Here is a 56,755-nt window from a genome sequence, read left to right on the forward strand (position 1 = left end):
AAATCACCATTATCAGTGATGTAATCGACGCACAAATCTCGGATCTGGATGACCGGGTCATTGTGGTATGCATGACTTAAGTTAATACCATCCATATAAACACCTAACCAATCTAAAAGATAATTATTATCATTATCAGGTGTGGCGGTTTTTAGAAAGTATCAAACCATGAATCAGTGAAGTGACTCGAAAGTTAGATGAAACAGGAAGTGGTGTAATTCGTCGTTGATAAAGCTAAAGAAGAGCAGAATTGAGAGCTAGATCAGCACACTTTTCGTAGGGGGAATTACTCAAATTTAATCGTAAATTTGTCCCTTGGCAAAACTTAAATGATGAATCTATTAAGGAGTTAACGAAAGGGCGGGAGGGGTCACATTTCCCTACAGTTTTTCTTACCACCTTGTTCCGGTTTTGCTATAGATTACGCATCGAAAACATGGTGTGTTCGGAGGAAATATGTCTATTAATTCTATCGACCATGACGAGATGACCAACATCGCTCACAAATGGGAATTACCTGATGAGGAAACCGTTGTGAAGCCAGAGAAAACAGTGAAATCAGCAGAAGCCAGAAGACGCATTGAAGCGTTACGTGAGATCCGTGAAAGTGGGTTGACCGTTGAAGAAGCAAGGGAGCTTGGCTTGATACACTGATCGCCTCAGGTTGGTTTAGCAACCCATAGGGTAGTCGACGGACTGCCCTTTTTATTTTTTCACTCTATTATTCTCTTATTCAAACCCTCCATTTATCTGTCTTGCGCCTCAAAAGCACGAGTTTCACACTCACGTCCCGTCCCGAAGAAGTTTGACAATCTGACCTTGTGTTACTAGATATATCAGTAGCGATATGCTTTTTGTTGATTATCGCAACCACAAAGCAAGGAGCGCAAGTATGGTTGATCAAATCCTTTTTTATGAGCCCGATGAGCCCCACGGTTTTCTCTCAAATTTTTGCCATGCCCCAGTCAATATCTCCTCCCAAACTTGGCCCACCAGCGAACATTATTACCAAGCCCAAAAGTTTCTCGATGCTCAGTTGCAAAGTAAAATTCAGCACGCAAGCACCCCTGACGAAGCGTTTGCTTTAAGCCGCAAATACGAACACTTTGTCAGAAGCGATTGGGACGATATAAAGTTGGCTGTTATGGCTTTCATCGTTAGGGAAAAGTTTCTACAAAATCCACCATTAGCGCAGCAATTGATGAGAACGGGTAACGCTTGCCTAACAGAGCATTCTCATAAAGATGCCTTTTGGGGAGACGGGGGAGATGGTAAAGGAGAAAATCATCTAGGAGAGATTCTGATGAATGTGCGGGCAGAGCTGAGACATGTTGAGCCTTACAATCTCGTGAAGTTTATCGATAAAGCCAAATTGCCCACCCAGTGGGGCACATTTATGATGTACGGCTTTATTGAAGCCGCGACAAATAAAGAGCATCTTGCTCTGGTCTATGGTGAGCCAACAAAAAGTGCAGCTCCACTTATTCGGTTGCATTCGGAGTGTCTTACCGGAGATGCTCTATTTAGCACGCGTTGTGACTGTGGTTTTCAGCTTAATAGAGCGCTACAAAACATCGTCAAAGAGGGATGTGGCGTGCTGCTTTATTTACGTCAAGAAGGGCGTGGAATCGGCTTGATTAATAAAATTCGTGCCTATCACTTACAAGATGATGGCGCAGATACCGTGGAAGCAAATGAGCGTTTAGGTTTTGCCGCTGATATGCGTGATTACGCGTTCTGTAAAGGAATGCTAGAGCATTTGGGGATTGACGCTGTGCGTCTAATGACGAATAACCCACGCAAGCTCGCCGCCTTAAAAGCGGTTGATATTAACGTCATTGAACGAGTGCCATTACAAGAAGGGAATAACCCAAGTAATCAACATTACCTGCAAACCAAGGCGAGTAAATTGGGGCACATGTTTGATCCTAAGTTTGTTAACCACATTAAGTAAGTGCTACAGATTTCCCAGAAACAAAAACGCCAACGTATCATCGTTGGCGTTTTTGTTAATGAGTTGATTCATTGATACTTTTGAATGATTTCATCAATTTCCCCTGAGGCTTTTAATTCAACGAGTCGTGTATTGATGTAATTTTGAGTTTCTGGTTGCATTTGAGGTGAAAAAGCTAGGTAGATTGAGTAGTCAGGAATAACCGAGCTGAAAGGCTGTATCTGAAAATTCTCTAACGGCAAATTGAGTCGCTTTAAGTTGTAAAGGACTCGGGATTCCATCTCGACAAAAGCTGTATCTCCAGGGGTTCGGCTTATCACTCGGTATGCGGCGTTGTAGTCTTTCACACGCATTTCATTGACACTGCCATTTTCAAAGAACGGTGTTAAATTTGGATAATCAAACCCCAGCAGTAATACAATAGAACGACCATGCATCGTATCCATATTTTTGAATTCTAAAGGCTTCTCGCTACTCGACACCAGTACATGTTTTACAGTGTAAATGGGCTCCTCAGATAAATTTTCCGATTGCACCTTGCCCCAGTTCGGGCTGCCATAAGTTAACCAGTTTGGCTCAGCGCCTTCTTCCAATATGGAAATCATACGTTTAAATGGATAAGTATGATAATTCACTTGGTAATCCGACTCCGCGAAGATAGCGCTGACGATATCGGTCACAATTCCGGAGTGCATTTGTCCCTGTTGTTCAATTTGAAATGGTCGAGCTTGTTCAGCAATGACGTAATAGTTCACTTGATTTGCGGTCACATGAGAACTTACAACAATTAAGCTAAAAGCCAATCTAAGTAGAAGTCTTTTCATCGTATCCTCGATTATTATTTGTGCGTAGCTATATTTAGAGTAGCGCAAGTTTATCGGAGCGGTTTCATATGGATGAAAAAGAGCGATCTCAACGTCGTTTTAGTATCGGCAACCAACTTATGTTGGCGGTATTAACGTTGAGTTTAATCTTTACGGTCATCATTTCTACAGTGAGCTTATATCGAGTTTTTCACGAAGATTTAGCCCATTTAGATGTTGAATTAAAGCAGGTTGAGTCTAGCTATTTATCGAGCTTTTCTGCGAGTTTGTGGGTAGAGGATAGGGAGCTGTTGCTGACACAAGCTCAAGGTGCAATGCGTATGCCCTCGGTGGACTACTTACGTATTGCTAGTGAAGACGAAGTTATCATTGAATTAGGTTCGGCGCTTTCTGAGGATGTTGTCGAGAGAAGCTGGCCGATGCAGTATCGGGTCGGCGATAAAACGTATGATCTCGCGATATTAACGGTTCAATCGGATCTTAGCGCGATATATGAAGATCTTTGGCAGCAGTTCTTTTTTCTACTTACGACAGAAGCGATCAAAATTCTTGTCCTCATCATTGGTGTTCTTTGGGTGGCGTTTCGCTTGTTGGTCAATCCGTTACAATTGCTGTCTGGTGCGGTGAGCGATTTTCGTGGCGGTACAGTGCCGAGTAAAGTGACTCTCCCTAAACGATGGTGCTTTGATGAAGTGAGTGTTTTGGCAGAGAAATACAACCGAAGTGTTGAGAAAGTGAAAGAGCACCAGACTGAGTTAGAGGCTGAACGCGATAGGGCAGAAGTCGCTAATCGTAAAAAAAGTGAGTTTCTTGCCACTATGAGCCATGAGATCCGCACACCGATGAATGGCATTATTGGTGTGTCGTCGTTGCTCAATGACACCGACCTCGATCCCCAGCAAAAAGAGTTTGTAGAGATCATTGACAGTTCTTCTCACTCACTAATGACGATCATCGACGACATTTTGGACTTCTCTAAAGTTGAAGCTGGCAAAGTAGAGCTGGAATACACGAGCTATGATCTTCGCGAGCTACTTGACGATGTCATCAGTTTACATAGTGTCAAAGCCAAGCAGAAAAACTTACAGCTGCTCAGCGATATTGATCCTCACTTGCCAATGGAAGTGCAAGGTGATGCCACACGATTGAAACAAGTTCTGAACAATTTGTTGAGCAACGCGATTAAATTTACCGAGCGCGGCCATGTGAAGCTTCTTGTAGCGTTATCTCGACTTGATGGAGAGACCGCTCATATCCGGTTTCGAGTTGTGGATTCTGGTATTGGTATTGCGAAAGAGCACCAACAAGCAATCTTCGAACGCTTCCAACAAGCTGATGGTAGTACCACCAGAAAGTATGGTGGGACAGGGCTTGGTTTGGCGATAGCTGCACAGTTGGTTAACTTGATGGGAGGGGAAATACAACTAACAAGTGAGCTTAGGCTGGGAAGCTGTTTTGAATTTTCGATTCCTGTTGCTGTAATAAATGCGCAATCGACCTATACCGACCAACTTAATGTATTAGATTTCCCGAAAGCGGAAGACAACGAAATCAGCCCTCAAGATAACGATAAACCTTGGGTATTGGTTGTTGAAGATACCATCGTCAATCAGAAGGTAGTTCGCATCATGTTAGAAAAACTGGGTGTGCGAGTGAGTGTCGCCAACCATGGCGAAGAAGCATTGCAGCTGTGTGATCAGCAGCCTTTCGATTTGATTTTTATGGACTGCCAAATGCCTGTGATGGATGGGTTTATTGCTACGGAGCGAATTCGAAAAATGGGAGAGTGGGGGAAACACGTTCCAATTATTGCGCTAAGTGCCAATGTCATTAAAGAGGATCAGCAACATTGCTTCGATGTTGGGATGAACGAGTTCGTGGCTAAACCCGTTACCAAGACTCGATTACAACAAATATTCGAACAGCATTTACCAAAAGCACTGAAAATCAGCGCTGTGCCTAAATAGTTAACTTGAAATCGATCAAGTTAAGTGCGTTTCTATTCTGTAATTGTAACTCTGTGTGATATAGTGCCCGGCTAGTATTTAAAGTACCTTGAGGCTGTGAATGTCGTTTAATCTATCCCTATTGCCGCCTGACGAAAAAAACAAAATCGAACTGGATAAGCAGGCGTCGTTTTTGGTTTGGAAGCTCAGAGAGGCCAAATCTGGTCCTGAAGCAATAGAAGAACAGTTGTCCAAGATTAACGATGCTGATGAAAAGGCGTTTTTCCAGCAATCGGTCGAAAAGTACAAACGAGTAATGGGTGTCGCTTAACGCGAACCGTGGCAATGGTTCAATCCAATGCGACGAATGAGGTAACCTCCCTATTCCTTTGCTAAGCGAAATTGAAAAGGTTTCGCTTTTTGCTAAAATCCTTCGCATTAAATTTGAATTTAGAGAGACATCCCGATGGGAAGAAGTTTTGAAGTGCGCAAAGCCTCTATGGCGAAAACTGCAGGCGCGAAAATTAAAGTTTATTCCAAATACGGTAAAGAAATTTACATGTGCGCGAAAAACGGTGGTGGTGATCCAGACATGAACTTGTCTTTGAAGCACCTGATCGCAAAAGCGAAAAAAGACCAAGTTCCTGCGCACGTTATCGATAAAGCGATCGACAAAGCGAACGGTGGCGGTGGTGAAGACTACACTCCAGCACGTTACGAAGGCTTCGGTCCTGGCGGTACTAGCGTTATCGTTGACTGTCTAACAGACAACGGCAACCGTACTTTCCAAGATGTACGCCAATGCTTTGTGAAAGTCGGTGCGAAAATTGGTGTTGAGGGCTCGGTTTCTCACATGTTCGATCACCAAGCGGTATTTCAGTTCAAAGGCGACGATGATGAAATCATCCTAGAAACGCTAATGATGGAAGACGTAGACGTTACTGACGTTGAGCTAGAAGACGGTGTTATCACTGTATTCGCACCTCACACTGAATTCTTCAAAACAAAAACTGCGCTTAACGGTGCATTCCCAGATCTAACGATCGATGTTGAAGAAATCACATTCGTTCCGCAAACTCATACGCCTGTATCGGGTGAAGATGCTGAGAAGTTCCAGAAATTCCTAGATCTTCTAGATGACTGTGATGATGTTCAGCAGGTTTACCACAACGCAGAGCTGTAATTAATTCGCTCATATCGTTGTAAAAAGGCTTCCTCAGGGAAGCCTTTTTTTGATCGCTTTTTCTCAAGCAGAGCTATGCGTTACGATATTTGGAATAACACAGCGACATGATTACACCAAAACAGATACCTTGAGTTAGCATCGCCGTGCCGCCATAGCTAAAGAAGGGAAGTGGGCTACCCATTACTGGCAACAAGCCACTCACCATGCCCGTATTGATAAAAGCATACAGAAAAAAGCTCATCGCTAATGCGCCACTTACCAGCCGACTAAAAAAGTGGTCAGACTGACATGCAAGCAACATAACGCGTGCAGTGATAAACAAGTACAATGCGAGTAAGACTAAACTGCCAACAAAGCCCCATTCTTCTGCATAGGTCGAAAAAATAAAGTCCGTATGACTTTCTGGAATAAACCCAAGTGTTCCCTGCGTTGCATTCATCCAACCTTTACCTTTCATACCGCCTGAGCCAATCGCAATCAAAGATTGTATGATTTGGTAGCCCGAACCCAGTGGATCGGACTCAGGGTGCAAGAACTGTGTTACACGGCTCTTTTGATAGGTTTCCATAACGAAGAACCATAAAATAGGTGCTAACGTTAAAATGCTCGCAATAAACCCGCAGATTATTTTCCAGCTCATGCCAGCCAAAAACAAAACGAACAATGCATAAATGATGGTAAAAACTGCACCGTCTAAATCCGGTTGTAGCGCGATTAACCCGGCAGGAATCATTGTAATAAGTAAGCAAAACGCAATTTTCCGACTGTCTGGTCGACCTCCTTCAATATGCAGCATCCAGGCGATCATGATTGGAATGGAAAGTTTGATTAGCTCAGACGGTTGAAAGCGGAAGAAGCCGATATCGAGCCAACGTTGAGAGCCATTGGTGCTATCACCAAATAAAGCGACAGCAAGTAGCAGCGCAACCGCAATAATGTAGAGATATGGAGCTGAGCGTTGATAGCTGGACGCTGGAATCGAGGACATGACCAAGATACAAACTAATGTCAGTCCGCAGCGCGCCAAATGTTTGAAGAGCATCGCCTCATTAAAGCTACTGGCACTCCAGAGAGTGAGCGAACTTAACAGCATGATCGGAATGATCGCCATGAGTAGTGGCAAATCAACTCTTGGGAAATAACGCTTATTCATTTTCAACGACCTAATAACGCACCTATTTTGAGTGCGAAAACAACTAAAACTCGAAGAGTTCAAACTATTCCGATGCTAAGAATCTCGATTTGGAAACAACAGACACCATGCAAAGGTGTGTAAGAAAGGAGAGTGCGACACTGTCTGTTATGGGTAGCTGTGGGATGGATAAATACACTAGCCTCAGATTTTAAGCCAGTGTTTTTATTGTGACTGCCGTAAAAATGTAGAGTTACGAATGAGCGGAATTGTATTTTCTGTTTAAGTGAATGTCATTCATCCTCTCTCAATACCATTCACTCCGCATAACTGCCATTGGTCGCATGTAAAAGCAGCGTGCGATCTTCTCCCTTAATCTGAAACCATCAAATCACGTTCAACTAAGGACAGTACATGATGGTTTCTCAATCTCGCTCAATCAAAGCTCTTAAACTGGCAAGTACGTTTATCGCCGCATTTGCACTCAGCAGCAATCTGGCTCTGGCTAACCCAAGCGAGCGCACACTCAGTCAATTCAACCAAGCGGCGCAGGGTGACTCTGGTTTAGTTGATACCGTTTACGGCGAATTATCCAAACAACTCGAAGAGCAAGGCGCAACGCCAGTGACCTTGGTGTATTTAGGCAGTGCAGAGACGTTGCAAGGTCGTGAGGCGTTTATGCCTTGGAACAAGATGAAGTTCACCGAGCGCGGTCTTGCCACAATCCAAAAAGGTTTGGATCTAATGGCGAATCAGCCAGTACCACTGCAAGAACAACAGCGCTTACAAGGCTTGCCGGAATATCAATTAGCCACCGCCATGGCAGCCACTACCTTTACTTCTCTGCCAGATATGTTCAATCACTTTGAGCGTGGCTACGAGCTGTACCTTTCTCTGCTCGATGAACCGAGTTTTAGCCAACAACCTTTCGCGGCTACTTCGTGGATTTATCGCTACGCCATTGAAGCGGCACTGCGCGCTGAAGATGTTCAACAAGCCAAAATATGGTTAGCGCAAATGGAGAAGTTGGGCGACAGCAATCTAGAAACGCAAACCGCGAAAGCGTTGCTAGCGAAATATTAGGGAGGCGTCATGATTGTTTTTAATCAACTTAGCCGCGATTACGCCCTTGGCAGCCAAACGGTGCGTGCATTACGAGACGTTTCTGGTGAAGTGTTTTCCGGCGAAATGGTGGCATTGTGCGGACCGTCTGGCTCAGGCAAAAGCACCTTACTTAACGTGCTTGGCATGCTGGATACTCAATACCAAGGTCAGGTGACATTTGCAGGCAGCCCATACCCAACCGGACAAATGCAGGCGGCGAAAATGCGTCGTGAAAAGCTTGGTTTTGTGTTCCAAAAATTCAATCTTGTCCCTGTGATGACAGCGTTAGAGAACGTGGCTTATCCGCTACATCTCAACGGTTTTTCAAAAGCAGAACAAACCGAGCTCGCCACACAAATGCTAGAACACGTTGGCTTGGGTGAGTTTATTCATCACATGCCCGATAACCTATCTGGCGGTCAGCAGCAACGCGTGGCAATTGCTCGTGCGTTAGTGCACAAACCAGCGTTGGTGATTGCTGATGAGCCAACCGCAAGTCTTGATAGCCAAACTGCCAACAAGGTCATCGACATTATGAAAGGGCTTGGACATGAGCTTGGCACCACTTTTATCGTCGCCACACACGACCCTCGTATGGCATCCCGCTGTGATCGCACCATTGAATTGGTGGATGGCAAAATTACCCAAACGCACGCAAGTGTGGAGGAGGTTTCATGGGCAAGCTAATTCCAGTTTCCGTTCGCCTTGCTTGGTTGAACCTGCAACGCAATCGCCGCCGCAGTTTGTTGTCGATGCTGATCATCGCCATTGCCGTGTTTGCGTTAACCAGTGCGGGTGGTTTTGGTCTTTACACCTACGACAGTTTGAAAGAATCGACAGCACGTGACACGGGGCATCTGACGTTAACCACGCCGGGTTACTTCGCTAAAGAAGAAGAGATGCCACTGAGTAACGGTTTAACTCACGCCGACGACATCACCAAGCAATTGATTGGCTTAAACGAAGTGCGAGGCGTGCAGCCACGAGTTGAGTTCAGTGGTTTGATTTCCAACGGCAACAAATCATCGATCTTTATCGGTATTGGCGTGAACGAGCGCGAATTCGATATGAAAGGACCGTTTTTGGATGTGCGCGAAGGACAAACGCTGTCCAACATTCATGCATCGCGTTATGACCCAGCAGAGCCGGAAGTGATGCTTGGCGTTGATTTGGCGAACAACTTAAGCGTGCACGTTGGCGATTGGATCACCTTGCTGGCGACCACAACCGACGGTGCATTGAATGCGTATGACTTCAAAGTACGTGGCATCTACTCAACTGGCGTGCCTGAGCTTGATAAACGCCAACTTTACATACACATCAACAGCGCGCAATCGTTGCTCGGTTCAGACAAAGTCAGTGCGTTATCTGTCTTCCTGTTCGATACCAGTTTAACTAACCAAGTCGAGCAACAAGTGGCTTCGGTGCTGAGTAAGCAAAAGCAGAACTTTGGCGACCAAGATATTGAGATTACGCCTTGGCAAGAGCGCGCGTTCTTCTATCTCAAAGTGAAAGATTTGTACGACCGTATCTTCGGCATCATGGGTGCAGTAATGGCACTGGTGGTATTTGTCGCGCTGTTTAACACCATGACCATGTCGGTCACCGAGCGTACCCGTGAAATTGGCACCTTGTCAGCACTTGGTAGCTACCCTCGCGAAATTGTTGCTGGGTTCTTGCGCGAAGCAGGGTTACTTGCCGTGATTGGCAGCTTAATCGGCGCTTTGTTTACTGCGTTAGTCACCGTCTTACTGATGGTCGTGGATGTGCAAATGCCGCCACCGCCAGGACGCACAGAAGGTTACCCATTAACGATTTACTTCTCTTGGGAGCTGGTGGCTATAGCAGGATTCGCAGTATTGATGATTTGTTTGGTTGCGGCGTTTTTCTCGGCGCGCAAAGGGGTGAACAAGCCAATTACGGAGGCACTGATTTATGTTTAATTTCAAATCACTATTACCAATTGCATTGCTGACGGCAAGCGGCGTTGTAAGCATGAATGCCAGTGCGAATGAAACAGCGTTAGATGCACAGCAAGTCGCGCAATTGATTGAAAAAGCCGACAGCTACCGCTTGCAAGATGATTCCTCCAAAGTGGTGTCACTGGTGCGCTTATATCAAGACCAAGAGTTAGATAAAACTCGCCTTTACCACGTGTACACGCGTCCAAATCGTGAATCGTTGGTGGTATTCAAATCAGCGGTTGAAGCAGGGCAAAAGATGTTGATGATGGGCGACAACTACTGGCTGCAAATGCCAAAGAGCCGCCGTCCGATTCGCATTACGCCAATGCAGAAGCTGCTTGGTGAAGCGTCTATCGGCGACATCTCAACCCTGACGTGGAGCCAAGATTATCAAGGTGAATGGAAAGCGACAGAAACTGTTTCGGTGAATGGAGAAAGTGTTGCGGCTTATCACCTTGCCTTAACCGCGAAAACCAAAGGGGCGAGCTATCAGAAGATCGACTTATGGTTGTCTGAGCAAGATGCGTTTCCAATTAAAGCTGATCTCTACTTGCGCTCTGGCAAACTCGCCAAGCAAGCGCAATACGGACGTGCAAGCGACAATGGCGAAGACTACGTCAGTGAGATGACTTTGCTTGATAGCATTCAGCCGAGCAAAAAGACCGTTATCGAGTACCAAGAAATCGTGCCTTGGCAGCTGGATAACAAGTTCTACAATCCAAGTTATTTGCCAAAAGCCAACACGACTCAGCTTTAGTCTGAGCTTCGTAAATAGAACCATTAAAACGAGCAAGGAAGACACATGAAATCGCGCCAGCCTAACCTTAACAAAAGCACCAGTTTGTTGATTGCTGCCTCATTGTGTGTGGGCGCGTCAGCCCCTGTTTTTGCCAATGATGAGCTGAGTTTTGAGTGGGATTGGGCTGTCAGTTACGAAACTGCCAAGCAGCGTGACAGCGCATTTATGCAGGCGCAGGGCAGTTCTCGTGATTCACTTAATGCACTGTTGGATGTGCAGGTGAATTATCAGAACTTCAGTGGCTTGTTTGCTCTGTACAGCCAAGGTTTGTACCTCAATCAACAAGGAAAGAGTGATTGGTGGAGTGAAGCTGATAACCAATTGCTGATTAGAGAGCTGGCTTGGCTAGGGGAGTGGCAAGTCGGAGATACCACTCTTGATGTGAGTTTGGGTAAGTTGCGCGTGGATTGGGGCGTGGGTTATGGCTACCGACCTTTGGATCTGTTTAAGCCGTATCGACAAAACCCTGTTGGCTTAGTAGCAGAAGAAGGTGCGGGTGTGTTTTCACTCTCACACTACGATATGGCAGGCGAGTGGACGGTGATTGCAACGGATTCAAGTTGGGGGCAACAAGACCAAAGTGCACTGGATCAAGCCGCAGAGCAGCAAGGTGTTGGTATTCGTCGTTATGCGCTGGTGGGTGATACCGAGTATCAACTTATTGGTTATTACGATGATGTGCGCCGAGGTTTACTCGGAGCCAGTGCCATTGCGGTGTGGGATGAATCCATCGCCATGCACGGTTCCATGCTGTGGCAAAAGCAAAATGTTGGCTATCAGTTTCATCAGGATGATCTTTACCAACCCGTTTCGGTTGAGGAGCAGGGCAGCGCATTCCAAGCCTTAGTTGGGGTGAATTGGGCAAACCAAGCCGGACACAACGTGATTGCTGAATATTGGTACGACAGCCAAGCATGGTCGAAAAGCGAATGGCAACAAGCAATAGAGCGTGGCGAATTACTCTCTCAGATCCCTGAACCTAACAACTCTCTGTTGGCTAGCAGCGCTCTACTTGCGACAAGCTACGCCCAAGGGTTTCAGCATGCCAATATCGTTCAGCATAACCTAATGCTGCACTGGAGTTGGGATTTGGAAGCGTGGGCTGCATGGAACGGTAAAGCGGATATGGGCTGGCTAAGTGATGTAACCCCTACGTTGGATGTGATGTTGTCGCCGCAAGATGGTGGTGTGATTGTCACGCAGTGGCTTAACTACCAATGGATTGATACTGGCGATCAAAGTGTAGAAGTGGAAGTTGCCGCACGCTTTTTAACCGGAGACGACCAATCTGCTTACGCACAAATCAATGATAAGCATATGATTGTATTTAACATCAAAGGGAAATTCTAAATGTGTTCAGCAAAATCAGTGGTGAAAAGTGGATGGCCGCGTAGCTTATTAGTGACCACGGCATTTTGTCTCTTTATCGCAGCAATGACGCTCTCGGTTTGGGGCGGTCCATTTTACATTCATGTGGCGGTTAGCTTCGGATTTGGCTATTCGGCTATCTTCTTCTCATGGTTGATTGACCGTTTGTTTCCAGCCATCCCACGTATGATAGAAGTGGTGTGTTCGCTTGTTGCCTGTTTATTGTTTGGGGTGATTAATGCGCAATTTTGGCTCGGAGAGTATTTTGGTATCTCCGATATGATCCCTGTTGGCTTAATGGGATTACTGTTTAGCGGTATGTGTTATTTCTATTTTTACTCGCGTGAGAAAGAGGCGGTTGCTCAACGAGAGTTGGAAGCCATCAAGCGCGAGAAAGCAGAGCAAGATCGTGCGCTGTTGCTAAGTCAGCTTAAGCAGATGCAAAGCCAGATTGAACCGCATTTCCTATTCAATACCTTGGCGAATATCAGTGCGCTCATGTCGCAAGATGTTGATAAAGCCAAGCTGATGCTAGAACAGTTAACCGCGCTGCTGCGTGCAACGCTCAAAAGCTCACGCGAAGAACACACCACCATAGACAATGAAACGGCGTTACTTGAGGCTTACTTAGGCATCCAACAAACTCGTTTGGGTGATCGACTCAGTTACAAGATTGAGGTGGAAGAAGGGCTAGGCAGAACCGAATTACCGCCGATGATGCTTCAACCCTTAATCGAAAACGCCATCATCCATGGTATTGAGCCGAAGCGAGAGGGTGGTGAAGTCAGCTTGCTCATCAAGCGCGAACAACAGAACTTGAGGATTGAAGTCAGAGACACGGGTGTTGGCTTGAATCACGTGAGTGGGCACATGGGGTCTGGCGTGGGTCTAAGTAATCTCAAGCAGCGAGTTGAAGCTTTGTTCGCAGGTCAAGGAGAGGTTTCTATCAGTGAGTCTGCTCAGGGTGGCGTTTGTGTTCGCTTGCGCTGGCCAATGGAATCGTAATCAAGGAAGAAAGGAATGAATACAGGGTTTACTGCCATTATTGCTGATGATGAACCGTTATTGAGGCGTCATCTTGATAAAAGCCTAGCTGAAGTGTGGCCAGAGCTAGAGGTGATAGCCAAAGTCGCCGATGGTGAACAAGCGTTGCAAGCCATTGAGCAAAGTCAACCTGATATTGCGTTTCTCGATATTCGTATGCCAGTTTTGGATGGCATGACATTAGCGCAAAAACTCAATCAATTCGCCAATCCACCTTTGATTGTGTTTGTCACCGCGTACGATGATTACGCCATCAAAGCTTTTGAGCAAAATGCCGCCGATTATTTGCTCAAGCCTATCTCGGATGAGCGCCTCCTTACGACGTGTGAAAGAGTGAAAATACGCCTTGCTAAGCGAGAGCAAGAAAGCAGTAATGTGCAGATGAGCAGCCTGTTAGAGCAACTGCAGCAATTATCTGCTCCACAAACGCCGCAATATCTTCAGTGGATCAAAGCGACGCAAGGGGAAGATATTCATCTGATCGGCACGTCTGATGTGCTGTATTTCACAGCGGAAGAAAAATACGTTTCTGTGTATGCCCAACAAGGACAAGGCAAAGTGCAGGAGTATTTGATTCGCACCTCGTTGAAAGAGTTGATAGGGCAGCTTAACCCAGAACAGTTCTGGCAAGTACACCGTTCAAGCGTTGTGCAAGTGTGCAAAATTAGCAAAGTAAACAAAGACTTTGCTGGAAGAATGTTTGTTCACGTTGGAGAAAACAAGCTCCCTGTGAGCCGTGCATCTCAAAGTTTGTTCAAAGGGATGTAATCGCTAGAACTGCTCACTCTTTACACTGTAAACTCGCTGCTCTTAAGCCACATTATCAAGGAAGATAAATGAGTTATCGCGTAACCCTGTTAAATGCGACGGGAGAACTGTCTCCAATTTCTGAGTATTTGCATCAGAAACTTGATGATCTGAGCTCACAACTTTCTAGTTACTTTGATTTAAGCAACATTGACCTCACCATTAGCCCATTTGATCGCAATGACGTACCGCAGACGGGGATTGGTGGCTATTGCTTAAGCGCCTATCGTGTGGAGATTCTTCTTAATACCCAACGTGCAGATATTAAAAACGTTATTGAGAAAGAACTAGCTGCGGTGTTAGCGCATGAGTTGCATCACCTGTTCCGTATGCGAGCGGGAGAAAGTGGCGTTGCACTTGGTGATGTACTAATTATGGAAGGGTTAGCTTGTCACTTCGAACGTAAGGTGAATGGCGGCGTCACTCCGACCTTGTTTGAGCAAATCAAGATCAAGATTGGCGCCCTTTCTACGCTGAGATGAAAGGCAAGTTGACCAGCTTAGATTACAACTTCGACGCTTACTTTCTTGGCAGCGATGAAAGCCGCTGGCCGAAATACATGGGGTATTGGGTTGGGTACAACCTTGTTGCTGAATATCTGGCTGATTTTCAAGGCTCTGAACTGGATTTGGTTGGAGCCAAAGCTGAGCTTTTCTATCAATAACTTCGTTATAAGCCCAACTAATCGGCTGAGTCATAAAAACAAAAAGCGCCTAAGTCATCAGACGTTAGGCGCTTTCTTCGTTTTATAGCGACGATTTCTCTGCAGAGGCGAATGGGTTTATTCGCTGATCGTCACTTTCTCGATAATGATTGGATCGCATGGCACATCATCGTGACCAAGCTTAGAGGTCGTTTTTACTTTCGCGATGCGGTTTACGACATCCATACCCGCGGTCACTTTACCAAACACGGCGTAGCCCCAGCCTAGGTTGGTCGTTGCGGTGTGGTCTAGGAAATCATTGTCTTCCAAGTTAATGAAGAACTGTGCCGTTGCAGAGTGCGGTGCATCGGTACGCGCCATTGCGATAGTGCCAACAAGGTTCTTTAGACCACGGTTTGCTTCGTTCGCGATCGGTGCGCGCGTTGGCTTTTCTGCCATGTCTTCGGTGTGACCGCCTCCTTGGATCATAAAGCCGTCGATAACGCGGTGGAAAATGGTGCCGTCGTAAAAGCCATCTTCACAGTATTTTTTGAAGTTCTTTGAGCTAACTGGTGCTCGTTCTAGGTTCAGTTCAATCTCGATGTCACCGAAATTGGTGGTCATGGTAATCATCTGGTTTTGCCCTTGTGGGTGCTTAGTTGGCGGCATTATAGCTAAGTCGCTTGAGGATAGCAGAAATAAAAACAGCGACGTTAAGGCGTCGCTGTTTCTACTATTAAGTATGGTTAAGGAAGTTAAACCGTGAAGCGTCCCACCAAGTCGTACAGCTCGTTAGCTTTGTGGTTAAGGTTACCACTGCCTGCACGGTTTTGGTTGGCAAGGTGCGCCGATTGGCTGCTTTGTTGAGAGATGACTTCGATGCGTTGTGAAATCTCTTGCCCAACTTGGCTTTGTTCTTCGGTTGCCGTTGCGATCAAGGTGTTCATGTCCATGATGTTAGCAATTGCGGCTTGGATTTCTTGCAGTGCGGCAGAGGCTGCTCGTGCTTCCTCAACCGTTGCTTCACCACGCGCTTGGCTTGAGCCCATGGCTTTCACTGCCGCATCCGAGCCAGACTTCAATTGCTCAATCATTTGGTGAATTTCGCCTGTGCTGTCTTGAGTGCGACTCGCCAGTTTACGAACCTCATCGGCAACGACTGCGAAGCCGCGACCTTGTTCGCCTGCACGGGCTGCTTCAATGGCTGCGTTCAGTGCCAATAGGTTAGTTTGCTCGGCTATATCCTGAATCACTTCCAGAGAAGAAGAAATGTTTTTTACGTCGCTCTCTAAACGAGAAATCACCGTGCTGGCTTCCGACACCTCTAGCGCGAGTGCTTCGACAGAGTTCGCTGCTGAATCAACAATGTGTTTTGCTTGTTGTGAGTTTTCATCGGCGTCTCTGGCTGATTGCGCTGCTTGGTTAGCGTTGTTTGAAATCTCGTGCGCCGTTGCTGTCATCTCGGTCATTGCCGCTGCGACTTGTTCGGTTTCTTCACGTTGACCAGAAGCTAATTCATCCACTTGCGATGCACGCTGTGACATCTCGTTGGTCTCTGAAACCACTTCTTGTCCTACGTGGCTAACGCTCTTAATGATGCCTTGCAGGCTTTCAACGAAGATATTGAAGTTACGGCTAAGTTGGGTGAACTCCGGCACGCTCGATTCTTCCATGCGCGCGGTTAAATCTGCATCGCCTTGCGCGAAAGAGTGAATTGAAGCATCAAACTGCTCAATAGGCTTCATGATGCTGCGGTTAACAAACACGGCAAAGACTGCAACTATCGCTGTAATCGAGGCACAAAACAGGGCAATTGCCGTCAGTGTGGTGTTGAGATCTTCGTGTGCGGCTTTTTCCATGTCTGCCACAATGGCGTCGATATCGTCCGTGTAGAAACCCGTTCCCAACATCAAGTCCCATTCAGGAATAAAGACTGAGTAGCTCAGTTTCGGTAGTGCTTCACTCTGACCGAGTTTCGGGAAGTAATAAGTCGTGAACTCACCAGTTTTGGCATTTTTTAGCAAATCCTGAATCAGGTAATTGCCTTTCTTGTCCTGCAAGTTATAGAAGTTTTCCCCGATGCCTTTGGTGTTTTTACCCACCACGACGCGAACGCCTTTTGAATCATAACCAAAGATGTAGCCGGATTGACCAAACTCTAGTTGTTTCAAGATAGGCAGAGCCTCTTCCAGTGGGGCATTTTGTGCGAGTAGCGGCTCGACAGCGGAACGCGCCATTTGTACGTAACTTTTGAGTTCGGCTTTTTTCATCTCCATCATTCGACTTCGAGTTTGCTCAATCTCGTGCTCGTTGTAGGCCGTGGTTTGTACGTAGGTGAACCACATCATGCCTATTGCCATAGTTAGAATTGGAATTATTGAAAGGATATATAGTCGTTTTCTGATCGTCAGATTCATAGAGACGTCCTTCTCTCGGCGCAGCGTTACAAGTGACAAGCTGAATAAGCTTGCCTGATAAAAGTGTTAATACTTATTGTTGTAATGCTTAGAGATTAACCGAGTTACTCAATCAGAAGTACTGGAAATTTGTAAATCTAGACGAAGGTCGTAGCATTTTTAAGCGGGATCACAATTAACGTGAACACGACCCACTATTGCAACGAGAAGTCCCCGTTAACCAATATGAGACGCGATACCTATTCTTTGCGAATTTGAGGTAAAGCCAGTCAGCAACAGGTTTAACGAGGCGCCAACGCAGTGGAGCGTAGAGCCAACCGCGACCAACTAATTGCCACGCACGATGAGTCACGTCCAACCCAAGCAGAAGTTCCCCCTTTTCGTTGAGGGCGTGCAAAATGGTGTTGGCTTGTTCAGGATCTATCTGAGGATAATCTGAGAATGCATCACTATAGATATCGACGGTTTTGATGTGCTGCTTGGCATCGCGTTGTTTTAGCGCCTTCATCTCTTTGGCACAAAGCGGGCAGGTTCCGTCATAAAATATGATGAGTTTTGTCATTGCGGTTTTCTTGTTTGAGATTTTCTAATCGCTTTTACGTGGCGAATTTTCTTTTGGTTCATTGTTTTGCAAGTAATGCAGCCAATTGTCGCGAATGTTGCCGTAATTGAATTGGCAGAACTCTTTGCGATCACGCAGGTAGTCTTTTTCTACTTCATCGAGTAAGGCTTTGTATTGCTCAGGATCACTACCGTACACCAGACATAACGTTGAAAAGTAACGCTGCAAATCAAAGCTGTGTTCGTCAATGTACTCGCCAAAATCGTAGTAGTCCGGTCTGTCGTCGGATTCGAATGCGAACATGTCGGCGGCGCTAATGGCCATATCTGCGCCATCTTCTAGGAAGTCAATCATTAAAATAGTGGCAAAATTATCGACCGCATCTTCTTCTTTTCCGAGAACAGGGATGCTTTGATCTTCGATGTAAGCATGTCCAGCTTCATGAAGTAAAGTGTGCAATAACGTATCTAGCGCCCCTGTTTTTGGGGATTTTCCGAAGCGTTCTTCATACTGATTATTGGAGAAGTAATTGAGCGACTCCAAATAAAAAGTGTAAGGAACGTATATTGTGTGTGTATCAGGATCATACATTGGACCATCTTCTCCGCCGTAAACCAGCGTGAGAGCTTTATCAAATGGAAAGTAGGCCTGAGACAGCTCAACAAAGATGGTGTTTACATCGCTGCTTTGAATCGATTGTTGGGCGATTTTTTCATGAGTTGTCTCTATGGGAGAATATTGAATACGAATGTTTTCAGCTGCTGTAGCTGATGAGACGACGCTGAGTAATAGCGCAGGGCAAAGAGAATGAATGTTCATGTGGGACTCTTGTTATTGAATAACTTGTATAAAAAATTATACATGTTTTTGTCTGATGCATAGTTGGGGTTGTACTCATCAGCCAAAGTCGGGGCATCGGTCTCGAAAAGCAATCATGATAACATCGCATATTTCGGCTGCTTGGTTCTCTAGGGCGTTTATCAAGACCTCTTGGATAAGAACGGCGGTGAAGTTATTGGCTATGCATCGTTTTCTAAGAAGCTTACTGAGTAACTGTGCTTCGATCTTTATCTGTGAAAATGATAATAGGCAGTTAATCATTGCAAGGTTTAACCATGGGGTTGGTGAATGTCACTGAATTGAAGAAAATTATCAGCGATATGTTATAATCCTGCTCCGTTGTGACGAAAACGTTTGTTGCAGCCTGAGAGTTTCCTTGGATTCGGCTCGTTTATACACCATGAGCCAGAGTTGAAAAGCTACGACAGGAACAGGCAAACCCAATTGTTTTGAACGCGCTCTCGGCGTTTAGCGGTTACAACGGGAAGGAACTTTGTTTGATAGTAATTGACACATTCTGTTTAAGTAAGGGAGCCCGAAGTGGTTCAGAAAGTGTCACCCAGAATTTACTCACAACACAACACCCCAAGCGATAACGCACAGGTATTGCGAGGGGCCATTTGAAGGAGCTGTATCAGCTCCTTTCACATTTAAGGGCTTGCTAACAGCGTAAAAACTGACACATCGCTTAAGGAGCGCCCCTTAAACTAGCCTAAGGCGCATCTACACCAACTTTTTGAGTATTTTCGAAACAATAAAGCGAGAAAATTTGCTATTGAACGAAGGTTAAACTAACACTCATTCATTACGGAGAATGAAGAGAACAATAATAAGAGGCGATATGAATCATTTAATATCTGTAGGTGCACTGGAGTCCTTCTTGGTCGCAATCAGTGTGCTTTTCCTGGGGCATTTTATTAATGCTAAGCTACCGATTTTAAAGAAATTCAACATACCTGAGCCGATTGTAGGTGGTCTTATTGTAGCCTGCATGATTACTGCTCTTCATTTCAACGGCATCGATTTAGAGTTCGACTTGCCATTACAAAATACGTTTATGTTAATGTTTTTTGCGACAGTTGGTTTGGCCGCAAATTACACTCAGTTGATGAAAGGAGGTGCGAAGGTTTTTATCTTCTTAGCTGTCGCATCGTTTTACATCATCATACAAAACGGCGTTGGCGTTTCACTTGCGGCGGCGCTCGGTTTAGATCCTTTGATGGGGTTAATTGCTGGCTCGATTACTCTGTCTGGTGGTCATGGTACAGGTGCTGCGTGGTCACAAACCTTTCAAGACGTGTATGGATTGGATAACGTCTTAGAAATTGCAATGGCATCAGCGACTTTTGGTTTGATCATCGGCGGTATCATTGGTAGCCCTGTAGCGCAGCGTCTGGTGGAAAAGAACAGCATAGAGTCTGAGTATGGTCGTGGTGGTCGAGATGCCAAAACTCACGAGAAATTCCCGGAGTTGGTGACTTACAATGAATACGAAGAAGATAAAGTAACGGCGAAAAAAGTGGTGGAGAAACTCTTCTTCTTACTGATTTGTGTTACTGGGGCCAAGTATGTCGAGCAATGGGTAAGCACGTATGAAATCTCATGGCTGATGATTCCAGACTTCGTATATGCGCTATTCATTGGTGTGATCATTACGAATTTCTTGGAAGTGACCAAAATTCGTAAGTTAGATGCCGAAACGGTCGATATGTTAGGTACGGTATCGCTATCTCTATTCCTAGCGATGGCTCTGATGAGCTTGAAGTTATGGAATATCTTTGATCTAGCGATTCCATTCTTGGTTATTTTAGCTGTGCAGTCTGTCGTCTTAGCTATCTTTACGTACTATGTTACGTTCAAAGTGATGGGAAGCAACTACGATGCTGCGGTTATTGCAGGGGGGCACTGCGGTTTTGGCTTGGGTGCAACCCCAACAGCCGTAATGAACATGGGTTCGATCGTTAACCGATTTGGCCCGTCGCCGCAGGCATTTATGGTGGTGCCAATTGTGGGGGCTTTCTTTATCGACATCGTTAACTTAATCATTTTACAAGGTTACATTTCATTCCTTGGTTAAATTTAAGTTCATGATCTCCTAAGGTCGAAATAAAAACGGTCACAACACTGGTTGTGACCGTTTTTTTATGACTTGGTTTGGTCGTTTATTGAACGAAGCATTATTGGATAGTTCGGCTGAACTTGAGGCTAGCTGTCCAACCAAGAATACCAATGAAGGCGTAAATGCCAACGTTTAACCAACCTGCTTGAGGAATGGCATTGAATGGGTTTGGTGTAATAATGGCGTGCAGCGGAAGGTAAAGCACTTCGGAGAAAAACTGATCTAGCCCGTAGAAACCAAAAAGTGCGATAGGCATCCAACGCAGCGCATAAATGGCGATAAACAAAATGACCAGTGGTGAGTTCACTTTTTGTGAAATAGCCATCGCAGTTAATGCCAGCGGTAACAGCAGAATACCGGCGAACAACATTCTGATTAAAAACTCTCCCCAATGCAGCAGCACGTAACCTAACGAGGCTTGGCGGTACAATAAAGCCAATTGGTGATCAGTAGAGATGTTCAGCAACCACAACATTAAATTTGCAGCGAGTACGAGCACCGAGCAGACGAGCGGAATCACCAATAAGCCAAATCCTAGCTTCACTAAATGGGTTTTTATGTCACTGACAGGCATACTGCGCCAAAACATAATGCTGCCTTCCGCCCGTTCTTTGCGTAGCGTTCTTGGGAAGTACTGAACGGCTAACAAGATAGACAGCAGCCCTGCTCCTCCGGTAATCAACATATTGACATCATCACCAAGCTCTTTATGAATGTCACTGACATCGCCACCAAAGCTCATTTGGAAAAACATATTGTGTTGTAGAGTGTCGTTACTCATTAAACTCACAAAGAGAATAACTCCACACGCCAACACAAACAGTGGAATACGTAAAACAAGAGGGTTTTCTAACCACTCTTTTTGCAACATCGCGACAACTGAACGCATTACGCTGCCTCCTTCTGCAATGCTAAAAATAGATCCGCTAACTTCACCCCATGGATGGAACCCATTGTTTCTGCTTGTTGGGCATACTGGGCTTTGAGTAACCATTTCGTTGAACCGAGGCCTTTTTGTGACGAGAGTGGGTTCATCGCTTCAATTTGTGTGCGGTGCTCGTCGTTGGCTTCAAGAATGAAATAGTCTTCACTGATACTGTCCATCGAGGTTTGCAGAACGGGGCGACCATGCTTAAGAATCAGAACATCTGTCAGCAAGTGCTCAATCTCTGATACTTCATGACTGGCGATGATCAACACGCGCTCGCCGTCGTGAAACCATTCCAATAAGTGACGATAAAACGTCTCGCGATACACGAGATCTAACCCGAGTGTCGGTTCATCCAATATGAGGATTTGGGTGTTGGTCGCGATCACAATCGCGAGGTGCAATTGCACCTTCATCCCTTTGGATAAAGATTTGATGCGCGCACGAGGTTTGATGTCCGTTTGACGAAGCAGTGTATCTGCTTGGGCGCGATTGAACCCTGGATGCACGCCTTCGGTATAGTGAAGCAGTTGAGCAACGGTCATCCAATCTGGCAGAACGTTGACATCCGAGATGTAGGATAAGCTCTGCATTATCTTGTCGCGTTGCATAATGGGTTCAAATCCGTTGATACGAATAGTGCCCTGATATTCATGTGCGCCGAGTAGCGCATTAATAAGCGTTGATTTACCTGCGCCATTATGGCCGAGTAAGCCAAGTACTTGTCCTGCATGTAGGTCGAAACTCACTTCATGCAGTGCTTCTCCTTGTTGCTGATATTGCTTGGAGACGTTGTTTACACTGACTAATGCGCTCATTGGTCACCTTTCAAGTGTGGTTTTAGTTGTTGAATGAATTCGTCGAGTGACATATCCAGACGCTGTATTGTGTCGGCTATCTGCGGAATTTGTTGCTGAAGAAAACGTGCCTTCTCGTCTGCGAGTAATTTGAGCTTTGCTCCTGAAGCGACAAACATACCTTGACCGCGTTTTTTCTCCACTAGCCCGTCATCAACAAGCAATTGATAGCCTTTCATAACGGTGAGGTGGTTAATTTTCATATCTGCAGAGATGCTACGGACGGAGGGCAGAGCATCGCCTTCTTGCCAGACACCTTGCAGTATTTGCTGCGTGATCTGGTCTGCCAACTGTCGAAATATCGGTTGGCGATCATGCCAATTAGTCATGAGTGAATCTCTTGGTTGAGATGGTGTTATATATATGTATAACACCTAGTGCGTTAGAGAGAAAGTAATAATTTAAAACCTAGTGTATCCGCCTGTCTCATTCGCTCTAAATATCCACCTATGTGGTCGTTGTTTTGAGGTTTTGTTTTATATGGAAATTAATTGCTTCTCATAAGTTGAGAAGTGTTGTTTTTCTCTTCCCATCAATACACTTATCGCCTGTTCTAAATGAATATTCTCACTGAATGATAATTAGCATAATTTTAGGTCTGCCTATTTCTTACTTGATGAGAATCAATGGTCAAAGAGGCCTAGAAAACAAAAGTTTCGAGAGGCAATCTGACTGGCTTAGGCACCTATCTCACGTTGAGCGCGTGCTCAATGAATGAGAAAGAGTAGAGTAAAGAGGTCTCATGAATCAGGTAATATCTATCGGCCCACAGGAGTCGTTCCTCGTCGCAATTTGCGTGTTGTTTTTAGGGCAGTTCATCAATACCAAGTTACCAACCTTAAAAAAATTTAATATTCCAGAGCCAATTGTTGGTGGTCTAGTGGTCGCTTGCGTAATCACGACGATGCACTTAAACGGTGTGGATGTTTCCTTTGATTTACCACTGCAAAACGTCTTTATGCTGATGTTTTTTGCAACCGTTGGCTTAGCGGCAAATTACACCCAACTGATTAAAGGCGGTGCGAAGGTTTTCATCTTCCTAGTTGTGGCATCGGTCTACATTCTTATCCAAAATGCGGTCGGCGTGTCCTTAGCAACAGCGTTGGGGTTAGATCCACTCATGGGGTTGATCGCCGGATCCATTACGCTTTCTGGCGGACATGGAACTGGAGCTGCGTGGTCGCAAACTTTTCAAGAAATGTATGGTTTGCATAATGTTCTAGAGGTGGCAATGGCTTCTGCTACATTTGGCTTGGTGATGGGCGGGATTATTGGCAGCCCTGTTGCACAAAAGCTACTAAACAAACACAACTTGGAATCGGAATACGGACGCACCAATCAAAGTCATCAGAGTTTCCCTGAACTGGTGACGTACAACGAACATGAGGAAGATCGTGTCACAGCGAAAAGAGTCGTTGAAAGCTTGTCCATCATTTTACTTTGCGTGACAGGCGCGAAGTATCTGGAGAGTTGGGTAAGCAGTTTTGACATCAAGTGGCTAATGATTCCCGATTTTGTGTATGCGCTGTTTATTGGTGTTGTTATCACTAACATCATGGAAGTGACGAAGGCGCGCAAGGTTGATTTAGAAACCGTTGATATTCTTGGCACAGTTGCACTATCTCTATTTCTTGCCATGGCCTTGATGAGTTTGAAATTGTGGAATATTTTCGATCTTGCGATCCCATTCCTTATTATTCTTGCTATTCAGTCGGCAGTGTTGGCGATGTTCACTTACTACGTAACATTCCGCATGATGGGAGGCAACTACGATGCGGCGGTGATCGCTAGCGGACACTGCGGTTTTGGGTTAGGTGCTACACCGACTGCAGTCATGAATATGGGCTCCATCGTGAGTCGATATGGTCCATCACCACAAGCATTTATGGTGGTTCCAATTGTCGGTGCATTCTTCATCGACATTGTGAATTTAGTGATTTTGCAAGGATGCATCGCTTTTATTAAATAACATTCGCTTTTTTACCGAAATAACAAAGCCAGCACCTATACGCTGGCTTTGCTATTTGTAACACGAAATCTTGTTTGCCTGACTTCAAGCCGTGAAATCAATACGTTACTATGACGACATAGTGTTCAATTTTGCAGCAGCATGAGGTACCCACATGTCTGAAAAAATATCGACGTCGGCATTAGCGAAAATGCGCAAGGTAGAAGCTAAGCTGCTGTTTGCCGATCTCAAACGTGCAGGCTACATCGTTCGCCAAGATGAAAAGTGGATTTTGACCGAAGAAGGGGCAAAGTTTGGCGGTGAGTATGTGGATCACCCTAAATTTGGCCAGTTCATCGTCTGGCCGACCAACTTACATATTGAGCTGACTCCCAGCTCAGGGAAAACATTGAGCGCGACACAACTGGGTGAAAAGCTGAAATTGAATGCGAAGCGCATGAACCAGCTTTTGAGTGAACTGGGTTGGTTGACCAAATCCGAAGAGGGGTGGAGTGTCACAGAAGCTGGTGTGCGCGCTGGTGGGCAGCAAAGAACCGATAAAGAAACACAAAATACCTTTGTCGTATGGCACGATGTGGTGCTGCGTAACAAGCGTCTTAAGCAGTCTGTCATTGAGTTTTTAGGGCAAGACGCGGAGTCACATTCTACGGATAAATCGTACTCAAGCTTTCGCCAAAAATTTGAAGCCAAGCACCGAACATTAGATGGGCATTACGTGCGCTCTAAGGGGGAGTTGCTCATCGACAACTGGCTGTACTTGGCTGGTGTTGTGCACGCTTATGAGCGTCAGTTGCCGATTGACCAAGATGTCACTAGCGATTTTTACTTGCCAGGTGGCAAAGTCTATTTGCAATTTTGGGGAAGTGACGATGGGGAGATGGCTCAGGCCGACCGTGAGACCATTCGTACTGTTTATGAGCAGCATCATTTCAATCTTATCGAAGTCGAACCGAGTGAACTAGACAAGTTGGATGAAGTGCTTCCTAAGCGTCTTCGTCAGTTTGGTATTAAAGCTTATTGACGACTTAAGCCCGCTGTTCAGATAAGAAAAAACCCGTGTTCAACACGGGTTTTGTATTTTTAGTGTGTTTCTAGGCTGCCATCCTATGGGTTATAGGCTGCCATCCTATGGGTTAAAAGCCTTTGATGTTTTCTGCTTCTAGCTCAGAGAAGTACTTCACTGTCTTCACTTTCAGTTCTTGTTGAGCTGGTTCGTCGCATACGATCACCGCTTTAGGGTGAAGTTGAAGAGCAGAAACTGTCCATAGGTGGTTTACACAACCTTCCACGGCTGCTTCAAGTGCCTGAGCTTTGTTATGGCCAGTGACCAAGATCATCACTTCTTCTGAGTCTAGAAGCGTACCAACACCGATAGTCAGCGCGTATTTAGGCACTTGGTTGATATCGCCGTCAAAGAAGCGAGAGTTCGCAATGCGAGTGTCTTCAGTGAGGGTCTTGATGCGAGTACGAGAAGAAAGAGATGACGCTGGCTCGTTGAACGCGATGTGACCGTCGTTACCCACGCCGCCCATGAACAGGTTGATCTTGCCGTAAGACTTAATTTTGTCTTCGTAACGCTTACATTCTGCGTCGTGATCGTCTGTGTTACCGTTCAGTAGGTTGATATTTTCTTCTTGAATATCAATGTGATTAAAGAAGTTGTTGTACATGAACGAGCGGTAAGATTCTGGGTGATCCGCAGGGATGCCAATGTACTCATCCATGTTAAAAGTCACGACGTTTTTGAAGCTGACTTCGCCGGCTTGGTAAAGCTCGATTAGGGCTTTGTAGGTTGCTAGAGGAGTGCCACCAGTTGGTAGACCCAGAACGAATGGACGCTCAGCAGTAGGTTTAAAGTCGTTGATACGCTTAGCGATATGCGCAGCTGCCCACTTACCTACTTGTGCTGCTCGAGTTAACGGGATAAGTCTCATTTTGTGCCCCTAGTTATTGGAATTGACGATGTACTGAAACATTAATTCGCATTATAAAATAAGTAATGGCGAACTGCTATTGTTTTAGGTCAAAATTTTGCTTTTTCTTTAACCAATGTTGGTTTTGTCGACGATTTTTATATCTAAATGCTTTTATAAGACGATTTTTTACAAAGAAATTGCATTATGAAACTGACGAATCAATAGATAAAATTTATGATCTAAATTAAGTTCTGCCTTCGCACTTAACCTTGTTTTTTAACAACCTACAGAGTGCGAAATCGCACACGAACTTCAAATATTATGGGTTAGATATGGCATGGCGCTCATTCTTTAACCATAATTGAAATGTGTAAACCAGTGAGGAATTCGGTATGAAAAATGAGTTAGATCCGAGCAAAGTACTACAGGCTTACGAATGTGTGATGAACAACGGTACGCCAACCGAATTTGGTAAAATGTATGAAGGTGTAGAAGCGTTTTCTGACTACGATGGGTACAACGTTTTCTTGAGAGGAAATGGTGTTGAGCTAAAAATTGGCTTCCACAACACCTATCACTTGGAATATGACCAAGAGCATTTGAAAGAGAGCTTTCTGAAAAAGATTGCGACGCTCGCCAAGTAAACGGTCATCACCCAAATATTAAAAAAGCCCTTGGGAGAATGCCCCCTTGGGCTTTAGGAGAAGAAATGAGCTTGTATTGCTCGCTCAGTAAAGTCAAACGAGCTTTCGCCTACTGCTAGAAAAAGGCGAGAACTAGGTAGGTTATTGGTTATTAATCGTCTTCAACCAAACTCTCTTCAATGTATTCTTCTGTGGCGTCAGGCTTGTTACGACCATTTAGCGTATGGAAGCGCTTGCGACCACGAGCAAGTTGGGTGTACTTTAGCCACGTACGCTCAAGTTTTGTTTTTGCTTTGCCCGGGTTTTCTAACACCTTGATGAAGTGTTTCTCTTCGCTGTTTTCAGGTGTTAATTCGCCTGACTCTAAGCCAAGCATTGTATCCCCATAAATTGTTAGGATTTCCTCTTCTGAAAGAGTAAAATCGCCAGACTTTGCAAAGCCGCGTGGGAATTTTACGTTATCGTAAAAACGTTTTTTGCCATGACGGAATTCAGTGTCAGACATGTCAACAGCCTCTGTAACCGTTATTGATGAATGTAGTGAACTTACGGCGAAAATTAGGCTTAAATCTAACAAAAGAAAAACAAAACTTTTTTGTCGTCATGATTTTAATTAGTTGTTAATCTGGTTTTATATTAACCAGGAGATGGTTTATGGATGTAAAAGTCTTTCGAACATTTTTAGAGCTGGCAAGAGTTCGTCACTTCGGACGTGCTGCTGAGAACCTTTATATTACCCAAGCCGCTGTGAGCGCACGTATCAAACAATTGGAAAGTTACTTCGATACGCAATTGTTTATTCGTGATCGAAATAACATAAAGTTGACCTCTGCAGGTGAGCGCTTAATCAGCTATGCCGAGGTAATGGTCACTACATTGCAACAAGCGAAGCTAGAATTATCGCTTGAAGATGGCAAAGCGCTGCAACTAACGTTAGGTGGCACGCCAAACATTTGGGACGCTTATTTACAGAATTGTTTAAGTGTCGTCACAGATTCGTTTGGTGGTTATGGCTTCATGGCAGAAGTGATGGGACGTGAGATGCTCAGTCGTAGCTTGCTAGAGCGCACGTTAGATATGGCATTTGCGTTCGATCAGATCAAAGCTGATGAGCTTAACTGTAAAAAAGTGGCAGATGTTGTTCTCGTTCTGGTATCAACTGAGAAAGATTCTTTAGACACCGTTTTCGAAAACAAATATGTGTACGTTGACTGGGGGACGCGTTTCTCCTCAGAGCATTCTGAGCGTCACCCTAAGATTCCGGCTCCATATTTACGCACTTCAACAGCGCGTATCGCATTGGACTTTATTTTAGAGAAGGGTGGAGCCGCGTACTTACCAATCTCTCTCGTGGAGCCATTTATCGCTAATGGGCAGCTTCACAAGGTGTCTGGAGTAGAAGATTGGTGTCGCCCTATCTATTTGAGCTATCGTAAAGCTAGCTCGTCTGTAGACGCGATTAAGCAAGTGGAAGAAATTGTCAAAGAGATCGATCCACTGACCGCTTACAGTTTTCAGCAAATTGGTTCTGGCACTTCCGACGAATAGCGTTGAATGAAAAGTCAGAAAAACGAAAAAGCCGCCTTGAGAAATCAAGGCGGCTTTGTTTTTATCTCGATGAATCGATAGTTATGGTAAGTCAAACAACAGGGCTGTTGTGCTTTCGTTTGATGTATTGCGCAAAACAACCTTACTCTGGTGTTCAACCTTCGCGCCGTCGCCAGCCGTCAAAGTGGTATTGTCGACACTAAGGCTCCCAGTCACTTGATGGATGAATAGATTTCGGCCCGACTCAATCTCAAAGTTTAGTTCGCTACTTGGTTCAAGAATTAACTGATGCAAAGTCGCATCTTGCTTAATAAGTAGCGTGCCGTTTTCTCCAGTTGGAGTTGCGATAGTCGTTAACCCAGGATTGCGACCAAAATCTTTTTGCTGATAACCTGGTTTGGTTCCAAATGTGTTCGGTTGAATCCAAATCTGTAGAAACCGCAGCGTATCTTGGTTCGATGCATTGTACTCACTGTGGTAAATCCCTTTCCCTGCCGACATGAGTTGGAATTCACCTGCAGGTAGTGTTTTGACGTTACCTTCACTGTCTTTGTGTGCGATAACACCTTCCAACACATAGCTGATGATCTCCATATCACGGTGGCCATGTGTATCAAAACCCGCGCCAGGCTTGACTACATCGTCATTAATGACTCTCAGCTCAGAAAAGCCCATATGTTGAGGATCGTAGTAGCTACCAAAAGAAAACGTATGTTTGCTATCAAGCCAGCCAAAGTTTGCTCGACCTCGGTCTGCTGCATGTCTTACCGTAATCATAAGGCCTCCTTAAGAGAGCTTTTTGTTTAAAAAGTTATCTAACGCTGCTTTACCTGCGCCAGAGAACGCCAGAGAAACGCTCGCTGCCAGTAATGCCAAGCCAAACTCGTAACCGTTGTTTGCCATGAACAGGCCATTCTCAAAGTGGACAGAGAATATCGCTACCACCATCGTGAACGCCAAAGCAACCGCTGCTGGTCGAGTTAGCAGACCAAGTAAAATGAACAAGCCGCCAAAGAACTCTGCGCTGCCCGCAAGTAACGCCATGAGTACGCCAGGACCTAAACCGATAGATGCCATCCACTGACCTGTGCCTTCTAGGCCGTAGCCACCAAACCAGCCAAATAGTTTTTGTGCGCCGTGCGCCATAAAGATAATGCCGATTGGAACGCGAAGTGATAGTGCGCTGTAACCTGCGTTTGATGTGGTAATTTTCTGTAATAGTGCTTTCATGATTCTGTCCTCTGACTCTTTTCAATGAGTGGGAAGCGTGTGCTCCCGTGCTGTTGAGAACAGTTTAGGTAGAGGCGAGCATAAAAATAACGGGAGGATTTTGATAAACTCGTTCTAAAAAATTGAATGATTGGTTTTTATTTATTTAAATCAATGTCTTGATTTTTATATTCGGGTGTTTATTTGCCGATTATTGTCTGTTTTAAATCAAGGTCTGTCATTATTTTCGATAAACATTTTTGCTGTTAAACAAAAAAAAGAGCACATGTACTGTGCTCTATTGCTTTCGCTTTTAACAAGGGAGAAAGGTGTGTTAAAGAAAACCGTCAGAGGTTCATTAAGCTCTCTAATGACTCCTCTACATTGTTGTAGTGATAAGTTCGAATATTACGTCCATCCGTCGCATTAATCTGAATTTCTGAGATCTCGTTATCTGAGTCTCTTTCGATAATTCCAATAGAATGATCTACGGATTTACTGGTAATAACCTTTTGGTTTCTTAATACAATTACGCAAGTATGTAAGTCCATGCCAATTCCCTTTAGCCGACGTTGTTGTGATGTTCTGGATCTAACTTTAGTGTACAAAAGCGCTAATGCCAATAAATCTCAATATTGAGTTCCGAAAGTGGCTAATTGTGGGCGCTTAAGCAAGCTACAATAACACTATATTGAACGATGCCTATGAACAATAAATGACAAAAGGCATGAGCAAGGAAAGCACTATGTTTATTCACCCCTATACCTCACTGACCTTCGAGCAGTGTCACAAGGCGCGAGTCGCGCGAGACAGTCGTTTTGATGGGCGATTTTATGTGGCGGTAAAAACAACGGGAATCTTTTGTCGTCCGATTTGCCCGGCAAATTTGCCTAAAGAAGAAAATGTTGAGTATTTCGCTGATAAGACGCAAGCCCTTCAAGCAGGGTACCGTCCGTGTTTACGCTGTCGACCTGACAGCGCGCCTGGATCTTGGGCATGGAAAGGTGTCGAGACGACCTTTCAACGAGCGATTTCGTTAATTGATAGAGGGGAGTTGCATCACCATTCGGTGTCTGAGTTGGCTGAGCGTGTTGGGATTTCTGACCGTTACTTACGTATGTTGTTTGAGCAGTATCTAGGTATGTCACCCAAGCAGTATGCGCAATATCAGCAACTAATGTTCGCCAAACAGTTGCTTCACTCCAGCTCTATGTCGGTCACCGACGTGGGGTTTGCGTCAGGTTTTAACAGTACGCGCCGCTTTAACGATGCTTTTCAAAAGTTTCTCAAACTAACGCCTTCTCAAGTACGCCGTAAAGAGTTTGATGGTGCGGGTTGCAATCGAATTGCCTTACCTTATCGAGGTGAGTTGAATTGGTCGCACATGTTGGACTTCTATCGTTTACGAGCGGTTGAGGGGGTCGAGCAGGTGAGGGATGAGAGTTATCAGCGCAACGTTTTTTTGGATAACAGCAAAGCCTGGTTTAAAGCGACAAAAGGTGAAGGATACTTAGAACTGGCGTTTGAAATTGAAGACGTAACGAAGCTGCAAAACTTGGTGTCTGACATTCGTCGTATGTTCGATCTTGACGCTGATATTTGTACTGTTGAGCAGCATTTGGAGTATGTTGCGCCTGGGCTCGTGTCGAGTAAAGGTATTCGTATTCCTGGTGTATGGAGTGCATGGGAAGCAGGGGTTAGAGCGATTTTAGGCCAGCAAGTGTCGGTTAAAGCTGCGATTGGTCAACTTAACTTATTGGTGGCCACACTTAGTGGAGAGTCAGAAAAACGTTTTTTCCCGACTCCCAGTGATATTGCGAACGCCGACGTGAGCTTTTTGCGCATGCCGCAAAGCCGTAAAGAGACGCTAGTGCGCTTCGCCCAGTTTATGCAGGACAACTCAGAAGCTGACCCCCAACAGTGGCTAGCTTTGAAAGGCATTGGACCTTGGACCGTCAGTTATGCTCAACTGCGAGGGCAATCTCAACCCGATTGCTTTCTAGATAAAGACTTAGTGGTGAAAAAGGCGATGCAGCGTTACCCATCACTGAATACGCACACTGCGGCCCCTTGGGGAAGCTACGCGACGTTTCACTTATGGAATCAATCATGAAAACATTTTATACCGAAATGCCGAGTCCACTAGGAACGGTGACTATCCAATCGAACGCTGAGGGCTTACTTGGCATTTGGTTTGAAACATGCACCACTAAGCCGAGTGAGCTGGGGGTGCGAGACGAGCAGCATCCGGTCTTGCGCCAAGCTGTCACCCAACTGGATGAATACTTTGCTGGTCTGCGCAACGAATTCGACTTGCCCCTTGCAGCGACAGGCACTGATTTTCAAAATCAAGTTTGGCAGGCACTAACGACCATTCCATATGGGGAAACGTGGAGCTATCAAGATCTCGCGAATGCGATAGGTAACCCTAAAGCTGTGCGTGCTGTTGGGTTAGCAAACGGGAAGAATCCGATTTCTATCGTGGTACCTTGTCATCGCGTTATTGGCAAAAGCGGAAAACTGACTGGGTATGCAGGTGGAGTGGAGCGCAAGCAACGTTTGCTCGCGCTGGAGCAAGGTACACCGCTTTAAGTGAGGCGATTCTCATATTGGGATTAAGCGTGCTACACAGGGGTAACGATAGTATAGAGTTTCATATTCGTTATACGAATAGAAAAAGGACAATAAGGACATGCCTTTCAAAACGGATTTTGATGCCTTCATGAGTGAGTGTTGGCAGCATCACGAGGAAAATCCCGAACAAGTTTATGCTCAGCTAGAAACGGCTCTGAGCGAGGTGGAAGACGTTACCCAAATCGAGCGAATATTCGCATTGATGCTGCATACCGCTATTGGGCATCTCCAGTGCCCAGAACAGTTTCTTACTTGTTTAGAGCACTTTGATGAACGCAAGGTTGCTGAGAGTTTGGCATTTCAACGCAGTATTGCCGTTGCGCGCTATTTCGTAGATGGCACTGACAATATGGAATTATTGGAAGAGCAAGAACAACGCCGAGTTTACGCTTTGATTTCGAATGAACTTTCTGCACTTGCTCAGCTTGAACTGGCGAGTCAATGGTTGGTGAAAGCAGCGTTAGGAATGACGCCGAACGATGCAGAAGGGCCATTAGCGCGCGCTATAGCGATCACTGCAAACAACTTAGCATGTCAGTACGAAGCGCTGGCTGAGCGCACGTCCATGGAAAAATCGAAGATGTTAGAAGCAGCAACACTCGCGCTAGACTATTGGAAAGTGGCTGGGGGTTGGATGCAAGAAGAGCGCGCAGAGTATCGCTTAGCGATGAGCTTGCTTAAAGCGGATAAACCGCAAGAAGCCAAAGTGCATGCTGAGCGCTGTGAAGATATTTGTCAGCAACATGGTAGCGACGCGCTTGAGCTGTTCCACGCACATGACTTGCTGATGCAAGTACACTTCCATCTTAGCCAGAAATATAAAGCTAAATTGGATGAAGAGATGCAGCAGCACTGCAAAACGAGCTCGTTGACGTGATCTTCGCGTTGAATGAAAAAAGCCCCGAGCGACTGGCTGGGGGCTTTAGGGTTGTTGACTATGCAGCGATGATTATGCTGCTTGCGCTTTTGCTTGGTATCGTCCTGGTTTATGGTTCATCGCCAAAATCAAGTTCGTAGCGATGGCACCTAGAACAGATAGAGCGATAAGGTGCACATCTACAATCAACAGTGACATCACCACGATGGCACAATCTAACGCCATTTGAACTTTACCCGCTCGAACTCCAAAACGTTCCTGAAGGTACAACGCTAGAATGTTAAAGCCACCCAAACTCATTTTGTGACGGAAAATTACCAACATACCGATTCCAATCAGCCCACCACCCAAAAGTGCCGCATAGAAAGGTTCGATTCGTGAAATCTCAATCACATGATGCAGATGATCGACCGCAAAAGAGACAATCGAAACCGCAATAAAGGTATTGATAGTGAAGCGCCAACCCATGCGCATCACAGATAAAATATAAAAAGGGAGGTTAAGCGCGAAAAATATCTGACCAAAACTGAAGTCACTCACTTTGGTTAGGAAGATCGCCAAACCAGCCGTACCGCCAGTGAGCAATCCTACTTTGCTAAAAAATATCACCCCAAGTGACACCAACGCACTGCCGAGCGTCAGAGCCAAGAGGTTCTCTCTTAGGCTATGATCTTTGTCCATAAATTAATTTCCTTGGTTTAAAAACCGCGCCGGAGATAACACGTCTCACGGACGCGATAGACAGTCGCCAAAATAGCAACTAACAAATCGGCCAATAAAATGTCGCGAAAAGTGATGGATGTCGAGTTTTTGGACGAGATTATGATGATATTAACCTGTTTAACATAATGTACACAGATAGAAAAACAACAAGGAAAAGTTATGATTAAGAAAGTTGGCAACACCCAAATCAGCACATTACATCGACTGAGTTGTCACTGTGGAAAAGTTGAGCTGGAACTGGCGTTACCCAATGGTATTGAGAAACCGAGACGGTGTGACTGTTCTATGTGTCGACGTCGTGGCGCGATTGTCGCATCTGTACCTTTGAACGGTATTCGTATTATGCAAGGCGAAGACGTCTTGAAGCAGTATCAATTTAATACACACACTGCGAAGCACTTTTTCTGTGGCGAGTGCGGTATTTATACGCACCATCAGCGTCGTTCTGACCCGAGTGAGTATGGCTATAATGTCGGCTGCTTAGAGGGCGTCAACCCATATGAGTTGGGAGCGATTGAAGTGATGGATGGCGTTAACCATCCATCCGACCGCTAGGTTGTGTTGCAAGTTAAGTACCTGATTGTCGGTGCTTTTAAGTAAATAAACCGCTATTCATCCACAAGTGTACCGCAATACTGGCGGCATAACCCAAGGCGATGACGGGAGCCCACTTTAGGTGGCCAAAGAAGGTGTATTGTCCACGCGCGGCTCCCATTAAAGCGACGCCTGCCGCGGAGCCAATGGAAAGCAAACTGCCCCCGACACCTGCGGTTAATGTGACCAGTAGCCAGTTGCCCATCGACATGCTTGGTTCCATGGTCAGTACAGCAAACATAACCGGAATGTTATCGACGATTGCAGATAGGACACCAACCATTACGTTTGCCCAGACAGGGTTCCATTGCGTGTACATGACGTTTGAAACCAGTTCGAGGTAGCCAAGTAAACTTAAACCGCCAACACACATTACAACACCGTAGAAGAACAACAAGGTGTCCCATTCGGCTCGAGACACACGATGAAACACATCAAACGGAACCACTGAGCCTAAGCGCTTCAATGCCTGATCATCGCCATTGGCAATTGCCATAGCTGCTTTTTTTGCGAGTGAGTGTTTGAGAGTTTGGCGCAAAAAATATCCGAAAAACTGTAAGTACGCCAAGCCCATCATCATGCCTATAACGGGTGGGAAGTGCAGCACAGCATGGAAAGAGACTGCGGTGGCAATCGTCAGAATGAATAATGCGACAATACGCCTTGCCCCGCGTTTTAGCTCAACGTGTTGGTGAATCGTATTCGGTTTTGTGTTTGGAACAAACAGTGACATCAAAAACGCGGGAACCAAGTAGTTCACCAATGACGGTACAAACAACGGAATGAACTCAGCAAAGCTGACATGACCGGCTTGCCACACCATCAGGGTTGTAATATCCCCAAATGGGCTGAATGCACCGCCAGCGTTGGCTGCGATAACAATGTTGATACAAGCAAGATTGACGAACTTAGGATTATCACCAGAGACTTTCATCACTACAGCGCACATCAAAAGGGCCGTAGTTAAGTTATCGGCAATCGGTGAAATGACAAAAGCGAGAAACCCCGTCAGCCAGAACAACTTTTTGAATCCAAAACCTTTACCGACCATCCACGCTTGTAAGGCATCGAAGAGTTTGCGTTCTTCCATTGCGTTGATGTAAGTCATCGCCACGAGCAAAAACAGCAGCAACTCGGCATATTCCAACAAGTTGTGTTCTAGTGCGGATTTGGCGATTTCAGGCTGGTTGTGCTGAGCAAAGGTGTAGCCAATCAGAATCCAAATTAACCCTGCAGCGAGCAGCACTGGCTTGGATTTTCTCATTTTCAGATACTCTTCCAACATAACCAGTATGTAAGCGATCGAAAAGATAATCAGAGCCGCGTAACCGACACCAGAATTAACAAGATTCAGTTCATTGGTTGATGCAGCAAAGGTGGCGCTAGAGAACAACAAACAGCAGAAAGCCACAATTGGATAGATTGGCATAGACATTTCTCCTTTGTCTGGTTGGAGAAATATTAGCCACAAATGAATGAGTTAGTTGTGAGAGAGCTCGAATTAACAGTAGGAGTTAGGAAATGATAGTGTGCGCCACTATTTTCTGAGTGACGCAATGCTTGCTGCGCCGAATAAAACCGCAGCGGCATATAAACCGTAAGTTAACCAGTGACTAATCTCTAAAAAAGGAACGAGTCCTTGACCTGCCCACATACAGCCTCCGTTTAATGAGCAATGTTGTAATAGTCGAGCCAATTTAAAGGAAATGAACAATGTTTTTTGTGAGTGAAAGCAAATTCTGAAGGATTAGAAAGTCAAAAATTGGTCAGTGAGAGAGAAATCTCATTTTTAACTGTCTAGCTCTAACCCTTTTGAGTTAAAGCTAGCTATATCTAGAGCTGAATGCATTTAGCGTAGGAGCCATTTTTTCAACGGTGAAGTGTCAATTGCTTTCACAAGCAGTATGGTTGCAACAATCGTTGCAGGATAGATAAACACATCTTTCGCGAGGTGTTGCAGCCCGATAAATCCAGCGACATTCATCATGACAATTATGATAAGCAGATGGCTAACATATATCCCTAACACGCTAGGAGATAGTTTGAAGACCCAAGGCATGTCGCCAAAATGAGGGTGAGCCAAAAGCCACATAAAGACACCTACAGCCCAGATAACGGTACCGAATAGGAAGTCGTGCGAGTTGAAAGCGATGTCATGTTGCATCAGCCAGTAAGCTTCACCAAAATGCAGTGCCATGCCAAGAATAATGCATCGAACCGTATTGTTTCGCGACCACCGCCACTGCGCTTCTCGTGCGAAATAACCCAGAACAACTAGCAACGTGCTGAAAAAAGGCCCATTACGAGTAAAGAAAGGCGCTGGCAGGTCGGTAATGGTCGCGTAACTGCCAGCAAAGACCCCGTATATGTATAGCAATACTGCAGTTGGCAGTATCAGTTGCACCATATTGATATGCACGAGAAAGGCAATTAACGCTACGGCAATGACCAGAGCCGGAATAAACCACAGATGAACGAGTCCGCCTTCGATGAGTGAATTGATCGGGGTTGACATTAAGTACCCCCAATAACCTTGCCTTTCGGCGAGATACCCAGCCTCAGCGACCGTCTGCCATTGGAATGGCATCAGTAAACTGATCATGCTCCAAATGAGCCAAACCTTCATTAACGGTTTGGCGTAGTTCTTAAGAGTATCGATAGGTGAGTGACTCAACTTCGGCTGGATTAGATAACCCGAGATGAGAAAGAACAGCGGAACAGCAAAACGAGCCAGTTGGTTGAGCATATAGCCAACCCATGGTATCCCATCCCACTGCCAGTACGTCAGTGCCATCTGGCAATGCAAACCCACAATCGCAAGCATCGCAATGATACGTGCAAACTCTAAGCTGGCTATTTTTTGTTTCTTTGCCATTACATTGTTTACCTAAATAAAAAACTTAGGTGAAAATAGCAGGTTGTTACTGAAGTAATGCGTGAAAAAGTCAACAGACTTGCGCTTACATTGAAGCTGTTTTGAAAATTAAGACTTACTTCAAACTTCTTAATTATTAACCTATTAACGCAATCAATACCTGATTCGTGAGTCGAAAATAGCACTGAATAATGGTTAGACCAGTTAACTCGAGATTGCAAAAAAGAACGATCGTGCTAAAAATAAGACTATGCAAAAAGGAAAAGTGACAAAAGAGTTTATTCTGCAGCGGGCTTTTGAGATCGCCAGCGAAGACGGATTAGAAAGTCTTACGATTGGAGAGTTAGCCAAGCAATGCGGTATGTCGAAAAGTGGTCTGTTTGCCCACTTTAATTCGAAGTTGAATTTACAGCTATCGGTGCTTGATCACGCCAATAAAGTGTTCGCTGATCGGGTTATTGAGCCTGCTCGAGAACTCGGGGATGGCAATATCGAGCGTAAAATTCGAGGGTTGCTCGACTCTTGGATGACTTGGAATCACGCATTCCAAGGAAGTTGTATGTTTCTTGACGCTTGGAATGATACGGCAGATAAAGATTGCCCGCTTCAGGCCGGACTGCGTAAATCCATAGACACTTGGCTGAGCTATTTGGAGATCCAAATAGCGAAAGGCAAAGAGAAGCAAGAATTTTCAGCAGACTTAGATACACGCCAAGCAACGTTTGATTTGTACGGTCTCTATTTGAGTGCGCATGTTTTTTACTCAATTAAAGGTGAGCAAGAAAGCTTGCGTCTGTTTTGGCAAGGGATCGACAACTTATTTTCTCGCTGGAAAGGCTAATATCGGTTATTCGCTTCCCAGATTCGTAGACATAAAATCACAAAGAGCGGCTGAGTTCGCTCTTTCTTATCAGCGTAAAAAGCACGACCGTTCTATTTTGTGCAAAGCTGGTAGTTAAGGACATGATTATGAGTGAAAAAATTTACTTTAATACATCGCAACGTTTCAGTATTAAGCGCAGTTTGGTGAATATTAGTACTCGGTTACACCATACACTGGCCCCGTCACATGCAAAGAAGACCGCGCGCAAGCTTCTTCTGACACCGGCTCGTACGCAACCTAAAAATATTGAGCCTCAAGGGCTTATCAAAGGTGAAATTAAAGGGCATGCAGGCATCATCAAAACCTATACTTTGGGCTCTGGACCTATTTGGGTGCTAACTCATGGTTGGTCTGGAACGGCAAGTCAGTTTTATCCACTGATGGAACATATTGCGTCGAAAGGGTTTACTGCTTTGGCGTACGATCATCCGGCACATGGTGAGAGTGAGGGGCAGTATGGGCACATTCCGGGGTTTGTCAGAGGATTAGAAGATGTGTTGGATACGGTCGAGGATATTGTTGGCCTAGTTGGGCACAGCATGGGCACCGCTTCTGCTCTTGAGTGTAGGCACAGTAAATTAGAAAACAAGCCTTTGCTGCTTATTGCTCCGGTATTAAATTACGTAGAGAACTTATTCGGTAGCATTGCACGTTCCGGTTACTCGATGAAGCTTTTTAATGCTGTGGTTTCAGAAGTTGAAGACCAATTTGGTTATCCGTTACAGTCCATTGAACCGATGAAGCGTTTGTCTGAGCGTCCGTCTCACACCATTATTATTCATGATGAGCAAGACAAGTTCACCAAATACAGTGTCTCGGCAAAAGCGGCTGAAGAGATTAAAAACGTTGAGTTAGTGACAACACAAGGTCAGGGGCATGGTAGAGTGATGAAGTGTGAGCAAGTCTTCAGTAGTTTTGACCGTTTGCTCGATAGTGCTTGGTAACCCTTACTTTTACTGATTGACTCGCTCCGTTTTGCGCTAATTCGATTTGAAAGTAACACCTCAGATTTTTTCGTCTCTGGTGTTGCTCTCCTCGTTAAGAGGTTAAATCCAAAAAGGACAGCCGAAGCTGTCCTTTGTTTATTTAGCAGAAAGTCTGCAAGGCTGAAATTAGTTACAGTTAGCTACGCCAACTTCTTTCCAAACGCCCCATTCGCCAGATTGGCTAGGATCGTCACCCTGAGTCCACCATTTCGCTTCCCACGTTTTACCTGCGTGAGTCACTTGGTTACCACCTGTGTACACTGCGCTCGCATCCCATGCGTTGTCACAAGTACCAGGGTTCGGATCGGTTGTGTGCTGTGCAACAACCACTGTCGCGCTTGCCGATGAAGACGCTTTACCGTCGCTCACACTTACAGTGAAGCTTAAGCTTGTGTCTTGCGGGTATTCCGCAGCAGTGAACGTGACTTTGGAGCCTTCAACCGTTGCATTCAGACCTTGAGGTAGAGTCCAGTTGAATGTCAGGGTATCGTTGTCTGCATCGCTAGACGCAGATGCATCTACAACCACAACGTCACCAGCGTTTGCTGTTGCTGGAGCAACAACTTGCGCTATTGGTGCGCTGTTCACTGGGTCAACAACACCTGCTGGTTTCACTGTTACTACAACGAGGTCAGATGCCGTTGCACCTTCGTTATCAGACACCGTCAGCTTGAAAGTTAATTGCTCTTCAACAGTAACTTCTGCTGCATCAAAGCTTGCTTTCGCTGAGTTTGCACCTGTTAGTGCCACTGCTGTGCCAGATACTTGTTCCCAAGCGTAGCTTGCGATGGTGCCGTCAGAGTCTTTTGACAGGCTGCCATCTAGAACCACATTTGCAGGACCTGTTACCGATTGATCTGCGCCAGCGGCTGCGGTTGGCTTACGGTTTGGTTGAGGAACCACACCACCAGCCATACCTTCGTGCATCGCGTTTAGAATGTCACCGTTATCCGCGTCAATTTCCCAAGAGAATAGACCAGCAAGACCAAGAGACTTCGCGTAGCTACCTTTTGCTAGCACTGAACGGTGGTCATCAAATGTGAGCAACTCGCCCGTAGTACGGTTCCATACCCATGGTGCTTCTGCTTGTGCATCGTAGCCGTACTCGAAGCCGTTAATACCAGTGTTGTTTGCACCTAGCATGAATGACTTAATGCCTTTGTAGTCAATTACGCCATCTTCCCAAACACCTTGTGCTGTGCTGCCCTTCAGTTTACCTGTAGCAGTACCTGTCATTGGGTCGTTTGGATCGGTTAGCGTATCTGGAGTTACGCCTTCCCAGCCACGACCGTACATTGCTGTACCAAGTACTAGCTTGTTTGCAGGAACGCCTTGAGCAAGAAGAAGTTGGATGCCGTTATCTGCTGTGTAAGCAGGACCTTTGTACGGTTCGCCGTTCTCATCAACGCCACTACCGTCACACTGACCAGGACGCATGAATGAACCACAGTAAAGCGCAGTCTGGTGACCAGGAACGTTGTTCCAACCGCCGTAGAAGTCGTAAGTCATTGCGAAGATGTAATCCATGTACTGCACCGCATCTGCGTAGTCTACGTCTTCAATCTTGTCGTAACCGACACCGATAGCGGACGTTAGCTCGTAAGTACGGCCTGTCTCAGCTTCTAATTCATCAAGCATTACGCGCAGTTCACGCATCAGTGCGATGTATGCTGGGCCATCGTTTACAGGGTCGCCCTTATCGGCTGCTGCACCGCCGCCGCCAGGGAATTCCCAGTCGATATCAACACCGTCGTAGAATTTCCAAGTTTTCAGGAACTTCTTAACTGATGCGACGAATGTGTCTCGGTTTTTCTTGTCCACGAAATCGAAGAATGGGTCAGACAGTGTCCAACCACCGATCGATGGGATGATTTTTAGATCAGGGTTACGTTGTTTCAATGCCATTAGCATTGCGTAGTTACCCTTGATAGGCGTGCTGTATTCATGACCAGCTTGTGGGAAGCTCTTCTGATAAGCAGCCCAAGGGTCATGGATAACGACTTCATAATCAGGCACACCTGTACAAGCAGTTTGTAGCGCATTGAAACTGTTGCCGCCAACAGACTTCACAGACTCATTTGGGCCACAAATTGGGATAAAACCGTAAAGGATGTGAGTCAAGTTGTCGACCGGCATATTATCGACGGTGTAGTCACGGCCATAGATGCCCCATTCAACAAAATACGTACCCATCACGACGCTTGGATCGGTATTGTAGGTTTTGTTGTTTGGATCAACATTCATCGTTAGTGGCTTCAGGTGAGAACCATCGGTATCTGCAATCGTGATTTCAGCTGGTGCGCTTTTCGCACAACCTGTCGCATCACATGCTTCGATTTCCATTTGGTATAAGCCACCTTGGCCGTATTCAAACGAAGCTGTCGTTTGGCTACCAGTGATAGGGCCGCTTGCTACTTTTACACCATCAAAATAGACGTTGTAAGTGTCACCAGGTGTGCCACTCCACTGGTTAAATTTAACAGTGATCTTCGCTTGCTCATGGTATTTCACCATGTCGTAGTAGCCTGACGTGGTTTCCATCGCGAGTTCAATTTTAGAAAACTGAAGGTTGTTGGAACCGTACATATCGATACTTGGTGCGGTTGGAGCCGCAACTGCAGCACCTGATAGCGCTAAAGCAACTCCAGCTGCACATAGGTTAAATCGAATCATAACTTCTCTCTCAATCCTTGGATTCATGTTCTACCTAGAACATAGGCTGCTCTTGCACCAGATAAGATGATTGGATTTACTCCACGTGCAAAAGCATCACACTCAGCATTTCAGAGAGTTTTTTTTCGTCAAAAAAAATTAAGACGGTTTTCGAGGCACTTGAGAGAACTTAACTAAAACTCGCACTCTGTTACACAGAAAGTGTCAGACTGAGTCAATAATTTATAAAATCTCAGCAGAAACTAAAATTATTGTTTACTCAGTAACGAGTTAGTTAAATGCGATGAAGGCCTTATTTTGTTGTTTATTAAGGTTTTGTTTCATTGATATAGAAAGAGAATTGAAAGGAAAAATAGCCGTGAAGACGTATTAGTCACGGCTGAAGTGTTCACTCAACGCGGCGCGACGTTTAGAGGCTGCGCCGGTTTCTGAGCCCTGAACGGTATGCTCAAATCCTTTACGAATGAATCGCTGATCTGGAATAAGAGGCTCAATACGGCGTATTTGAGGTGAAAGATGAGAGCCCGAGATCTGATACGCGGTCTTTCCTAATCCGGTATTCAACGTGATGACCTTGCCATCGAATTCAAATTCCGTCGTAATAAGTCGATGGTTTCGGTATACCCCATCTTCAGTGAAAACGAGACGTTCTGTTTGGTAGGGTGGCGCGCCAATCTCAATCCATTCGCCGTACACCTTTTCCGGATCAATGTGGTCTTGATAGGAGAGGTGGATTTGATAGCCAAAAAACGTCAACAGACCCATCCCGAAGCAGACAAATGTACTCTTGAGGATTTTGGATTGGTGGCGAGCCAAAAATGAAAGTTTTGGTTCTTGTCGTGCTTTTCGCCTTCGGCGAGTCGAGTCCGTCATAGATCTAATTTTCTCCACTTTTTTAACATGGTGGAAACCTTCCTTTTTAAAAACAAACAATCCCGCCATTGAGACGACGAAACTATGATCTAATGTCCACTTTTACATTCAGATACACATCTTATTGATGGTTTTGTTGTTTGCTCACATTCATTACTTCGCAGTTTTTCTTGCTCGGTTTAGGTCGCCTGATTAATCCTCGCGAAAAGAGGTTCTCGCTCAGTAGCAAAGGATGTGCGTTACTACGTTGAGTTTAATGGCTTTCAAAGCTTGAGTAACGGAAAGAAACAAGGTAAAAAAGAGCGGACTTTTGATAAGGAAACCAATAATGAATATTAAGGAAAATAGCTATTTTGCTGGTAGTGTAAAATCACTAGGCTTTAACCAGAAAGATCAGGATGTTAGCGTTGGTGTGATGCTTCCTGGTGAGTACACGTTTGGTACTCAAGCACCAGAGCGTATGACGGTTGTAAAAGGTGCGCTTGTGGTCAAGCGTGTTGGCGAGAGCGATTGGACGACTTATCAAAGTGGTGAGTTTTTTGAAGTGGAAGGTAATTCTTCATTTGAGCTTCAAGTGAAAGAAGCGACTGCGTATTTATGTGAGTACTTCTAGCGTTCATTTGTTGCTCGTCATAAAACCACCTTCGGGTGGTTTTTTCGTCTATGTGCTTCACTTATAACGCATCTTTTTGGTTATTTGGGTATATACTTAATAAAAATGTACCCATCGACCAGGGAGGAAGTGATGGCAGTACAACGCAAGCATTCTGATCTCCCTCCTCGTTACGAGGACAAAGATCTCACCAATGAGCAAAGACAGCGCTTTACCGAAGTTGCCAATGCCGCTCATAAGAGACGTGAATTTTATCGACGTGCTCTAGGAAAGAGCTTAATGGGCAAAATGAAGGGCCGTGCGTTTAAAGATCACCCCACTCGTCAGCAAGACAAGCCGAACAGAACGTTGCAAGTAGTGTGGTTAATCGTATTCCTCGTTGTGGGGCTTTGGGTGATGCATGTGTTCGCTTAGTCATTAGCAAGCTTCTGGTACCGCTGGTGCATCAGATGTTGACTGTTCTTCCGTATTGCAGTGCTCATAAAAGGCGTACTGGTTTTTACCAGTATGTTTAGCTGCGTACATTGCTTTATCTGCACATCGAGTCAATTCAGACAAATCCTTTGCATCTTGCTTATAGATAGCAGCACCTACACTCATCGTTAACTCGTTAATCATATCGTAGCTTCGGTAACCTGTCGGAAACAGATTCACGATCCGTTTTAGGATGCTGTCGAGGTCATCTTTACTTTTTACATCGTAAAGCATAATTACAAACTCGTCGCCCGCAAATCGAGCGATGGAGTAGTCATGTTTATCGGTTTTTCTGTCTTTGTTGCGAATGTTATTTTTTAATCGAGTGGCGAAGGCTTGAAGTACTTGGTCACCAATATCGTGCCCGTAGGTGTCGTTGATGTGCTTGAAGTTATCGATATCGAGAAAGACCAATGCGGTGATGCTGTCATCAGATGAGTGCTTGATTTCATCGAGCTTTGCGCGCGCCCAAGTCTCAAAGCTCCAGCGATTGGCAAGCCCAGTGAGCTGGTCAAAATATGCTAACTCCTCAATCCCCTCACGATACAGTGTTTGAATGTAATTGAGGACTTTCGTGTAGTAATACGAGAACGTGTGACACACAAACGCGGTCGCTATCAGGGTCAGCATCAATCTCCGCTCTATGATTTCTGTGGCTGTTGGCAGTCGATCTAAAAAAGCGACCCCAAAAAAGATCAGTAAAATGTAGGTGCCACTGAACAACAGACCGACCTTAAACTCATTAATTAATACCAGAGTGGCGACAATAGGATATAGCCATAGCATCTTGCCTGACGGAGCGTCGTTATACAGAAGTAACAATAACCCTTCGAACATTAAGACAGCACTTAGCCATAAGTCGGCGTATTGATGGTGCCGCTGGACTTTTATTACATAACTGATTGCTAAGCATGCCAAGGCACACAAAGCATGGAAAAAGCTTAAACCCCAGTTATTCTCAAGTGATTGAGCAATGAAACCATAAGTTAAACAGGCAGCGGCGATACTGGAGCATAAAAAGACAATTTTCTTTTTTCTTGTTGAACGGATGTCCGCCATTTCTTCTAAGCGCGCCCCAGCCAATGTCGACATTACGTATCCTTGCTTAATTAACGTGTACGCTTATTCTAGGCGGTATTTTCGCGATAAATAGAACAACAAAGTTTCCAAATGTGATATCAGTCATTTTTAGTGCAAAGCCATCAGTGTGATTTGGTGCGAGTGTTCAAAGAGGAATGGTGGCGCATGCAGGTTTTCATGACGGTTCTTCATAGCTCTATATGGTTGGACTGATAACTCAAAGTAATGTATCTAGTTAGACGCATTTATATTGATTATCCTAATTCTGTTCGGTGCTCGTTGATTGAGAGTATTGTTCACCAATCTCTGCTCTACGTATCGTCAAGGCATATGTCGTTTCGAAAATGCATTAGAAATATTTTTCCGAAACAGGGCGAAATATTGTTGTCGTTATGACCAATATGCGACTAGAATCCGCGCTAAATCACAACCTCATATCGAGCTTCGTTCGAGTCACTATTTTTAAACTGCTTCACAAAATTGTGAGGCAGTTTTTAGTTGTAGGAAAGGTTACAAGCATGCCTAAAAGCCAAAACATCAACCAACGAATGTCCATCGTGGCATTAGCTTGGCCAATTCTTGTCGAAATTTTGCTACGGACGGCTTTAGGAACCAGTGACGTGTTCATGCTGAGTGGCTACTCAGACAAAGCCGTATCCGCTGTTGGTGTGATCACGCAGATTACCTTCTTTTTAATCATCGTTTCGACGTTTGTCAGTAGCGGTACGGGGATTTTGATTGCCCAATACAATGGCGCTGGACGCGAGCAAGAGTCAGTGAGCGTTGGTGTTGCGAGTATTGCGTTGTCTGTGCTCGTCGGTGTGCTATTGAGTGTGATTGCCGTGCTTGGTGCGATATATCTACTCCCGTATTACGGCTTGGAAGCGCAAGTTGAGCAGTACGCTCATGAATATCTGCTGATAAGCGGTGCGATGACGTTTAACGTTACGATTGGCGTTGTTTTTACAACTATTCTGCGTAGTCATGGTTATTCACGTTCCCCAATGGTGGTGAATTTGATCTCGGGTGTGTTCAACATCATTGGTAACTATATTGCGCTTTACCAGCCATTCGGTTTACCTGTGTATGGTGTGCAAGGCGTGGCAATAGCAACCGTCGTCAGCCAAGTCATCGGTACGTTAATGTTATGGTTTATTCTCGCTCGCAGTAGCATTGAACTACCAATGTCGACTATGAAACAAGTACCGGCAGAGATTTACAAAAAAATCTTAAAAATCGGCGGTATGAACGCGGGTGAAGTGCTGTCTTACAACGTGGCGCAAATCTGCATTGTGTACTTTGTGGTGCAAATGGGGACGGCATCGTTAGCGGCTTTCACTTATGCGCAAAACATTGCCCGTTTCTCGTTTGCTTTCGCGCTGGCAATTGGTCAGGCTGCGCAAATTCAGACCGGTTACTACATCGGTAAAGGTTGGGTGAGTAGCATTTTAAAACGCGTACAAATCTACTTCTTAGTGGGGTTTGTGGCATCAACGGCGGCAACCACACTGATTTACCTGTTTAGAGAAGAGATTCTACGCGTGTTTACCGATCAACCGGAAATACTCGCATTGGCAAGCTCGTTAGTCATGGGCTCAATTTTGCTCGAAGCCGGACGTGTGTTTAACCTGATTTTTATCGCGGGGCTCAAAGGCGCGGGTGACATCAAGTTCCCAGTGCAAATGGGGATTTTGAGTATGTGGGGATTAGGCGTGCTTTTCTCTTACATCTTTGGCATCCACTTGGGTTATGGCGTTTTAGGGGCTTGGATGGCAATCGCACTCGATGAATGGGTACGTGGTATCATCATGGCAAGACGTTGGCGCTCTCAGGTGTGGACCAAGTTTAAGGTGAGCTAACGGTTTTCGGTATTGCGCATCACGCTTATTCTGTTGTTAGAAAACAAAAAAGGCACTGTTAGTCAGTGCCTTTTTGTTATTTAAAATCGGGAAGACGTTAGAATTCGCACTCAGCTTTGAACACCATGCGCTCTTTGCTGTATGGATGATCCAGCTCTAGCATCTCAGCATGCAGGTGCAAGCGATTCGCTTTTTCGCCGTATAAACCATCACCAACCATCGGCATGTTTAACCCCATGTGATGAGCACTGTGTACACGTAGTTGGTGAGTTCTCCCTGTTTTCGGATACATGTATACCTTGCTGCGTCCATCTTTGACTTCAATCAGTTGCCAGTAGGTTTCTGCATGTTTCCCGTGTTCAAAACACACCAGTTGACGTGGGCGGTCGTCGGGGTCACCACGCATTGGCAGTGAAATTTCCCCTTCAGGCTCGTTTAATACGCCTTCGAGCAGTGCCATATAACGTTTTTTTACGCCGCGAGCCATAAACTGTTTTTGCAGACTTTTGTTCGCGCGCTTGGTTAAGGCAAACACCAAAATGCCAGAGGTCGCCATGTCGAGGCGATGAATCACAAACGGCCCTTCCACATCAGGGTACATCGCTTGTAGGCGCGTATAAGCAGAGTCCTTGATAGTTTTACCAGGCACTGAAAGTAAGCCCGAGGGCTTGTTGACGACGACCATAGCGTCGTCTTGGTAGATTATCTCTAGTTCTTTGTCTTCTGCCCAATTCTCCGCTAATGGGTTGGGTTCGACGTCCAGCCCTTGCATCATATGGCCTAAAATCGGCTGACATTTGCTGTTGCACGATGGGTAGAATTTTTTGTGTTGGCGAACTTCAGACTTTGGCGACACACCCCACCAAAATTCTGCCAGCGCCAGCGGTTTGAATTCGTGTTTAAACGCGTATTGAAGCAGTTTTGGCGCAGCACATTCCCCCGCACCTGCTGGTGGGACTGGGTTTGTGGTGTCCGCAAAAATGTCCACCAAGTCGCGTGCTTCGCCATGGTTGTTTAGAAAGCGGTATTGTTTATGCAGTTTGTGCTGCAAAGCGTTGGAGAGTGTCTTGCGCTGCTCTTTCAGATGAGCAAGTTGCTGCTCTAACTCGGCCAATCGCGCTTCTTTGATTGCAAGCTTTTCATCCCACGCTTGCTTTAAGTATTTGAGAACGTTTTTCTCGGCGACACTTTGTTTACCCAACTCATCCAACAAGATTTTGAGGTCATCGGCATTGAGCGTTTGCTCGCCCTGTTGGCGCTGTCGCTTGCGTGCTGCTCGGCCATCAATCATCACTTGGCGCTGTGTTTGCTCCTCTTGCTGATAAGCGGCTCGGTCGGCTTGGATTTGCGCTTTAAGATCCGCTAATTCCGGATTCGCGGCACAGGTTTTGTACTCCGCATTGGCGGCGTTGATGGCATCCGTTTCTGCGCGGAAGAAGCCTTCATCGGTCAGCATGTCGTACACAGGAGGGACAAATCCTGGAATCAAGTTTTGGTCAGCAATTTTGCCAGAAAACGCACTTAAAAAGCCGAGATCGCCTTGAGGGCTTTCTACTAGTAATACGCCAAACATTTTGCCTCGCCCCGTTTCTTCATTAACCAAACCAAAATCGTGTTCGAAGTCGGTTTGCGCTAATAAGTGCTGTTGCAATTGCTTTGCGGCCATAACGCAAAGAGGATGCGGCGTGTAGTAGAACGGAAACGTAAACTGCGTTGGCAATTCATAGCCAGAAATATCAGCAGTAAAACGAGTAAAACAATGTTCAGGCGAGTGCATGGTGGGTATCCGCGAGAGTAAAAAATCGAGCGAGGATTGTACCTGTTTGAGTCAAGATTGCCATGTCGGTGTTGGCACTCGCTCTTGGATTAAGAACAAGAGCGAGTGGGGAAGAGCTTATCGCAGTTTTTGTAATGCAAGCTTCCACTGTGCCGGTTTGTCGTAGTAGGCCGAGTGCGGCAAGGTCAAGTACTCGCCATTTACTTCTGCAATCAGGGTTGGATAACCACCAACGTGTAACTGTCGCATCAATTGTCGGCTAGAGCGAATTCTCTCATCTAGTTCGGCTTCGCTTAACGCCATGTTTTGCTCCCACGCATCACTTGCTAAACCTAGCGATTCTGCAATGGCTTTGAGCGTCGATGCTTCATTCACTTTTAACCCGAGCTGATAATGCGCAGATTGGATGGCCTTTAGCATGTGCCATGGATTCAGCCCCATTTTTTCCGCACTCAAGATCGCTTGTGTTGGTAGATAAGAATCAAGAACAAACGCATCTTCGCTTTTCACGCGTTGCAGATATGCTTCACCAAACGTCGCTCCGGTTTCGGTTGCAATACGAGCGTCACTGTTGATGATGTGCTGACGAAATTCAGGTTCAATCGCGCGTTTCTCAATCATACCGCCGGGATGAAGCTCTACCTTAAATTGAGAGGTGTCCATCAAGGCTTCGATGAGTGGTGATGCCCCGTAGCACCAACCACACATGGGATCGAAGAAGTAATGCACGGTTACCATGACATTTCACCAGTATGCACTTTCGCACCGATTTCTAGCGCGATTGGCAATTGAGCTTCTGGGTATTTCGCAGACATGGTGTCAATGAGTTGAACGCTGTTATTGCTGTGTTTTTTCGCTTGCTGAAAATCCTGCAAGTATTGTTGCGAGTAGCGAATGGTGTCTGCGTTCAGCTTTGTGCCTGCTTTCATGTGACCAGGAATGACCACTTGAGGTTTAAGCGCAAGCATCTCGCTAAGTTGCTGCTCCCAAGCATTGATGGCGGTTTGGTCTGCGGCATCTGCCATCCACAAATGTACGTTTGAGTACACGGCTACGTTACCTAGAATCGCTTTGTTATCTGGAATCCATAGGTAAGGGCGGTGTGCTGATGTGCCATGGTTACCACGGATTTCAATCTTATGACCTTCTAGCTCTAATGATGCTTTATCGTACGCGACAGGGATCACTGGTTTTACCGGTGCGTTTGCACCAAGCTTTGGTCCCCAGTACGCCAGCTTTCCAGCCAATTTCTCTTTAATAATTTTTTGAACCGCAGGCGTTGTGATGATCTGCGCATCAGGGAACTGTTGGTGTAAGGCCTCTGCGCCAAAGTAGTAATCTGGGTCCGCTTGGCTGATAAAAATGGTTTTAAGTGTTTTGCCTGAGTCCAGCACTTTAGCGGCAATGCGCATCGCGTCAGCTTTGGTGAATCCAGTGTCGATAACCATGGCGTCAGTCTCACCGTATACCAAGGTTGAGTTAACGTGGAAGCTGTTACCGTCGGCGTTGTAAACCTCAAGAGTAAGGGGAGAGTGGTTTGCCGCTAGAACAGGGCTTGCCATTAAAATGGATGCAGTAATCAAAGTGAATTTTTTCATAATAAGCTCCTAAAGAATTTGGGGCCAAGCGACGATGGCTTGGGAACGGGAGCTATATTAGGAAATTGATACGCTCGGAAAAATACACAATAATGTGCATCACTATTTCTTATTTCGAGCAAATGTATGGATAGAGTAACGGCAGCAAGAGTATTTGTAGATGTGGTGTATTCTGGCAGTTTTACCGCGACCGCCGAGCGGTTAGACATGTCTCGGCCAATGGTAACTCGTTATGTAGAGGCGATGGAGAACTGGCTGCAAACTCGTTTGTTACACCGCACCACGCGCAAGGTGTCCCTCACCACCGCAGGGGAGCGCAGCTTGCCTCAGATTGAGCGCTGGTTAAAACAGGCCGATACATTAACGTCGAACATTGCCGTTGATGGTGAGCTGTCCGGAAAAATCCGTCTTGCGTCTAGTACTTCATTTGGATTCTCACAGTTGATCCCCGTAGTAAACAGTTTTATGCAAAAGCACCCCAAAGTGCATATCGACATAGATCTGCAAGATTCAGTGAGTGATCTAACCGAACAACGCATCGATCTGGCGATCCGAATTGCGTCAGATCCCGATCCTTCTTTGATTGGTAAGCCGATTGCGGTGTGCGAATCGGTGTTGGTAGCATCACCGCAATATTTACAAACTCACCACGCGATCGCGCATCCGCGAGATTTATCTTCACACGACTGTTTGGGATACAAAAACTTTGAGCGCCACGTGTGGCATTTGTCTCAGGGCGACCAGTTCGAATCGGTGGGAATTGAGTGTCGCCTAACCAGCAATGAGGCCACGGCGTTATTGCATGGCGCTTTACAAGGCATGGGTATTTCGATGTTGCCAACTTACTTGAGCAATATCTATCTCAAATCGGGTCAGCTTGAGTCGGTGTTGCCGGATTGGAAGCCAAATGATCTCAACATTTACGCGCTGTATTCATCACGTAAACACTTGTCTCCTGCGGTGAGAGCTTTCATCGATCACAGTGAAGATTACTTTAAACAGCATCCTTGGTAATCGCGATAGGCGTCGTCATCCCGACTTGAGATTCATACAAGATCCTGTACCTTACATGGATATATTTTCGCAGCGTCATTTAGAGTTTTAGTTAATGTCACAAGTTCGCATCAAATTTATTGCTTCCGATATGGATGGCACATTGCTTGACCAATACGGTCGTTTGGATCCGGAGTTTTTCGATCTGTTTTTGCAACTGGAAGAGCAAGGTATTTTGTTCTCCGCTGCGTCTGGTCGTCAGTATTACAGCCTGCGAGACACGTTCGCGCCAATCAAAGACAGACTGTTGTATGTGGCTGAAAACGGCACCTTGGTGATGTACCAAGACAAAGAGCTCTACAGTTGTACCATTCCTAAAGCGGAAGTGTTGGAGATTGTGAAAGCGGCTCGTGAGATTGACGGGGCGAACATCGTATTGTGTGGCAAGCGCTCGGCGTACATCGAAACGCATGATCAGCAATCGCTGGAAGAATTTCAAAAGTACTACCACCGCTGTGAATATGTGCCGGATTTGCTTGAGGTCGAAGACGAGTTTATTAAGGTAGCAATTTGTCACTTTGACGGTTCGGAAGAGCTCCTGTTTCCGACCATGAACGCTAAGTTTGGCGCAACGCATAAAGTCGTGGTGAGTGCAAAAATCTGGCTGGATGTGATGAATGCCGAGGCCTCTAAAGGTGCGGCCATTCAGCATCTTCAAGAGACGATGAATTTTACTCCGGCAGAAACCATGACGTTTGGTGATTACCTCAATGACCTCGAAATGCTGCAAGTCAGTGAGCATTCGTACGCGGTTGCCAACGCGCACGAAGAGATTAAGAAAATTGCTCGTTATTCTGCGCCAAGCAACCAAGAGGCTGGGGTACTCAAAGTGATTAAAGAGAAAGTATTAGCGAAGTAACGCTCATTCTTTCGATGTTATTTTCTTCTTCACGTAAAAAGCCCCGCAGTGTATGCGGGGCTTTGTTTTTTTGGGGGGAGTAAGGTTCCCGTTTTAGCGTACGTACTTGGCGGTTGCACTGACTAAAAAGTGTTGCAATTTCCCGTCTGATTTTGGCACCCACAAGTCGTTATGATAATGGTAAATACGGCCATTGACGGTCACAGACAAGGTATTATCACCCGTTTTCTCCATGCGAATAAACTGATCCGAAGTGACCAAAAACGGCTCTTGCTCTTCAATGCTCTGGCCCGTTGCCAATACGAAGTAGCCGAATCGGTTGCCAGCATCCGGATCGGTTGAGTAGATTCGATGTCCAACGAGGCTGTAGTCGTCGTTGAGTGCCTGCTCAAGCGTTTTTTGCCCGATGGTTTCGTGCGATGGAATAAATACCCAAGCCAACACACCTGCCGCAATGACTGCCAGTAGAAGCAGTACTTGCATGAACTTTCTCATCATATATACCGTTTAACGTTGAAATTTCATTTTGTACATGCGCTTATCCGCTATGCTGATAAGAAAGTCAACATTGTCACTGTCTTTAGGGTATTGCGCTAAGCCCATGCTTGTTGAAAGTGTTGAGACTTTATCGGAGTTTAATATTTGTGCATCAAAGACGGTATTTATCTGCTCACGTACGTTCTCTTCATTGAGATGTTCACCTTCAAGGATAACCGCGAACTCATCTCCTCCCATGCGATAAACAGTAAAATCATTGAGTGCCATAGAATTAAGCCGCCTAGCGATTTCCCGCAGTACAGTGTCGCCAACTTGGTGTCCGTGTGTGTCGTTGACTTCTTTAAAACCATTTAAATCTAGAATCCAGAGAGAAAAGGGCCTTTTTTCTTGAGTAAATTTGTTTAGGGTTATGAATAGTGCATTGCGGTTCCCTAGGTTCGTCAAAGGGTCGCTTAGCGCCAATTTTCTATGAAAATGGGATTCACGATAAAAGAAATAAGTTAGAGAGATAATCGACAAAACGAACGTCGCAAACAACATATATTGTGCTTGCATTAAGCGCTGGGTTTGACCTTTTTGTGCTTCATAAGCTTTACTGCTTAGACGGAAGTTTTGATTAACGAAGTCTATTAAGCCTAAATATAGTGTTTGAGTTGAACGATAAAATGCAGCAGCAGCTTGGCTATCACCTGTTCTAGCTTCTACTAGTTGTTTTTCTAGCTCTTTGAACTCTTCAAAAAGGTTAATGAAGTAAAGGTGCATGTTGTTCCGAGAAAAGAACTTATTGGCTTTCGTGCTACTGGTCAATAAGTCAAAGCGACTCCACGCTAACTCGTATTGAAGCTCTGCACCATCAATATTCAATACGTTTTCATCTAACCGTCTGGCCTCGCCGACAAGTTCTGATAGTTCTTTGGAGAGTTGGAATAAAAACCAAGTCGCTTGTTTTTGTTCGTTATTAAAATTTTGTGAGAGTGAACGTGTTTGCTGTAAAAGCACGACATTCGCGAGAAGCAAAGAAACGGCAAACACCACCAGCAGCATTTTGCTGGTGGTAGAATATTGCAATATTCTTTGTTTCTTAGAATAGGGTTCTGATAACTTCATTCTTATTATTTTTCTTTTATTTCATTTACTTGCCATACCATTTGCGCATGATATTTATTGTAGTTTAGCTCTGGATAGAGATTGAGTGGATATATCACCCAGAAAGGGCCTTTATTCCTGACTTTTATGTAATTCTGATCTTGTTGATAAGCCAGTATTGGTTGATATCGAAGAATATCTTGTCGGGACAATGTCGAGTGATAGTCGTTTAAGCTGCTGATATCAACCTGCTCTGGTACCTTTCCATAGACGTGTGTAAGAAGCGTGCTGAGTTTAACGCCTAAAAACTCTGACGAGGCAGGAAGCCAAGGCAATGTCATCGTGTAGCTAGTGGTAGGTAAAGCTTGGATCTCTTCCAGTTCCAGTATGACACTAGGCTGCTGGCTACTACTAAATACGATCGTATTTGCAGACAAGAATGGCGCAACAAAAAACAGACCTAGCGCGACTATCTTTTTCATCATATGCCCTTTTGAGTTTTATTCTTTTTTCTTAGCTAGGACAAAGGTGCTAGCGGTAATTTATTTATAATTATAGAGCCAACCGGATGAGATTTTATAATACGTTATGTTTCAAAAATAACTGTCGGTTTACGTCACGTCAAGGTTATTAAGTTGCTTCTTAATTAAAAGCTCAGAGTATTGGGATGATGGTAGAGTTTCGTAATGATTTCGCGGTATTTAATTGGTTTTTAGTGCAACTTTGTTTCATTTTTAATAAAGATACTGTGTCGGAAATGAGAATTTAATAAGGCGAGAAATGGACGTCGAATTTGTTCTTAAGTTACATTATTTTACATATTTAAATCATCGATATTCAGATATGTATTTGTTAGTACGTAAAGAAAATAAAGTCACCTAGTTTTGGTGACTTTATTTTTTATTTCATGAGCTTACTTAAATTAACTATGCAAACAAATATTTTGCATGGAAGTTGAGGTGCTCTTCAATAAAGCTTGAGATGAAGTAATAGCTATGGTCATAGCCTGGTTGCATTCTCAAGGTTAGGTTTGAATCGTGTATTTTTGCCGCAGCAATCAGCGCTTCCGGTCTAAGCTGCTCATTTAAGAAGCCATCAGCATCACCTTGATCAACCAAAATTGGTAATGGTGATTGTTGTTGTTTTAGAAGTTCACTTGCATCGTATTGCTTCCAGCTTTCAAGCTCCTTGCCTAAGTAAGCAGTAAAGGCTTTTTGTCCCCAAGGGCATTGCATTGGGTTACTGATTGGACTGAACGCTGAAATAGAACGGTACTGTTCTGAATTTTTCAGACCAATGGTGAGCGCTCCGTGGCCGCCCATACTGTGACCGGAAATTGACTTCACGTCAGAGACTGGGAAGTTACTTTCGATGATCGCAGGCAACTCCTCAGTCACATAGTCGTACATACAGTAATGCAGTGACCAAGGTGCTTGCGTCGCATTAAGGTAAAAGCCTGCTCCTTTTCCTAGGTCATAGCTTTCGTCGTCAGCGATACCTTCGCCTCTCGGACTTGTGTCTGGTGCAATGATCGCAATGCCAAGCTCGGCCGCCATACGAAATGCGCCCGCTTTCTGCATAAAGTTCTCATCGGTACACGTTAAACCAGAGAGCCAGTATAGCGCGGGTACGGGATTTGATTTCGTTGCGTTAGGTGGCAAGAATATCGCGAAGCGCATGGTGCAGTTTAGGGCATTGGATTCGTGTGTATATTGCTTGTGCCAACCGCCAAACACTTTGGCTTGGCTTACATTTTCAATGGTCATGAATAAACTCTCTAATTAGCAGAAGGAATTCAGGCTCCCCAAAAGGAGAGCCTGAGGCAGCATTATTGATCCATATGGATAACTGTTCGGATGCTCTTACCTTCATGCATCAGATCAAACGCTTTGTTGACGTCTGCTAATCCCATTGTGTGGGTAATGAACTCCTGTAAGCCGAATTCACCAGCCATGTAACGGTTTACGATTTCTGGAAGCTCAGAGCGACCTTTAACGCCACCGAAAGCGCTGCCACGCCATACACGACCAGTTACCAGTTGGAATGGACGAGTTGAGATCTCTTGACCTGCACCAGCAACACCAATGATGACTGACTCACCCCAACCTTTGTGACAGCACTCAAGTGCTTGGCGCATCACGTTTACGTTACCGATACATTCGAATGAGTAGTCAACACCACCGTCTGTCATTTCAACAATCACTTCTTGAATTGGCTTGTCGAATTTTTGTGGGTTGATTACGTCAGTTGCACCAAGTTGTTTCGCTAGGTCGAATTTGCTTTCGTTGATGTCTACACCGATGATGCGGCTGGCACCAGCCATGCGAGCACCGATGATTGCAGAAAGACCGATACCGCCGAGACCAAAGATTGCCACTGTGTCGCCTTTTTCAACTTTAGCTGTGTTTAATACCGCACCCATACCAGTGGTTACGCCACAACCTAGAAGACAAACTTCTTCAAGTGGTGCTTCTTTGTTTACTTTCGCTAGTGAGATTTCTGGAAGAACCGTGTACTCAGAGAAAGTAGAACAACCCATGTAGTGGAAGATAGTTTCGCCGTTGATAGAGAATCGGCTTGTGCCATCTGGCATTAGGCCTTTACCTTGCGTTTCACGAACGGCCTGACATAGGTTCGTTTTGCCAGATTTACAGAACTTACACTCACCACATTCAGCAGTGTAAAGTGGGATAACGTGGTCGCCAACTTCAACGCTTGTTACGCCTTCGCCAACCATTTCAACGATACCGCCACCTTCGTGACCAAGGATTGAAGGGAAGATACCTTCTGGATCGTCACCTGATAGTGTGAATGCGTCAGTGTGACAAACACCAGTTGCTACGATGCGTACTAGCACTTCGCCGGCTTTTGGAAGTTGTACATCAACTTCTTCCATTTTAAGCGGCTCACCTGCAGCCCAAGCGACCATTGCTTTTGATTTTATGTGAGTTTGACCAGGT

57 protein-coding genes and 1 pseudogene (2 of these 58 running past the window's edge) are annotated in these 56,755 nt (G+C 45.3%); 29 read left to right on the plus strand and 29 right to left on the minus strand.

The window, feature by feature from the left end; genetic code table 11:
* A protein-coding gene (locus MTF70_RS06055) for an ABC transporter ATP-binding protein (RefSeq protein ID WP_025768715.1) crosses the window boundary here: on the minus strand, positions 1–95 show its start. Its footprint begins 754 nt before the window's first position; the window shows 95 of its 849 coding nt (coding positions 1–95); its start codon is at positions 93–95; its stop codon lies beyond the left edge, outside the window.
* 361 nt (positions 96–456) lie between these two features.
* Between MTF70_RS06055 and MTF70_RS06060 the strand changes: the two genes are divergently transcribed.
* The gene (locus MTF70_RS06060) at positions 457–654 is read left to right on the plus strand and encodes a hypothetical protein (RefSeq protein WP_205461214.1); all 198 of its coding nucleotides are present in this window, start codon (positions 457–459) and stop codon (positions 652–654) included.
* A gap of 238 nt (positions 655–892) precedes the next feature.
* Complete coding sequence (gene ribA, locus MTF70_RS06065) at positions 893–1,954, plus strand: GTP cyclohydrolase II (RefSeq protein ID WP_005374492.1); 1,062 nt, start codon at positions 893–895, stop codon at positions 1,952–1,954.
* Between the two features lie 68 nt (positions 1,955–2,022).
* Here ribA and MTF70_RS06070 read toward each other — a convergent pair whose 3' ends face one another.
* Positions 2,023–2,778, minus strand: coding sequence for an ABC transporter substrate-binding protein (locus MTF70_RS06070; protein WP_005374490.1), 756 nt, complete (start codon positions 2,776–2,778; stop codon positions 2,023–2,025).
* A 68-nt stretch (positions 2,779–2,846) separates the two neighbouring features.
* Between MTF70_RS06070 and MTF70_RS06075 the strand changes: the two genes are divergently transcribed.
* The 3 genes from MTF70_RS06075 (at position 2,847) to MTF70_RS06085 (ending at position 5,907) form a co-directional block, all read left to right on the plus strand.
* Positions 2,847–4,745: an ATP-binding protein gene (locus tag MTF70_RS06075; protein ID WP_054575279.1), complete on the plus strand. Its 1,899-nt coding sequence runs from the start codon at positions 2,847–2,849 to the stop codon at positions 4,743–4,745.
* 100 nt (positions 4,746–4,845) lie between these two features.
* Entirely contained in the window at positions 4,846–5,055 is a 210-nt protein-coding gene (locus MTF70_RS06080; protein ID WP_005374484.1) for a DUF3283 family protein, read from the plus strand.
* A 135-nt stretch (positions 5,056–5,190) separates the two neighbouring features.
* Positions 5,191–5,907, plus strand: coding sequence for a YebC/PmpR family DNA-binding transcriptional regulator (locus tag MTF70_RS06085; RefSeq protein ID WP_005374482.1), 717 nt, complete (start codon positions 5,191–5,193; stop codon positions 5,905–5,907).
* Positions 5,908–5,980: 73 nt separating this feature from the next.
* On the opposite strand, the gene rodA is transcribed toward MTF70_RS06085, so the two are convergent.
* Entirely contained in the window at positions 5,981–7,063 is a 1,083-nt protein-coding gene (gene rodA, locus MTF70_RS06090) for a rod shape-determining protein RodA (protein ID WP_065275570.1), read from the minus strand.
* Positions 7,064–7,456: 393 nt separating this feature from the next.
* Here rodA and MTF70_RS06095 point away from each other — a divergent pair, with 393 nt between their 5' ends.
* The 8 genes and pseudogenes from MTF70_RS06095 to MTF70_RS06130 all read left to right on the plus strand — a co-directional run bounded on the left by MTF70_RS06095 (position 7,457) and on the right by MTF70_RS06130 (position 14,792).
* Positions 7,457–8,125, plus strand: a complete 669-nt coding sequence (locus MTF70_RS06095) for a hypothetical protein (RefSeq protein WP_132936203.1) — start codon at positions 7,457–7,459, stop codon at positions 8,123–8,125.
* Between the two features lie 9 nt (positions 8,126–8,134).
* A complete protein-coding gene (locus tag MTF70_RS06100; protein ID WP_005383201.1) occupies positions 8,135–8,833 on the plus strand; it encodes an ABC transporter ATP-binding protein in 699 nt (232 codons plus the stop codon).
* Complete coding sequence (locus tag MTF70_RS06105; RefSeq protein ID WP_085569468.1) at positions 8,821–10,089, plus strand: ABC transporter permease; 1,269 nt, start codon at positions 8,821–8,823, stop codon at positions 10,087–10,089. Before MTF70_RS06100 ends, MTF70_RS06105 begins: the two co-directional genes overlap by 13 nt.
* Positions 10,082–10,867: an outer membrane lipoprotein-sorting protein gene (locus tag MTF70_RS06110; RefSeq protein WP_158155607.1), complete on the plus strand. Its 786-nt coding sequence runs from the start codon at positions 10,082–10,084 to the stop codon at positions 10,865–10,867. Before MTF70_RS06105 ends, MTF70_RS06110 begins: the two co-directional genes overlap by 8 nt.
* A gap of 45 nt (positions 10,868–10,912) precedes the next feature.
* Complete coding sequence (locus MTF70_RS06115) at positions 10,913–12,259, plus strand: hypothetical protein (RefSeq protein ID WP_205461212.1); 1,347 nt, start codon at positions 10,913–10,915, stop codon at positions 12,257–12,259.
* Positions 12,260–13,282 (plus strand): sensor histidine kinase, encoded by a 1,023-nt coding sequence (locus tag MTF70_RS06120; RefSeq protein WP_205461211.1) that lies wholly within the window; start codon positions 12,260–12,262, stop codon positions 13,280–13,282. It abuts the gene before it with no gap.
* A gap of 15 nt (positions 13,283–13,297) precedes the next feature.
* A complete protein-coding gene (locus tag MTF70_RS06125; protein WP_248393866.1) occupies positions 13,298–14,089 on the plus strand; it encodes a LytTR family DNA-binding domain-containing protein in 792 nt (263 codons plus the stop codon).
* Between the two features lie 68 nt (positions 14,090–14,157).
* Positions 14,158–14,792, plus strand: a pseudogene (locus MTF70_RS06130) (DUF2268 domain-containing putative Zn-dependent protease).
* Between the two features lie 117 nt (positions 14,793–14,909).
* Here MTF70_RS06130 and MTF70_RS06135 read toward each other — a convergent pair.
* The 4 genes from MTF70_RS06135 to MTF70_RS06150 form a co-directional block, all read right to left on the minus strand.
* Positions 14,910–15,404, minus strand: coding sequence for a peptidylprolyl isomerase (locus tag MTF70_RS06135; protein ID WP_025768725.1), 495 nt, complete (start codon positions 15,402–15,404; stop codon positions 14,910–14,912).
* Positions 15,405–15,526: 122 nt separating this feature from the next.
* Entirely contained in the window at positions 15,527–17,188 is a 1,662-nt protein-coding gene (locus MTF70_RS06140; protein ID WP_025768726.1) for a methyl-accepting chemotaxis protein, read from the minus strand.
* Between the two features lie 175 nt (positions 17,189–17,363).
* Entirely contained in the window at positions 17,364–17,750 is a 387-nt protein-coding gene (locus MTF70_RS06145; protein ID WP_025768727.1) for a DUF393 domain-containing protein, read from the minus strand.
* 24 nt (positions 17,751–17,774) lie between these two features.
* Positions 17,775–18,569, minus strand: coding sequence for a DUF4344 domain-containing metallopeptidase (locus tag MTF70_RS06150; RefSeq protein ID WP_025768728.1), 795 nt, complete (start codon positions 18,567–18,569; stop codon positions 17,775–17,777).
* Positions 18,570–19,431: 862 nt separating this feature from the next.
* Between MTF70_RS06150 and gltS (MTF70_RS06155) the strand changes: the two genes are divergently transcribed.
* On the plus strand, positions 19,432–20,667 hold the full coding sequence (gene gltS, locus MTF70_RS06155) for a sodium/glutamate symporter (protein WP_005374448.1): 1,236 nt from the start codon (positions 19,432–19,434) through the stop codon (positions 20,665–20,667).
* 100 nt (positions 20,668–20,767) lie between these two features.
* Here gltS (MTF70_RS06155) and MTF70_RS06160 read toward each other — a convergent pair whose 3' ends face one another.
* From MTF70_RS06160 to MTF70_RS06170, 3 genes are read right to left on the minus strand one after another with little or no spacing between them, the layout of a single operon-like run.
* The gene (locus tag MTF70_RS06160) at positions 20,768–21,598 is read right to left on the minus strand and encodes a hypothetical protein (RefSeq protein ID WP_054576512.1); all 831 of its coding nucleotides are present in this window, start codon (positions 21,596–21,598) and stop codon (positions 20,768–20,770) included.
* The gene (locus MTF70_RS06165; protein ID WP_005374445.1) at positions 21,598–22,455 is read right to left on the minus strand and encodes an ABC transporter ATP-binding protein; all 858 of its coding nucleotides are present in this window, start codon (positions 22,453–22,455) and stop codon (positions 21,598–21,600) included. The genes MTF70_RS06160 and MTF70_RS06165 overlap by 1 nt, the downstream gene beginning before the upstream one ends.
* Complete coding sequence (locus MTF70_RS06170) at positions 22,452–22,823, minus strand: GntR family transcriptional regulator (RefSeq protein ID WP_005374444.1); 372 nt, start codon at positions 22,821–22,823, stop codon at positions 22,452–22,454. The genes MTF70_RS06165 and MTF70_RS06170 overlap by 4 nt, the downstream gene beginning before the upstream one ends.
* 413 nt (positions 22,824–23,236) lie before the next feature.
* On the opposite strand from MTF70_RS06170, the gene gltS (MTF70_RS06175) reads away from it, so the two are divergent.
* Both gltS (MTF70_RS06175) and MTF70_RS06180 read left to right on the plus strand, forming a co-directional pair.
* The gene (gene gltS / locus MTF70_RS06175; RefSeq protein ID WP_025768732.1) at positions 23,237–24,463 is read left to right on the plus strand and encodes a sodium/glutamate symporter; all 1,227 of its coding nucleotides are present in this window, start codon (positions 23,237–23,239) and stop codon (positions 24,461–24,463) included.
* A gap of 154 nt (positions 24,464–24,617) precedes the next feature.
* Complete coding sequence (locus MTF70_RS06180) at positions 24,618–25,484, plus strand: hypothetical protein (RefSeq protein ID WP_005374442.1); 867 nt, start codon at positions 24,618–24,620, stop codon at positions 25,482–25,484.
* 112 nt (positions 25,485–25,596) lie between these two features.
* On the opposite strand, the gene nagB is transcribed toward MTF70_RS06180, so the two are convergent.
* Positions 25,597–26,397 carry a glucosamine-6-phosphate deaminase gene (gene nagB, locus MTF70_RS06185; protein ID WP_005374441.1) on the minus strand — a complete coding sequence of 267 codons (801 nt, stop codon included), beginning with the start codon at positions 26,395–26,397 and terminating at the stop codon, positions 25,597–25,599.
* Between the two features lie 374 nt (positions 26,398–26,771).
* On the opposite strand from nagB, the gene MTF70_RS06190 reads away from it, so the two are divergent.
* Positions 26,772–27,023 carry a DUF3081 domain-containing protein gene (locus MTF70_RS06190; protein WP_005374440.1) on the plus strand — a complete coding sequence of 84 codons (252 nt, stop codon included), beginning with the start codon at positions 26,772–26,774 and terminating at the stop codon, positions 27,021–27,023.
* Positions 27,024–27,174: 151 nt separating this feature from the next.
* Here MTF70_RS06190 and MTF70_RS06195 read toward each other — a convergent pair whose 3' ends face one another.
* Entirely contained in the window at positions 27,175–27,528 is a 354-nt protein-coding gene (locus MTF70_RS06195) for a DUF413 domain-containing protein (RefSeq protein WP_005374439.1), read from the minus strand.
* Positions 27,529–27,677: 149 nt separating this feature from the next.
* On the opposite strand from MTF70_RS06195, the gene MTF70_RS06200 reads away from it, so the two are divergent.
* Positions 27,678–28,571 carry a LysR family transcriptional regulator gene (locus tag MTF70_RS06200; protein ID WP_005374436.1) on the plus strand — a complete coding sequence of 298 codons (894 nt, stop codon included), beginning with the start codon at positions 27,678–27,680 and terminating at the stop codon, positions 28,569–28,571.
* An 81-nt stretch (positions 28,572–28,652) separates the two neighbouring features.
* On the opposite strand, the gene MTF70_RS06205 is transcribed toward MTF70_RS06200, so the two are convergent.
* From MTF70_RS06205 to MTF70_RS06215, 3 genes are all read right to left on the minus strand, one after another.
* A complete protein-coding gene (locus tag MTF70_RS06205) occupies positions 28,653–29,348 on the minus strand; it encodes a pirin family protein (protein WP_017821043.1) in 696 nt (231 codons plus the stop codon).
* A gap of 9 nt (positions 29,349–29,357) precedes the next feature.
* On the minus strand, positions 29,358–29,801 hold the full coding sequence (locus tag MTF70_RS06210; RefSeq protein ID WP_005374434.1) for a DoxX family protein: 444 nt from the start codon (positions 29,799–29,801) through the stop codon (positions 29,358–29,360).
* A gap of 326 nt (positions 29,802–30,127) precedes the next feature.
* A complete protein-coding gene (locus tag MTF70_RS06215) occupies positions 30,128–30,331 on the minus strand; it encodes a hypothetical protein (RefSeq protein ID WP_017633816.1) in 204 nt (67 codons plus the stop codon).
* 194 nt (positions 30,332–30,525) lie between these two features.
* On the opposite strand from MTF70_RS06215, the gene MTF70_RS06220 reads away from it, so the two are divergent.
* The 3 genes from MTF70_RS06220 (at position 30,526) to MTF70_RS06230 (ending at position 33,291) form a co-directional block, all read left to right on the plus strand.
* Positions 30,526–31,893: an AlkA N-terminal domain-containing protein gene (locus tag MTF70_RS06220; protein WP_136976769.1), complete on the plus strand. Its 1,368-nt coding sequence runs from the start codon at positions 30,526–30,528 to the stop codon at positions 31,891–31,893.
* Positions 31,890–32,372 carry a methylated-DNA--[protein]-cysteine S-methyltransferase gene (locus MTF70_RS06225; protein WP_005374431.1) on the plus strand — a complete coding sequence of 161 codons (483 nt, stop codon included), beginning with the start codon at positions 31,890–31,892 and terminating at the stop codon, positions 32,370–32,372. The genes MTF70_RS06220 and MTF70_RS06225 overlap by 4 nt, the downstream gene beginning before the upstream one ends.
* Before the next feature lie 100 nt (positions 32,373–32,472).
* On the plus strand, positions 32,473–33,291 hold the full coding sequence (locus MTF70_RS06230) for a hypothetical protein (RefSeq protein ID WP_064376354.1): 819 nt from the start codon (positions 32,473–32,475) through the stop codon (positions 33,289–33,291).
* A 72-nt stretch (positions 33,292–33,363) separates the two neighbouring features.
* On the opposite strand, the gene MTF70_RS06235 is transcribed toward MTF70_RS06230, so the two are convergent.
* A complete protein-coding gene (locus tag MTF70_RS06235) occupies positions 33,364–33,972 on the minus strand; it encodes a YitT family protein (protein ID WP_033907220.1) in 609 nt (202 codons plus the stop codon).
* A gap of 201 nt (positions 33,973–34,173) precedes the next feature.
* Between MTF70_RS06235 and MTF70_RS06240 the strand changes: the two genes are divergently transcribed.
* Positions 34,174–34,569, plus strand: coding sequence for a GFA family protein (locus MTF70_RS06240; protein ID WP_005374424.1), 396 nt, complete (start codon positions 34,174–34,176; stop codon positions 34,567–34,569).
* A gap of 37 nt (positions 34,570–34,606) precedes the next feature.
* Here the strand turns inward: MTF70_RS06240 and nhaD are convergent, their stop codons facing one another.
* On the minus strand, positions 34,607–36,037 hold the full coding sequence (nhaD, locus tag MTF70_RS06245; RefSeq protein WP_205461209.1) for a sodium:proton antiporter NhaD: 1,431 nt from the start codon (positions 36,035–36,037) through the stop codon (positions 34,607–34,609).
* 420 nt (positions 36,038–36,457) lie between these two features.
* Complete coding sequence (locus MTF70_RS06250; RefSeq protein ID WP_205461208.1) at positions 36,458–37,483, minus strand: acyltransferase family protein; 1,026 nt, start codon at positions 37,481–37,483, stop codon at positions 36,458–36,460.
* A gap of 250 nt (positions 37,484–37,733) precedes the next feature.
* Here MTF70_RS06250 and MTF70_RS06255 point away from each other — a divergent pair, with 250 nt between their 5' ends.
* Together MTF70_RS06255 and MTF70_RS06260 are read left to right on the plus strand one after the other, a co-directional pair.
* On the plus strand, positions 37,734–38,324 hold the full coding sequence (locus tag MTF70_RS06255) for a TetR/AcrR family transcriptional regulator (RefSeq protein WP_017821036.1): 591 nt from the start codon (positions 37,734–37,736) through the stop codon (positions 38,322–38,324).
* A gap of 128 nt (positions 38,325–38,452) precedes the next feature.
* Positions 38,453–39,310, plus strand: coding sequence for an alpha/beta fold hydrolase (locus tag MTF70_RS06260; RefSeq protein ID WP_248393868.1), 858 nt, complete (start codon positions 38,453–38,455; stop codon positions 39,308–39,310).
* A gap of 168 nt (positions 39,311–39,478) precedes the next feature.
* Here MTF70_RS06260 and MTF70_RS06265 read toward each other — a convergent pair whose 3' ends face one another.
* On the minus strand, positions 39,479–42,025 hold the full coding sequence (locus MTF70_RS06265; RefSeq protein ID WP_248393876.1) for a glycosyl hydrolase family 18 protein: 2,547 nt from the start codon (positions 42,023–42,025) through the stop codon (positions 39,479–39,481).
* A 369-nt stretch (positions 42,026–42,394) separates the two neighbouring features.
* A complete protein-coding gene (locus tag MTF70_RS06270; RefSeq protein ID WP_005374408.1) occupies positions 42,395–42,898 on the minus strand; it encodes a DUF2850 domain-containing protein in 504 nt (167 codons plus the stop codon).
* A gap of 328 nt (positions 42,899–43,226) precedes the next feature.
* On the opposite strand from MTF70_RS06270, the gene MTF70_RS06275 reads away from it, so the two are divergent.
* Entirely contained in the window at positions 43,227–43,511 is a 285-nt protein-coding gene (locus MTF70_RS06275; RefSeq protein WP_005383244.1) for a pyrimidine/purine nucleoside phosphorylase, read from the plus strand.
* Between the two features lie 132 nt (positions 43,512–43,643).
* The gene (locus MTF70_RS06280; RefSeq protein WP_005374405.1) at positions 43,644–43,925 is read left to right on the plus strand and encodes a hypothetical protein; all 282 of its coding nucleotides are present in this window, start codon (positions 43,644–43,646) and stop codon (positions 43,923–43,925) included.
* A 3-nt stretch (positions 43,926–43,928) separates the two neighbouring features.
* Here the strand turns inward: MTF70_RS06280 and MTF70_RS06285 are convergent, their stop codons facing one another.
* Positions 43,929–45,077, minus strand: coding sequence for a GGDEF domain-containing protein (locus tag MTF70_RS06285; RefSeq protein ID WP_054700526.1), 1,149 nt, complete (start codon positions 45,075–45,077; stop codon positions 43,929–43,931).
* Between the two features lie 506 nt (positions 45,078–45,583).
* Here MTF70_RS06285 and MTF70_RS06290 point away from each other — a divergent pair.
* On the plus strand, positions 45,584–46,924 hold the full coding sequence (locus tag MTF70_RS06290) for an MATE family efflux transporter (protein WP_017633826.1): 1,341 nt from the start codon (positions 45,584–45,586) through the stop codon (positions 46,922–46,924).
* Between the two features lie 97 nt (positions 46,925–47,021).
* Here MTF70_RS06290 and MTF70_RS06295 read toward each other — a convergent pair whose 3' ends face one another.
* From MTF70_RS06295 to MTF70_RS06305, 3 genes are all read right to left on the minus strand, one after another.
* Positions 47,022–48,701, minus strand: coding sequence for a pseudouridine synthase (locus MTF70_RS06295; RefSeq protein ID WP_205461207.1), 1,680 nt, complete (start codon positions 48,699–48,701; stop codon positions 47,022–47,024).
* 117 nt (positions 48,702–48,818) lie between these two features.
* Positions 48,819–49,439 carry a DsbA family protein gene (locus MTF70_RS06300; protein ID WP_017633828.1) on the minus strand — a complete coding sequence of 207 codons (621 nt, stop codon included), beginning with the start codon at positions 49,437–49,439 and terminating at the stop codon, positions 48,819–48,821.
* On the minus strand, positions 49,433–50,299 hold the full coding sequence (locus MTF70_RS06305) for an MBL fold metallo-hydrolase (RefSeq protein ID WP_176311395.1): 867 nt from the start codon (positions 50,297–50,299) through the stop codon (positions 49,433–49,435). The genes MTF70_RS06300 and MTF70_RS06305 overlap by 7 nt, the downstream gene beginning before the upstream one ends.
* 126 nt (positions 50,300–50,425) lie before the next feature.
* Between MTF70_RS06305 and MTF70_RS06310 the strand changes: the two genes are divergently transcribed.
* Complete coding sequence (locus MTF70_RS06310; protein ID WP_213885277.1) at positions 50,426–51,313, plus strand: LysR family transcriptional regulator; 888 nt, start codon at positions 50,426–50,428, stop codon at positions 51,311–51,313.
* Positions 51,314–51,407: 94 nt separating this feature from the next.
* Complete coding sequence (locus MTF70_RS06315) at positions 51,408–52,211, plus strand: Cof-type HAD-IIB family hydrolase (RefSeq protein WP_053303993.1); 804 nt, start codon at positions 51,408–51,410, stop codon at positions 52,209–52,211.
* 93 nt (positions 52,212–52,304) lie between these two features.
* Here MTF70_RS06315 and MTF70_RS06320 read toward each other — a convergent pair whose 3' ends face one another.
* The 5 genes from MTF70_RS06320 to MTF70_RS06340 form a co-directional block, all read right to left on the minus strand.
* Positions 52,305–52,694: a hypothetical protein gene (locus MTF70_RS06320; protein ID WP_005374387.1), complete on the minus strand. Its 390-nt coding sequence runs from the start codon at positions 52,692–52,694 to the stop codon at positions 52,305–52,307.
* Positions 52,695–52,718: 24 nt separating this feature from the next.
* On the minus strand, positions 52,719–53,816 hold the full coding sequence (locus MTF70_RS06325) for a GGDEF domain-containing protein (RefSeq protein ID WP_005383270.1): 1,098 nt from the start codon (positions 53,814–53,816) through the stop codon (positions 52,719–52,721).
* A 5-nt stretch (positions 53,817–53,821) separates the two neighbouring features.
* Entirely contained in the window at positions 53,822–54,277 is a 456-nt protein-coding gene (locus MTF70_RS06330) for a hypothetical protein (protein ID WP_005374384.1), read from the minus strand.
* 444 nt (positions 54,278–54,721) lie between these two features.
* A complete protein-coding gene (gene fghA, locus MTF70_RS06335; protein WP_005374382.1) occupies positions 54,722–55,561 on the minus strand; it encodes an S-formylglutathione hydrolase in 840 nt (279 codons plus the stop codon).
* A gap of 62 nt (positions 55,562–55,623) precedes the next feature.
* On the minus strand, positions 55,624–56,755 hold the 3' portion of the coding sequence (locus MTF70_RS06340; protein WP_017633834.1) for an S-(hydroxymethyl)glutathione dehydrogenase/class III alcohol dehydrogenase. 17 nt of this gene lie beyond the right edge of the window; the window shows 1,132 of its 1,149 coding nt (coding positions 18–1,149); its start codon lies off the right edge, out of view — the gene reads right to left on this strand; the stop codon is at positions 55,624–55,626.

The sequence above is a fragment of the Vibrio sp. 2CM40D genome, assembly GCF_023161825.1.
Lineage (GTDB): Bacteria > Pseudomonadota > Gammaproteobacteria > Enterobacterales > Vibrionaceae > Vibrio > Vibrio alginolyticus.

Coding starts and splice junctions, on each gene's coding strand:
- MTF70_RS06060 (WP_205461214.1), top strand. CDS start 457: ATGTCTATTAATTCTATCGACCATGACGAGATGACCAACATCGCTCAC.
- ribA (WP_005374492.1), top strand. CDS start 893: ATGGTTGATCAAATCCTTTTTTATGAGCCCGATGAGCCCCACGGTTTT.
- MTF70_RS06070 (WP_005374490.1), bottom strand. CDS start 2,778: ATGAAAAGACTTCTACTTAGATTGGCTTTTAGCTTAATTGTTGTAAGT.
- MTF70_RS06075 (WP_054575279.1), top strand. CDS start 2,847: ATGGATGAAAAAGAGCGATCTCAACGTCGTTTTAGTATCGGCAACCAA.
- MTF70_RS06080 (WP_005374484.1), top strand. CDS start 4,846: ATGTCGTTTAATCTATCCCTATTGCCGCCTGACGAAAAAAACAAAATC.
- MTF70_RS06085 (WP_005374482.1), top strand. CDS start 5,191: ATGGGAAGAAGTTTTGAAGTGCGCAAAGCCTCTATGGCGAAAACTGCA.
- rodA (WP_065275570.1), bottom strand. CDS start 7,063: ATGAATAAGCGTTATTTCCCAAGAGTTGATTTGCCACTACTCATGGCG.
- MTF70_RS06095 (WP_132936203.1), top strand. CDS start 7,457: ATGATGGTTTCTCAATCTCGCTCAATCAAAGCTCTTAAACTGGCAAGT.
- MTF70_RS06100 (WP_005383201.1), top strand. CDS start 8,135: ATGATTGTTTTTAATCAACTTAGCCGCGATTACGCCCTTGGCAGCCAA.
- MTF70_RS06105 (WP_085569468.1), top strand. CDS start 8,821: ATGGGCAAGCTAATTCCAGTTTCCGTTCGCCTTGCTTGGTTGAACCTG.
- MTF70_RS06110 (WP_158155607.1), top strand. CDS start 10,082: ATGTTTAATTTCAAATCACTATTACCAATTGCATTGCTGACGGCAAGC.
- MTF70_RS06115 (WP_205461212.1), top strand. CDS start 10,913: ATGAAATCGCGCCAGCCTAACCTTAACAAAAGCACCAGTTTGTTGATT.
- MTF70_RS06120 (WP_205461211.1), top strand. CDS start 12,260: ATGTGTTCAGCAAAATCAGTGGTGAAAAGTGGATGGCCGCGTAGCTTA.
- MTF70_RS06125 (WP_248393866.1), top strand. CDS start 13,298: ATGAATACAGGGTTTACTGCCATTATTGCTGATGATGAACCGTTATTG.
- MTF70_RS06135 (WP_025768725.1), bottom strand. CDS start 15,404: ATGATTACCATGACCACCAATTTCGGTGACATCGAGATTGAACTGAAC.
- MTF70_RS06140 (WP_025768726.1), bottom strand. CDS start 17,188: ATGAATCTGACGATCAGAAAACGACTATATATCCTTTCAATAATTCCA.
- MTF70_RS06145 (WP_025768727.1), bottom strand. CDS start 17,750: ATGACAAAACTCATCATATTTTATGACGGAACCTGCCCGCTTTGTGCC.
- MTF70_RS06150 (WP_025768728.1), bottom strand. CDS start 18,569: ATGAACATTCATTCTCTTTGCCCTGCGCTATTACTCAGCGTCGTCTCA.
- gltS (WP_005374448.1), top strand. CDS start 19,432: ATGAATCATTTAATATCTGTAGGTGCACTGGAGTCCTTCTTGGTCGCA.
- MTF70_RS06160 (WP_054576512.1), bottom strand. CDS start 21,598: ATGCGTTCAGTTGTCGCGATGTTGCAAAAAGAGTGGTTAGAAAACCCT.
- MTF70_RS06165 (WP_005374445.1), bottom strand. CDS start 22,455: ATGAGCGCATTAGTCAGTGTAAACAACGTCTCCAAGCAATATCAGCAA.
- MTF70_RS06170 (WP_005374444.1), bottom strand. CDS start 22,823: ATGACTAATTGGCATGATCGCCAACCGATATTTCGACAGTTGGCAGAC.
- gltS (WP_025768732.1), top strand. CDS start 23,237: ATGAATCAGGTAATATCTATCGGCCCACAGGAGTCGTTCCTCGTCGCA.
- MTF70_RS06180 (WP_005374442.1), top strand. CDS start 24,618: ATGTCTGAAAAAATATCGACGTCGGCATTAGCGAAAATGCGCAAGGTA.
- nagB (WP_005374441.1), bottom strand. CDS start 26,397: ATGAGACTTATCCCGTTAACTCGAGCAGCACAAGTAGGTAAGTGGGCA.
- MTF70_RS06190 (WP_005374440.1), top strand. CDS start 26,772: ATGAAAAATGAGTTAGATCCGAGCAAAGTACTACAGGCTTACGAATGT.
- MTF70_RS06195 (WP_005374439.1), bottom strand. CDS start 27,528: ATGTCTGACACTGAATTCCGTCATGGCAAAAAACGTTTTTACGATAAC.
- MTF70_RS06200 (WP_005374436.1), top strand. CDS start 27,678: ATGGATGTAAAAGTCTTTCGAACATTTTTAGAGCTGGCAAGAGTTCGT.
- MTF70_RS06205 (WP_017821043.1), bottom strand. CDS start 29,348: ATGATTACGGTAAGACATGCAGCAGACCGAGGTCGAGCAAACTTTGGC.
- MTF70_RS06210 (WP_005374434.1), bottom strand. CDS start 29,801: ATGAAAGCACTATTACAGAAAATTACCACATCAAACGCAGGTTACAGC.
- MTF70_RS06215 (WP_017633816.1), bottom strand. CDS start 30,331: ATGGACTTACATACTTGCGTAATTGTATTAAGAAACCAAAAGGTTATT.
- MTF70_RS06220 (WP_136976769.1), top strand. CDS start 30,526: ATGTTTATTCACCCCTATACCTCACTGACCTTCGAGCAGTGTCACAAG.
- MTF70_RS06225 (WP_005374431.1), top strand. CDS start 31,890: ATGAAAACATTTTATACCGAAATGCCGAGTCCACTAGGAACGGTGACT.
- MTF70_RS06230 (WP_064376354.1), top strand. CDS start 32,473: ATGCCTTTCAAAACGGATTTTGATGCCTTCATGAGTGAGTGTTGGCAG.
- MTF70_RS06235 (WP_033907220.1), bottom strand. CDS start 33,972: ATGGACAAAGATCATAGCCTAAGAGAGAACCTCTTGGCTCTGACGCTC.
- MTF70_RS06240 (WP_005374424.1), top strand. CDS start 34,174: ATGATTAAGAAAGTTGGCAACACCCAAATCAGCACATTACATCGACTG.
- nhaD (WP_205461209.1), bottom strand. CDS start 36,037: ATGCCAATCTATCCAATTGTGGCTTTCTGCTGTTTGTTGTTCTCTAGC.
- MTF70_RS06250 (WP_205461208.1), bottom strand. CDS start 37,483: ATGGCAAAGAAACAAAAAATAGCCAGCTTAGAGTTTGCACGTATCATT.
- MTF70_RS06255 (WP_017821036.1), top strand. CDS start 37,734: ATGCAAAAAGGAAAAGTGACAAAAGAGTTTATTCTGCAGCGGGCTTTT.
- MTF70_RS06260 (WP_248393868.1), top strand. CDS start 38,453: ATGAGTGAAAAAATTTACTTTAATACATCGCAACGTTTCAGTATTAAG.
- MTF70_RS06265 (WP_248393876.1), bottom strand. CDS start 42,025: ATGATTCGATTTAACCTATGTGCAGCTGGAGTTGCTTTAGCGCTATCA.
- MTF70_RS06270 (WP_005374408.1), bottom strand. CDS start 42,898: ATGACGGACTCGACTCGCCGAAGGCGAAAAGCACGACAAGAACCAAAA.
- MTF70_RS06275 (WP_005383244.1), top strand. CDS start 43,227: ATGAATATTAAGGAAAATAGCTATTTTGCTGGTAGTGTAAAATCACTA.
- MTF70_RS06280 (WP_005374405.1), top strand. CDS start 43,644: ATGGCAGTACAACGCAAGCATTCTGATCTCCCTCCTCGTTACGAGGAC.
- MTF70_RS06285 (WP_054700526.1), bottom strand. CDS start 45,077: ATGTCGACATTGGCTGGGGCGCGCTTAGAAGAAATGGCGGACATCCGT.
- MTF70_RS06290 (WP_017633826.1), top strand. CDS start 45,584: ATGCCTAAAAGCCAAAACATCAACCAACGAATGTCCATCGTGGCATTA.
- MTF70_RS06295 (WP_205461207.1), bottom strand. CDS start 48,701: ATGCACTCGCCTGAACATTGTTTTACTCGTTTTACTGCTGATATTTCT.
- MTF70_RS06300 (WP_017633828.1), bottom strand. CDS start 49,439: ATGGTAACCGTGCATTACTTCTTCGATCCCATGTGTGGTTGGTGCTAC.
- MTF70_RS06305 (WP_176311395.1), bottom strand. CDS start 50,299: ATGAAAAAATTCACTTTGATTACTGCATCCATTTTAATGGCAAGCCCT.
- MTF70_RS06310 (WP_213885277.1), top strand. CDS start 50,426: ATGGATAGAGTAACGGCAGCAAGAGTATTTGTAGATGTGGTGTATTCT.
- MTF70_RS06315 (WP_053303993.1), top strand. CDS start 51,408: ATGTCACAAGTTCGCATCAAATTTATTGCTTCCGATATGGATGGCACA.
- MTF70_RS06320 (WP_005374387.1), bottom strand. CDS start 52,694: ATGCAAGTACTGCTTCTACTGGCAGTCATTGCGGCAGGTGTGTTGGCT.
- MTF70_RS06325 (WP_005383270.1), bottom strand. CDS start 53,816: ATGAAGTTATCAGAACCCTATTCTAAGAAACAAAGAATATTGCAATAT.
- MTF70_RS06330 (WP_005374384.1), bottom strand. CDS start 54,277: ATGAAAAAGATAGTCGCGCTAGGTCTGTTTTTTGTTGCGCCATTCTTG.
- fghA (WP_005374382.1), bottom strand. CDS start 55,561: ATGACCATTGAAAATGTAAGCCAAGCCAAAGTGTTTGGCGGTTGGCAC.